The following is a 55526-nucleotide window of genomic DNA, read 5'->3' on the forward strand; positions in this document are numbered from 1 at the left end:
GTCGGCGGGGTAGGGCACCGTCCACGTCGGTGCGGGGGCGGGCCAGCCCGCCGCGTCGAGCGCTCGGCGGGCGAGCTCGCGCGCCGAGTAGGGCGTGCGGACGCCGCGGATGTCGCGGTAGTCCTGGTGGCCGGGCCCCGCCCAGAGGATCGCGTCGCCGTCGCCGACCCGGCTCACGGCCTCGACGATCGCGCGCTCGGGCGGGGAGATCTCCAGGATCTCGGCGCGGGACATCGCCGCCCGGGCCCCCGTCAGCAGCGCCGCGCGGATCTGGTCCGGATCCTCGTGACGCGGATGGTGATCCGTGATGATGAGGATGTCGCTGCCCAGCGCCGCCGTGCGGCCCATGTCGAAGCGCTTGGTCGTGTCGCGGTCGCCGTCGGCGCCGAACAGCATCAGCACCCGCCCGGGGGTGACCCTCCGGACCGCGGCCAGCGTCTTGTCGAAGGCGTCCGGGGAGTGCCCGAAGTCGACGTAGACCGCCGGCCCGGCATCCCCGGAGACGCGCTGCGTGCGTCCGGGGACGGCGGCCTCGATGCGGCGACCGTCGAGCGCGGCGTGGATCCGCGACCATTCGTACCCGGCCTCGACGAGCATCACGATCGCGAGCCCCGCGTTGGACGCCATGTGCCGCCCGATCACCGGCACGGTCGTCTCCAGCGCCTGCCCGCCGGGACCCCGCAGCGAGAAGGTCGTGCCGTTCTGGCGTTCCGCGGAGATCTCCACGGTCCAATCGGCGGATGCCGGCACGGCCGCGATCGCCGGCGTCGTGATGGTCGTCGTCGGCACCGTCGCGGCGGCGACCAGCTGCGGCCCGTACTCCGAGTCGAGGCTGACGACCGCCCTCCGGCTGCGCTCCGGGGTGAAGAGGGGGAGCTTGGCCTGGAAGTAGGTCTCCATGTCGCCGAAGTCGTCCAGGTGGTCGTGGGTCAGGTTGGTGAAGCCCGCGACGTCGAAGACGATGCCGTCCACGCGGTGGCGGTCGAGGGCCTGAGCGCTGACCTCGTCGGCCACGGCCTCGACGCCGCGCTCGCGCATGAGGGCGAGGAGGGCGTGGAACTCGCTGGCCTCGGGCGTGGTCAGGCGCGACGTGATCACCTCGGGGCCGATGTGGCGCTCGGCGGTGGACGACAGTCCGGCGACCACCCCCATCTGCTCGAGGATCGCTTTCAGCAGGTGCGAGACGCTGGTCTTGCCGTTCGTGCCGGTGACGGCGAGGAGGGTCGGCAGGTCGCGGTCGGTGCCGTAGACCCATGCCGACATGGCACCGAGGGTGCCGCGGGGATCGGGGAAGACGGCCACCGGCAGCGTGGGAGACAGCGCCGCATCGCGGACGAGGCGCGCGCCCTCCTCGTCGGTGATGATCGCCGCCGCGTCGAGGGAGGCCGCCGCGCTCGTGAACTCGGCACCGTGCTGATGGGTGCCGGGCAGGGCGACGAACGCCTCACCGGGGCGCAGATCGTTGGTGGACAGCGTGATCCCGCGCAACACGGTGTCGCCGTCTCCGGCGCGCAGCTCTCCGCCGAAGCGATCGACGAGGTCGATCAGTCTCCTCTGCGGCGGCTGATCGGGGCGAAGCGTCGGGGGCAGGGTGCTCTCGATGTCGGGTGTCATGATTCCCCCATGCTCGCGCATGGAGTTATGTGAAAACTATGTGCCCTCTATCGCGGCTCGTTGAGAGCGGCCGGGCGACGGGGTCGAATCCGCCACCCGGCCGCGGGTGAGAGGTCGCGCCGACCGGGGGTCAGGCGCGGCGTCGGAGGAGGGCCACCGCGAGCGCCGCGAGCGCCGCGACCAGGGCCCCTCCGCTCAGCCAGCGGGCGACGGGATCGGCGTCTGCCGGTGCCGCGGCATCCGTCGACGCGTGCGTGTCGGCGTCGGCGTGCTCCTCGGCCGTCGAGGCATCATGGCCGTGCTCTCCGCCGTCCGCGGAGACGGCGCCGACCGCGACGACCGGTGCCGGGGCGGCCAGGTCGTCCTCGGTCTGTCCCTCGGCGGCGACCTCCGACCAGTCGGTCGATCCCGTCGCGCAGGTCTGCAGGACGGGGAAGGCGACCGACGTGTTCGCGGCGCTGGAGGAGAAGATCACGTCGAGGGCGACGGATGCCGCGACGCCCGACTCGACGGGGGTCACGGCCGTGAACGTGACGCTCGTGGGGATGCCGTCGGTGTTCAGCTCACGGGAGATCGTCCAGGCGCCGTCCAGCACGGGCTTCACCCCGTCGATGCCCTGCGGCACCGTGATCTTCACGGCGGTGGTCGGGGAGTCCTCGCAGCCGTGGCTGAAGGAGAACGCGAGGCGGGTGGTCGTGCCTGCCGACGATTCGTCGGGGGTCACGTGGACATGCGCGGACGCGGCCAGCGGGGCGGCGAGGACGAGGGCTGCGCCGGCGATGAGGCCGGCGGCGAGGCGGGTGCGACGGCGCGAACGGGTGGTGACGGTCATCAGGGTGCTCTTTCTGTACGTGGTGCGGCGGGATGCCGCGGTGACGGGGCGGCGCGTGCGCCGCGGGTGCCGCGGGTGCGGCGGTGCTCAGCGTGCGAACGCCGGCGGCCCCCGTCGACGAAGAGCGGACAGCAGGAAGAGCGGGAGGGCGATGCGCCGGTCGGTCGGGGCGGCGTGCGCGCGGGGACGCGGTCCGGGCGCCGTCACGGCGGCCCGGGCGAGGAGGCGACGGACGCCGCGCGCGATCATCGCGAGCAGTCGTTCGCCGTAGGCGACGAGCGCGATCGTCACGAGGGCGGCCACCAGGTGGCCGATCAGCATGGCGGCCGTCAGATGCCCGCCGGCGTGGGTCGTCGCGACCCCGATCGCGACGCCCGGCATCACGTGCTCGTGCCCGGCGGGGGTGACCGGTGCGGCGCCGCCGACGACGGCGAACGCCGTGTGCAGGGCGATCTGGGCCGTGGCGATGGCGGCCGCCAGCCGCGGAAGGCTGCGCCGTCGTCCGACCATCGCGACCGCGAGCGGCGCCGCCAGGACGGTCACGGCGACCAGCAGCCACAGCGACGGCGCGGCCCCGCCGCCGAACGTGTGCCCGGTCGAGGCGAGGGTCGTCGCGATCGCCGCCGCCGCCGTCCCGCGCAGGGCCCGCAGCCGGCGGGTCATCGGGCGTTCGGGCACACGTCGAGCCTACCGGGGGCCGGGGCGCGGACTGAGCAAACTCAAAGCGGTGGCGGGTAGCCTGTTCGCTCGTGACCGTCATCGCCTTCATCGTCGGCGTCCTGCTGCTTGTCGTGGGACTCGCCGCATCCATCGCCCTGCACGAGATCGGTCATCTCGTGCCCGCGAAGCGCTTCGGCGTCCGCGTCGGGCAGTACATGGTGGGCTTCGGACCGACGCTGTGGTCGCGTCGCTTCGGCGAGACCGAGTACGGCGTGAAGGCCGTGCCGTTGGGCGGCTACATCTCGATGGCGGGGATGTACCCGCGGTCGCGTGCCCGCGCCGCGGTGGGCGGTGCCGCGGGCAAGGCGGGGGGCGGGTTCTTCGCCACGATGGTGCAGGACGCCCGCGCCGCCAATGACGAGACGATCGCCGGAGACGACAGCACGGGCACGTTCCACGCGCTGCCCGTGTGGAAGCGGGTCGTCATCATGCTGGGCGGCCCCGTCATGAACCTGCTGCTCGCGATGCTGCTGTTCGCCATCGTGTTCAGCGGGATCGGGGTGCAGACGGCCACCACGACGGTCGCCGCCGTCAACGAATGCGTCCTGCCGGCCGGCTCCACCCAGACCGCCTGCACCGCGGACGACCCGCAGTCGCCGGCCGCGGCGGCGGGCCTTCGCCCCGGCGACGAGCTCGTGTCGGTCGACGGGACCGCCGTCGCCACCTTCGAGGAGGCGTCGGCGATCATCCAGGCCGCCCCGAACCGCACGATCGACGTCGTCGTCCGTCGCGACGGCGTCGAGCAGACCCTGCGCGTGACGCCGTTGCTCGCGCAGCGCCAGATCGCGGGTCCGGACGGCACGGCGGTGACCGCGGAGGTCGGCTTCGTCGGGATGACGGCCGCGACCGCCTATGTGCGCCAGCCGCTGTGGGACGGGCCCGCCGCCGCGCTGCAGCAGGCCGGCCAGGTCGCCGGCATCATGTGGCAGCTCCCGGTCCGGGTCTACCAGACGGCGTCCGACCTGGTCACGGGGGCGCCGCGCGATCCCAACGGCCCGCTCTCGGTCGTCGGCGTGGGCCGGCTCGCCGGAGAGGCGGCGGCCATCGACGCGCCCGTCCTCGACCGGGTGGCCACGATCCTCGGTCTGCTCGGATCGCTCAACCTCGCGCTGTTCGTCTTCAACCTCATCCCGTTGCTCCCGTTGGACGGCGGGCACGTCGTCGTCGCGCTCTGGGACGGACTCAAGCGGGCCTGGGCGAAGCTGTGGCGGCGGCCGCCGCCCGCTCCCGTCGACGCGACACGGCTCGTGCCGGTCACCTTCGTCGTCGTCATCGCGCTCATCGTGATGGGCGGCATCCTCATCCTGGCCGACATCGTCAACCCGATGAAGATCTTCGGCTGAGCGCCCTCGCGCCCCGGTTCAGGACAGCGCGTCGGCGATGAGGCTCTCGAGGGTCCGCAGCCCGTCGCGCGACAGGATCGACTCGAGGTGGCCCTGCACCGAGGCGTAGCCCGGCCCGCGGAGCGCGTAGACGTCGCCGGATGCCGGGTCGGCCGAGATCCGCGTCCGGCCGATCTCGTCGGTGCCCGGCTCGACACGCGCCGTGAAGGTGTTGTAGAAGCCGATGGACGCCGGCACCCCGAAGACGTCGACCGTCTTCTGCAGGCCCTGATGCGGCGCGTCCAACGGGGCCAGGGAGATGCCGAGCCGATCGGCGAGGATCTGGTGGCTCAGGCAGACGGCCAGCAGGGGGCGGCCGCTCTCCAGCCGGTCGGCCACGACGGCGCGCATCGTCCGGATCCGTGCGTTGGCGTCGTCACGCGGGTCGCCGGGGCCGGGCCCGGCGACCACCAGGTCAGCGGCCGCGAGGGCCGCGGCATCCGCGTCGTTCCACGGGAGGATCGAGACCGCGAAGCCGAGGTGGCGCAGCTGGTGCGCGAGCATCGTCGTGAAGCGGTCTTCGGCGTCGACGACGACCGCGGTGCGCCCGGAGTACGGTCCCGCGATCTCCCCGGCTTGCGGCTCGAGCCAGAACGACGCGAGGCGTTCGTTGCGCGCGGCCAGCAGTGCGGCGATCTCGGGCACGTCGGCGAGGCGGGGAGGCCGGGCGGCGGGCGCGTCTTCGTCGAGCGCGCTCGCCTCCGCGACGACGTCGCGGGCGACCGCGCCGATGGCGCCCAGCACGCCCGCGGCCTTTCCATGGGTCTCACCGACCTCGCCGTCGGGATCGGAGTGACGCACGAGCGTCGCGCCGACCGGCACGCGCAGCGTGCCGTCGACGAGATACGCCGTGCGGATGAGGATCGGCGCGTCGAGGTCGTGTCCGCCGCCGGGCGTGGGCGTGAACAGTGCGGCGACGCCCGAGTAGTAGCCGCGCGGAGCGCGTTCGTGCCGCTGGATGACGGTGCACGCGTTCTGCATGGGCGATCCGGTGACCGTCGGGGCGAACATCGTCTCGCGCAGGATGTCCCGCGGATCCATCGTGCTCGTCCCGCGCAGGATGTACTCGGTGTGCGTCAACCGCGACATCTCCTTGAGATGCGGGCCGGTGATGCGGCCCCCGTCGCTGCAGACGGCGCTCATCATCTTGAGCTCCTCGTCGACCACCATGAAGAGCTCTTCGGTCTCCTTGGTGGACGAGAGGAACTCCGTCAGGGTCTCTGCCGTGGCCCCGCCGGCCGGGTGGCGGAACGTGCCGGAGATCGGGTTCATCGTCACCGTGCTGTGGCCGGGCCCGGCGGGAGCCCCGGCCTGCGCGCTCACGTGCGCTTCCGGGCTCGCCCCGACCGCGAGGTGGCCGGGGGTGGAGACGAGGAAGGTCCAGTAGGCGCCGCGCTCGTGTTCGAGCAGCGCGCGGAACCAGATCAGGCCGGCGGTGAGGGCATCGGTGTCGACGGATGCCGTGAAGTCGCGCCGGATGACGAAGTTCGCGCCCTCGCCGCGACCGATCTCATCGGCGATGACGGTGCGCACGATCGCGGCGTACTCGTCGTCGGAGATGTCGAACCCGGCGTCGGCCAGCGGCACCGTCGCGGTCGGCAGCGCCGCCAGCACGTCGGCGCGGGGGAGCGTGGTGTGCTCCTCGACGACGAGGCAGCGCAACGGCGCGCCGTCGTCGTGGCATGCGAAGCCGCGCTCGACGACCTGCCGGTACGGCACCAGCGCCAGCACCTCTCGCGGGGCGCCGGTCGCATCCGTCAGCGGGATGTCGGCGAGCAGGGCGACGTCGACGACATCGCCGACGAGCAGCTCGACGGTGTCGGGATCCCGCGCGATCAGGGCGAAGGGGCGATCCGCGCGCAGCACGGACTCCAGGAGGGCGGGGCTCGGGGTCATCGCCGGGCCTTTCTTCAGGTCGGGCGGGCTGGGTTCGTCCGGGAACGAAAAGACCGCCTCGAGGGCGGTCTGTGGTCGTGGGTCGCGAGCACACCGCCTCAGCGGGTGGGCCACCAGGAGGTGTTCGCGAACATGCGGTCACGATATCAGAACGACACGTGCGCGTCGGCGCGGCGGGTATCGGCCGCCGGTGCGCGATCACGATCTCGAAACGAACGGCCGCCGCCGATGCGCCTCTGCAGCGCCGTGCGTCAGGGTGAAGGGATGAGCGCCTCCGCCCCCCGATCGGTCCCCGTCGTCATAGCCGCAGCGGCGTGCGTCCTGGTGCTGGCGGGCTGTGCACGGGGCGCTGCGGCACCCGTCGAGTCCGCGTCGCCCGTCGCCTCGGCGACGTCCACGCCGACGGCGACGCCGCCCGCGGAGCACACGATCGCCTTCGGGGGCGACTGCGACGCCGTCCTGCGTGAGGAGCAGCGCACGTCGCTGTTCGACGCGGAGTCCACGCCTGTCGACGCCGATCCGGGGCGAGATGTCGGCATCGGGACGCTGGGCGGTGTCGAATGCACGTGGCGCGGAGTGGACTGGCAGTCACTGATTGCCGACATCGAGAGAGTTTCCGTGCTCGCCTTCCCGACCTCGGTGATCCCTCGGGATCTGCGAGCCGAGGCTGAGGCGGGGACGTGCGTTCAGATCTATGATGCGATGTCGTGCACGCTGGGAGCTGACGTCGACGGCGTCTGGCTCGTTGTGCAGACCGTCCAGGCGGCGGCAGAGGGCGTCGACACCCCCGCCGCGCTGCTGCGGTCCGTGCTCGACGCGGTCACGGCGAATGCGGCGGGGGCGGTTCGGCCCGTTCCGCTGGTGCGTACGGCGGGATGGTGGAGCACGGAGATCTCCTGTGAGGATCTGGGCCAGCGCCTCGGACTCGCCGACTTCCTCGGGTCGACCTACATCACCGGCTGGTGGGAGGGCGACCCCAGCCGGGAGTGGACGTGGCGTCTGCTCGAGAGCGCCGGAGTCTCGCTCACCTGCATGTGGTTTCCCGACTTCGACGACCCCGCCATCGATGCGACCTACGGGCTGACGACCCTTCAGCTCTCGCCCGGCGGGGCGTGGGCGGCGGACGCGGCGTTGGCCGCCGGGGAGCGCTCGAGCCTCGCGGGCGGACTGTCCGCGGCGGTGGACGGGAAGACCGCGCTCGCCGCCGACGGCGTGAACCTCGCCCGGGTCGGCATCGGCGCCAGCGGCACCGGAGATCCGACGATGCTCCTTCTCCGCGTCTTCGACGAGTTCGCGACATCCCCCTGACGTCAGCCGCACAGCCCCCGCGCGGCCAGCGCGGCGTAGGCTGGTGCAGTGCCAGCAGTGAACATCGGGATGCCGCGTGTGCCGGACGTCCTCGCCCCGCGCCGCAAGAGCCGTCAGATCAAGGTCGGGAAGGTGCTCGTCGGCGGCGACGCGCCCGTGAGCGTGCAGTCGATGTGCACGACGCCCACGACCAACATCAACGCCACGCTCCAGCAGATCGCGGAGCTCACGGCATCCGGCTGCGAAATCGTGCGCGTCGCCGTTCCTAGCCAGGATGACGCGGATGTGCTGCACATCATCGCGAAGAAGAGTCAGATCCCCGTGATCGCCGACATCCACTTCCAGCCCAAGTACGTCTTCCAGGCGATCGACGCGGGCTGCGGCGCGGTGCGCGTGAACCCGGGCAACATCCGCAAGTTCGACGACCAGGTCGGCGCGATCGCGAAGGCGGCGAAGGATGCCGGTGTGTCGCTGCGCATCGGCGTGAACGCCGGCTCGCTCGACAAGCGGCTGCTGGAGAAGTACGGCAAGGCGACTCCGGAGGCGCTCGTGGAGAGCGCCGTCTGGGAGGCCTCGCTGTTCGAGGAGCACGACTTCCACGACTTCAAGATCTCGGTGAAGCACAACGACCCGATCGTCATGGTGAAGGCCTACCGCATGCTCGCCGAGCGGGGCGACTGGCCCCTGCACCTCGGTGTGACCGAGGCCGGTCCCGCGTTCCAGGGCACGATCAAGAGCGCGACCGCCTTCGGCATCCTGCTCGGCGAGGGCATCGGCGACACGATCCGCGTCTCGCTGTCGGCGCCGCCGGCCGAAGAGGTCAAGGTGGGTCACCAGATCCTGCAGTCGCTGAACCTCCGCGAGCGCAAGCTCGAGATCGTCTCGTGCCCGTCGTGCGGGCGGGCGCAGGTCGACGTCTACACCCTCGCCAACGACGTCACCGAAGGCCTCAAGGACATGACCGTGCCGCTGCGCGTCGCCGTCATGGGCTGCGTCGTCAACGGCCCCGGTGAGGCGCGCGAGGCCGACCTCGGCGTCGCGTCCGGCAACGGCAAGGGACAGATCTTCGTCAAGGGTGAGGTCATCAAGACCGTCCCGGAGGCCGAGATCGTGGCCACCCTGATCGAAGAGGCCAATCGCATCGCCGACGAGATGGGCCCCGACGCCCCGCTCGGAACGGCGCAGGTCGTCACGGTCTGACACCGGTCCCCGTTCCTCGGCGGGCGCATCGTATGCCGCCGCCGGCATGGGCGTGACGAGATCGTTGTGAGCCGAGGCGAACGCCGCTTCGCGCGCGTGCGACGATGGCCCTATGGCCACCTTGTCCACGCGTACGAGAGACGTCGCTCGGCGCACCGCGCTTGTCATCGTGCTGGCGGCGACCGTCGTGTCGCTGCAGGCGTGTGCGTCCGATGGCTCCACCGTGAGCTCCCCTTCGACGAGCGAGGCCGTGGCCCCGGTGCCCGAGAGTCCCACGCCGACGTCGGAGCTCGACTCGGGAGCCCGCCCTGCCTTCGGAGGCGATTGCGCCGCCATCGTGGACGCGACGCGGCTCTCCTCGATTCTGGGGAGAGATCTCGCTCAGCCTTCTGAGATCACCTCGATCGGCGTGCGTACCCTCGGCGGCCTGGAATGCGTCTGGCGGACGGGGAGCGGTTCGGCCGTGCGGAGCTTTGCCGCTCCCGTCGATGTGGTCCCGGAAACCACCCAGTCCCGCTACGGCAGCGTGGTCTGCGAGGGATATCTCTACGACGGTTGGGGGTGTCGGATCGCGGTCCGCAACGACACGACCTGGCTCCTGGTCACGATCGATGGCGAGGTGGGCGACGACGCGCCGGAGTCCCAGGTCCGATTGACGGAGGACGTGGAGAAGCTGGCCCCGCTCGCCCGGGATTCCCTGTCGACGTCGCCCGCACCGCGAGCGGCGACGCCGAGCACGCAATGGTGGGCGGCGCCCACCTGCGAGGACCTGGGAAGCCGGCTCGACCTTGCGGGCATTCTCGGCTCAACCGACGTCGAGTCCGGCTATCCATCGGGGTTCGGAACCGACGTTCCGGGGGAGCTCGCGGTTGCCCGCGGGACGACGATCGACTGCAAGTGGTACTCGTCGTCGACAGACGGCATGACGGCGATCGTCATCACCGCCTATCCCGGCGCCGCGGATGAATGGGAGCAGCTCGAGAAAGACCTGTCGTCGCGGAAATCGCTGACGTCGGTTGTCGTCGCGGGCGCGCAGCAGGCGATCGAGGGCACAGGCGCCATCCGTCCGGACAGTTCGTTCGTGGTCGCCACCGATGGGATCAACCTCATCAAGGTCACGGAGGCGCCCCACATCGTCGACGCGACGGCGTCCGTGATCTCCGCGCTGAGCCAGGGCTGAGCGCCGTTCGCGAGCGTCGTCAGCGCGCGGCGCTCACCGCCCGCAGGCCCTCGCGCGTCCGCGCCAGGGCCTGCGACAGATCGGCGATCAGGTCGTCGACGTGCTCGAGTCCGATCGACAGTCGCAGGATGTCGGCGGCGGGGCGCGCCTCGGGCGCGACGGGGCGGTGCGTGAGCGCCGCGGGATGCTGGACGAGCGAGTCGACGCCGCCCAAGGACACCGCGTGGGTGAACAGGCGCAGGGATGCCGCGACCTGTGCCGCCGCGTCGTAGCCGTCCCGAAGGCGCAGAGCGAGCATCGCGCCGCCGCCGTGCTGCTGGCGCGTCAGGAGTCCCTGCGGATCACCGTGCAGTCCGGGGTAGAAGACGTCGACGACCGCATCGTCCTCCTGCAGATGCCGAGCGATGTGCGCCGCCGACGCCTGCTGGGCCCGCATGCGCAGCGGCAGCGTCGGCAGTCCGCGGTGGAGGAGATACGCGCCGAGCGGATGGAGGATGCCGCCGGTGATGGCGCGCACGCGTCGCAGGGCCGCCGCGGACTCCGGGCCGCAGGCGATGACCCCGCCGACGACGTCGCCGTGGCCGCCGAGGTACTTCGTCGCGCTGTGCAGCGACATCGCCGCGCCGTGGTGGAGCGGCTGCTGCAGCACCGGGGTGGCAAAGGTGTTGTCCACGAGCACCGGCACGCCGTCCGCCTGCGCGACCACGCCGGCGATATCGACGAGGTCCAGCGTGGGGTTCGCGGGCGTCTCGACGATCACCAGGCCGGTGTCCGGTCGCAGCGACGCTCCGACCTCGTCCGCGGAGCAGAAGGTCACGTCGGTGCCGAGCAGGCCGGTCGCCAGCAGATGGTCGCTGCCGCCGTACAGCGGACGCACCGCCACGACGTGCGGGCGACCGACGGACACCGTGTGCGAGAGGACGGCGGCGGTGAGCGCGGCCATCCCGGACGCGAACGCGACAGCGGCCTCGGCGTGCTCGAGTGCCGCGAGGGCCTCTTCGAAGCGCGCCACGGTGGGGTTCCACAGCCGCGCGTACACGTGGCTGCCCCCGTCGATGGGCGTGCCCCCGGTGGCCAGCGCCTCGTAGGAGTCTCCGCCGCGCTCGACGTCCGGCAGGGGGTACGTGGATGACAGGTCCAGCGGCGGAGTGTGCACGCCGAGGGCGGCGAAGTCGTCACGACCGGCGTGGACGGCGAGTGTGTCGGGGTGCGTCATGCCCGCGAGTATGAAGGAAAGAGCGGCAGACCGCGTGTGTGATTGTGGAAACGGCAATCGAATGATCGAATTGTGCCGCTGTCATCAATCCCGCGCGACCGTGAGGAGCCGCCCTTGCCGGAACCACAAGGCGCCGCATCCGCTCTGGACGAGCTCGACCTCCGTGTGCTCGCGGCGATCGTGCGCGCTCCCGGGCGCTCCAACAAGGCGCTCGCCGATGATCTCGGCATCGCCGAGTCGACGTGCGCGTACCGCGTGCGGACGCTGCGTTCGCGCGGCGTGCTCACCGGCGTGCGGGTGCTCGTCGACCCGGCATCCCTCGGTCTGCCGCTGCAGGCGGTCATCCGCGTCCGGCTCGGCCGTCACACCCGCGAGGGCGTCGGCCGGCTCTTCGATGCGATCGTCGCGACGCCCGGAGTGATCGAGGCGTTCCACGTTGCGGGCGAGGACGACTTCCTCGTGCACGTCGCGGTCGAGGATGCCGCGGCGCTGCGTGACATCGTGCTGCAGCACATCACCGTGCACGAGTCGGTGCGCACGACCGAGACCCACCTGGTCTTCGAGCGGCGCGAGGGCGTCGGGCCGCTCGCTCGCGTCACCGGGGAGCGACCGTCGGGTCCCACAGCGAGTGATAGGCGTTGATCGCCGGCTGTCCGCCCAGGTGCGCGTAGAGCACGGTCGACGACGCCGGGATGTCGCGCGAGCCGACGAGATCGATGAGTCCCGCGAGAGACTTCCCCTCGTAGACCGGGTCGGTGATCATCGCCTCCAGCTGCGCGCCGATGGCCATCGCCTCCATCGTCGAGTCGACGGGGATGCCGTACAGCTCGCCCGCCCAGCCCTCCAGCACCTGGATCTCGTCGTCGCGGAGGTCGCGGCCGAGCTCGATGAGCTCCGCGGTGTGGCGGGCGATGCGCGCCACCTGGTCCCGGGTCTTCTGGAGTGTGGCGGACGCGTCGATCCCGAGCACGCGGCGCTTCACCCCGGTGGCCTCCTCCAGCGCCGCGAACCCGGCGATCATGCCCGCGTGGGTGGAGCCGGTCACGGTGCACACGATGATCGTGTCGAAGAACACCCCGAGCTGCTTCTCCTGTTCAGCGACCTCGAACGCCCAGTTCGCGAAACCGAGGCCGCCGAGCGGGTGCTCGCTCGCGCCGGCCGGGATCGGATAGGGCGTTCCGCCGCCGGCCTCGACCTCGGCCAGGGCCTGCTTCCAGGAATCGCGGATGCCGATGTCGAACCCGGCGTCGTCGAGGCGCGAGTCCGCGCCCATCATGCGCGAGAGCAGGATGTTGCCGACCTTGTCGTTGGTGGGGTCGTCCCACGGAACCCACTTCTCCTGCACGAGCCGCGCCTTCAGCCCGAGGTGCGCCGCGACGGCCGCCACCTGTCGGGTGTGGTTGGACTGGTAGCCGCCGATCGAGACGATCGTGTCGGCGCCGGAGGCGAGGATGTCGGGGACGATGTACTCGAGCTTGCGTACCTTGTTGCCGCCGAACGCGAGGCCGCTGTTCACGTCTTCGCGTTTGGCCCAGATCTGCGCACCGCCGAGGTGATCGCTGAGCCGCGCCAGGTGCTGCAACGGGCTGGGGCCGAACGTGAGCGGGTGGCGCGGGAACTCGTGCAGCTTCATGCGGGGTCCTGTTCGATCGGGGTAATCCGGGTGGTCGGGATGCCGAGGCTCTGCCACGTCTGCTCGGCCAGGCGGGCGGCGCCGTCGGCGTCGCCGTCGGCGCACAGCGCGATGAGTCGTTCATGCCGAGCGGCCGACTCTGCGCCTTCGTGCGAGGCGAACCGCAGCCGCTCCACGCGACGCAGGACCGGCTCGTACTGGGCGATGACCGCGACGGCGGCCGCGTTGCCGCTGGCATCGAGCGCGACGCGATGGAAGCGCTCGTCCGCGGCGAGGGCGGCGTCGGTGTCGCCGGCCCGCTGCGCGGCGGTGAACGCCGCGTTGGCGTCGCGCATGGCGGACAGATCCGCCGCCGTCAGCAGCGGCACGGCCGTCCGCACGGCGAGGGCGTGGAGAGCGCCGACGACGGCCTGAGCATCGCGGATCGCCCGGGGGTCGAGGGGGGCGACGACGGTGGAGCGGCCGGGCGTGGCCGTCACGAGTCCGGCGCGGGCGAGCTCGAGCAGCGCCTCGCGCACGGGCGTCCGGCTGACGCCGAGCCGTTCGGCCAGCTCGACGTCGCGCAGCTGTTCGCCGGGCGCGAGCGTGCCGTCGACGATGGCGTCGCGCAAGCGGGCGTGCACGTCGTCGCGCAGGAGGGCGCGCGGTACGGGCGTGAGCGAGAGAGGCACGATATGCAATATATCGCATCGCGCTCTCTGGCTGCCGCGATGGGCATGACCTCGTCCCCTGCTCCGCGGCGCTGTCTCTGACCCCTCCGCACGACGGACATCGCGCAGGAGCACGAGCCACCGAGAATCGCGCCCCCGCGGCCCACGGAGGGGCAGGTCTGCGTCACCGCGGCCGGTGCGGTCGGAGAGACGGACGAGCCGTTCTGAATAGCATCGGCCCATGAGTCTGTTCCGCCGGAAGCGCCCCTCCGCGTCGCCGCCGGCGGTGAAGCTCGTCGAAGCGAGGAACGGTGACGAACGGGTACTCGTCCTGCTCGACGAAGCTGCGGGGACGACCGCACTGTTCCCCGCTGTCAACCTGCTGCTGCGCAGCGCCGAAGATCAGGCGCAGATCACCGCGGCCCTCGTCGAGCGCGGCGCCGGTGACGACGACCTGCCCTGGTCCGAGCCTGCAGGGTCCGGGCTCTTCGCTGTGCTCGGGCTGGATGAGGGCGATCGGCATGTGACCCTCACGCACAACGCGCTCGCCGAGAGGGGGCTGACCGCCGAGCTCGCCCGCGCCGGCGCCTTGGCCCGGCTGCGGATGGCCGTGGGGGGTCTGCTCACCGAGGGCGGGGCCGGGCAGTTCCGTCTCCACCTGCGGAGCGAACCGGATCTGACCGCATCGTTCATGCTCGTGGCCGATTCCTGGCTCGAGCTCGACCGCATCGACGGACCCCCGGTGTTCGCCGCGGGGACCCGGGCCTTCCTCCACGTGTGCGGTGCGAACGACCGCGACGCCGTCGAGGGGCTCCGCCACATCGCACAGACCTCCCACCGCGAGGGTCTCGCCGATCCCCAGACCTTCGGGCGCGCGCTCACCCCGACGCTGCAGACGCTGCAGAGCAATCGACTCGTCTCGTTCGACTCCTGACCGTCGCGCGGCCCCGCCTGCCGCGGATGACCGCGGGGCTCAGGCGGGGGCGAACGCGATGGTCCCGTCCGGGACGGATGCCGCGAGAAGCCGGATCGCGGCGCTCGTCCCGGGGGCGGCGTCGAGGCCCGTGACCGTCGCCTCGACCGGGGGCCGATCGATCTGGACGCGGGCCGTCGTGCCGCGGACGTTCAGCACGAGCGCATCGAACACCTCTCCCTCGTGGCCGGCGAGCAGCGCCGCCTCGACGCGATCGATCGACCCCGCATCCAGACGGCCCGCGACGGCGGCGCTCCGCGCCATCGCGGCCGGCAGCCCGGCCAGCGACGAACGCGCCCACTCGGGCACCTCGCGGCCGTTCGCGAGCGCATCGCAGATGACCAGCGACCAGCGGTCGACGAGGCGCCGCAGCGGCGCGGTCGTGTGGGCGTACGGAGCGCCGATCGCCGCCTGCATCGTCTCGGCCGGCACGTCGCCGTCGAACGTCGTGTAGCCCGCGCCGCGGAACAGGGCTGCCGCGTACTCGCGGACCACCCGCGCGGCGGGGGATCGGTCGAGACCGCGGAGATAGTCCCCGTACGCCACCTCCGGTGCCCACGGCATCCCGAGCGCGACGGTCTGTGAGCGGAAGGACGCCACATCCTCCGCGGCCGCGGGTGGCATGGTCCGCAGGATGCCGATGCGACCGTCGATCATGATCTGCGCCGCGGCCATGCCCGTCAGCAGCGACACATCGGCATTCCAGTCCTCGAGCGGTACCCCGTCGCTGCGATCGAGGGCGTACTCCCCGGGCTCTCCGGCCGGTGGCGAGACGACGCGGGTCTCGGGCAGGTTCAGGCTCGCGCCGCCGCGCTCCCGCTCGCGGTCGGCGCGCGCCGCACCGAACCAGGGGAGCGCCAGGAGCGTGGCCGGCGCGTCGCCCGCATCGATCGCGCGTTGCGCGTCCACGTACGACCATTGCCGCCGCGAGCGCACCACCGCGCGGGTGAGGGTCGTCTCGACGGGCCGCGCGCCGTCGTCGAGGACGAATCGCCAGACGAACGCGCGGCGATCTCGCCCCGGATGCAGCGAGGCGGCGCCGTCGCCGAGCACCCCCGGATGCAGCGGGATGCGGCCGTCGGGAGCGTAGAGGGTCTGGCCGCGGCGGCGGGTCTCGGCATCCAGAGCGCCGCCGGCGCTCACGAACGCGGGGACGTCGGCGATCGCGTAGTGCAGGATCGCCCCGCTCGCGGTGCGTTCGAGGTGCAGCGCCTGGTCGAGGTCGGTGGATCCGGCGGGATCGATCGTGAGGAAGGGGATGTCGCGGAGATCGGCCAGCCCGGATGCCGAGGGCGCGACCGGCACGGTGTCGGCGGCACGCTCGGCCTCGGCCTGCGCATCGGCGGGGTAGCCCTCCGGGATGCCGAGCTGGGCGCGCAGATCCGCGAGCGCGGCGGCGAGCTCGCCGCGGACCGCTCGTGGGGCGATGCGGGAGCGGCGGTGCGGCACCGGGTCAGTCTAGGTCGGAGGGTGCAGGGACACCCACCGGACTAGGCTTGACGCTCGTGGTCACCCGTCTGTCGAACTTCTTCCTCCGCACGCTTCGCGAAGACCCCTCGGATGCCGAGGTCACGAGCCACCGCCTGCTCGTGCGCGCCGGCTACATCCGCCGTCAGGCGCCGGGGATCTTCGCGTGGCTGCCGCTGGGCCTGCGCGTGAAGGCCCGCATCGAGACCATCATCCGCGAGGAGATGACGGCGGCCGGAGCGCAGGAGGTCCACTTCCCGGCGCTCATGCCGCGCGACCCCTATGAGGCGACCGGGCGCTGGGAGGAGTACGGCGACGGCATCTTCCGCCTCAAGGACCGCAAGGGCGCCGACTACCTGCTCGCCCCCACCCACGAAGAGGCGTTCACGCTGCTGGTGAAGGACCTGTACGGCTCCTACAAAGACCTGCCGCTGACGATCTACCAGATCCAGGACAAGTACCGCGACGAGGCCCGCCCGCGTGCGGGTCTCCTGCGCGGCCGCGAGTTCACGATGAAGGACGCCTACTCCTTCGACTACACCGACGCCGGGCTCGACACCAGCTACATGGCCCAGCGCGACGCCTACGAGCGGATCTTCCAGCGCCTGGGCCTGGAGTATGTCATCGTCCAGGCGGATGCCGGGGCGATGGGCGGCTCGCGCAGCGAGGAGTTCCTGCACCCGACGGCGATCGGCGAGGACACGTTCGTGCGCTCGGCCGGCGGCTACGCGGCCAATGTGGAGGCGTTCGAGACCCTGGCGCCCGAGCCCATCGCGTTCGACGGGTTCGGCGAGCCCGTGATCTTCGACTCCCCGAACACGCCCACGATCGACACGCTCGTGGCGCACGCCAACGCCGTGCTCGACGGCGAGTACACCGCCGCCGACACCCTCAAGAACGTCGTCCTCGCTCTCACGCACCTCGACGGCACCCGCGAGCTCGTCGTCGTCGGCCTCCCCGGCGACCGCGACGTCGACGACAAGCGCGTCGAGGTGGCGTTCGCGCCCGCCGAGGTCGAGCCCGCCACGCCCGAGGACTTCGAGAAGCACCCGCTGCTGGTCAAGGGGTACATCGGGCCGTGGTCGCCCCAGGGCGCGATCCTGGGCGAGGAGTCGGCCACCGGCATCCGCTACGTCCTCGACCCCCGCGTCGTGGACGGCACGCGATGGATCACCGGCGCGAACATCGATCAGAAGCACGTGCACTCGCTCGTCGCCGGTCGCGACTTCGCCGCCGACGGGTACGTCGAGGTCGCGACGGTGCGCGCCGGCGACCCGGCGCCCGACGGCTCCGGCCCGGTCGAGCTCGCCCGCGGCATGGAGATCGGCCACGTCTTCCAGCTGGGGCGCAAGTATGCGGACGCGCTCGGTCTCAAGGTGCTCGACGAGAACGGCAAGCTCGTGACCGTCACGATGGGCTCCTACGGCATCGGCGTCACCCGCATCCTCGCGATCATCGCCGAGCTCAACAACGACGACAAGGGCCTCATCTGGCCGGCATCCGTGGCGCCGTTCGACGTGCAGGTCGTGGCGACGGGGCGGGATGCCGTGGCCTTCGAGCTCGCCGAGAAGCTGTCGGCCGACCTCGAGGGTGCGGGACTCGACGTGCTCTACGACGATCGGCCGAAGGTCTCGCCGGGTGTGAAGTTCGGCGATGCCGAGCTCGTCGGCGTTCCGCAGATCGTCATCGTCGGCCGCGGGGCGGCCGACGGCGAGGTCGAGCTGTGGGATCGCCGGTCCGGAGAGCGCACGCTCGTCTCGGCGGCCGACGCCGTCGCCCGCCTGTCGGTGCGCTGACGGCGCGCCGGCACCGACACCCCCCACCCGCGGCCGCGGGTCAGAACGGTGGTGGTCCGGCGTCGTCCGCACGCTCGGCGACGGGGCGGAACACCGGGGTTCGACGCTCCGGCTCGACGAGGTAGCGTCGGCCGTACGGTGAGGTCCACTCCAGGACGCCTCCGCTGTCGGGAACCTGGACCACCGTCCACCCGCCGTGATGCTTCACCTTGTGATGGCCCGGGCACAGGGGAGCGAGGTTGTCCGTCGCGGTCGCTCCGCCGTCGGACCAGGCGAGCGTGTGGTCGATCTCGCACTGTGAGGCCGGCATGACGCACCCGGGTGCCATGCAGCGCTCGGCCCGCCACCGTACGAGGCGCCGGAGCTCGGGCGGCGGGTCGTACCTGCGGCGCCCGACGGACAGCACGGCGCCGGTCTCGGGATGGGTGAGCACGCGCATCCAGCCCCTGGCGCCGCCGCTGAGTTCGCGGGCCCGCTCGATCGGGATCGGACCGAGGCCCTCGACCTGCGCCGGTTCTCCGGCGCCGTGCGCGTCTTCCCGCAAGGACAGCGCCGGAACGGTCACGACCACGGTCGGACGGATTCCCCGCGCCGAGGGGGAGTGGCCGTCGCAGCGACCGTCGATCAGCAGATCGCAGAGGACGTCGGCACGCACCTGGTCGAGGGAACGGTCGTCGGTGGGTGGGGGCGTGGCGTCGGCGGACGCGTCGGGGACGGCCCGGCGCCCGGTCATCGCCGCGGCCATCCGCGTCAGCCGGTCGAAGATCGCGTGGGCCTCGACGCTGGGCAGATGCGCGGTCAGGACGGACATGCCGTCGGCGGCCGGGGCGACGTGCACGCGGCGCTGCGCGAGGGCGCGCTCGTGCGTCTCGGCGAGGGTCTGCACCGCCTCGGCCGCGACGAGGTCGCGCAGGCGACGCCGGAACGTCCCCGCGGGGAGGTCTTCGGCCAGCCGAACCGCTCGATCGACGAGCCGTGCGCGCACCGCCGGATCCGCGGCATCCAGCACGTCGACGAGGAATCGCGCGTGCTGATCGGTGATGCGCGCCGCCCCCAACGCCTCGAGCGCCCGCGGGTAGCGCTCGACCAGCGCCGTCGAGCGCGCCATCAGGTCGCCCGCGGCGTACTCGGTGATGCGCAGCGCGGCGGCGAGCTCGAGGCGCAGCGAGCGGTCGATCATCTCGTCGGTGCAGGCACGGGAGGAGGCCGTCGCCATCGCATCGCGGCGGGCGGCCGCGACGCACACGTATTGCTCGGCCGTGTGCACCGCCACGAGGGTGGCGATGTCGGCCACCTGATCGACCGGATCGCGGGGGAGGAGCGCCGTCTCGAAGGCCGCGACATCCGACCAGTACCCGGGATAGGGCTCCATCTCGATGTCACCGTCCATACGTCGATCATAGAACAAAGATTCGAATGTGGGAAGAGGGAAGGAGACGTTCTCGCCGCGTTCACCCGAACTGCGTCCGGGATGTCAGGCTGGAGCCATGTCAGATCGCTCCACGCTCCCGTCCACCGTCACCGACGGCATCCGCCGGCTGCTCGACGACGCCGGCATCACGACCGACGCCGATCTCATCGCCCGCATCCTCGCGACGGGCGTGGGCATGGGGCTCGACGGCGCCGACCGCCTCGACCTCAAGATCACCTCGGCCGCCCTCACCGAGATGCGCGCGGCCTTCGAGCTGTTCGCGCCCTTCCGCGGTGTGCCCAAGGTCACCGTGTTCGGTTCGGCCCGCACCGCCCCCGACTCGCCGCTCTACCGCCTGACCGTCGAGCTCACCGCGGCGCTCGCCGCCCGCGGATGGATGACCGTGACGGGGGCGGGCCCCGGGATCATGCAGGCGGCGGCCGAAGGCGCGGGCCCGCAGCACTCCCTCGGGGTCTCCATCCGCCTGCCGTTCGAGGAGAAGCCGAACGCGATCATCGCCGCGCACGCCCGCAACGTCGCGATGAAGTACTTCTTCACGAGGAAGCTCATGCTGGTCAAGGAGTCCAGCGGCTTCGTGTGCATGCCCGGCGGCTTCGGCACGCTCGACGAGATGTTCGAGCTGCTGACGCTGCAGCAGACCGGCAAGGCCGCGCCCACGCCGATCGTCCTGCTGGACCGTCCCGGCGGCGGCTTCTGGCACGGGCTGCAGCGTTTCGCCGATGACCAGCTCATCCCCGAGGGCGTGATCTCTCCGGACGACCTCGACCGGGTGGTCGTGACCGACTCCGTGGATGCCGCCGTGGACGAGCTCACGGGCTTCTACCGCAACTACGTCTCGCTGCGGTGGGTCGGCCGTCGGCTCGTGCTGCGCCTGCGTGCGGAGCCGACCGACGCGGAGGTGGATGCGCTGAACGCCCGCTTCGGCTCGCTGCTGGCCGAAGGCGTGATCGAACGCCGCGGTCCCTTGAAGGCCGAGCGGGAGGACGACGACGATGTCGCCGCGCCCCGTCTCGTCATGCGCTACGCGCAGCGGCGCGTGGGTGAGCTGCACCACCTCATCCGCGCCGTCAACGCGCTGCCGAGCGCCCCCGCCGAGGCGCGCCCGGCCTGAGTCGGCCCGAGGTGCGCGTCAGCGGACCAGCCTGCCGTGGTTCATGGTGTCGTCCGGCGTCTCCCGCGTGATGAGAGCCTTGAGCATGCCGGCGGCCATCGCGAGCGTGCCGTGCGCCGGTTCCCAGAACTCGGTCACGATCGGCGTCACCGTCAGCAATGCGATGTCGGGGGTGTCCAGGCCCTCCTCGAACCAGATGTCCAGCGACGGCGACCACAGCTGTTCCATCCGTGCGCGGTCGTGCACGATCGTCGCGCGACCGGCCACCGACACGTAGCGCATGCCCTTGGCGTCGCAGTAGGCGAGGTTCACGTCGTGGTCCGCCTCGACCTCGTCGGCCTTCTTCGTCTCGTCGGAGGTGAAGAACCAGATCACGCCGTCGTCGTCCATCTCGCGGGTGCTCATCGGACGGCTCACGAGGCGCCCGTCGGCGTCCACGGTCGTGAGCATGGTGATGTCGATGTCCTCGACGAGTTCCTTGACGCGGTCGCGCGCCTCGATTCCAGTGAGTTCGGTCATGACTCGACCCTGCCCGCCGCCGGGATGTCGTCCCAGGGCCTTGACAGACGCCGCTGCCGCGCTCACGATTCCGGGTCGCCGTGCCCATCGTGCGGCGCGATCCACGGCCGCCCGAGGGGGACGACACGGCGTCCCATCGTCCGCCAGGCGAACTTCTCGATCAGCAGGTAGAACGCGAGCGCGGAGGCGCCCAGCAGGAACCAGGCACCGACCGTGCCGAGCGCGGGCGAGGACGCGAAGGAGCCCACGGACTCCAGGGCCAGCCCGATCGCGACGAACAACAAGGTCAGCGGCAGGGCGGTGTTGTGCATCGCCCCAGCGAACATGAAGCCGAGTGCGAGCACCGCGAACATCATGGAGAAGAGCGGCCGCGCCGGTCCCGACACCTCGAAAAAGCCCAGCTCCCCGCCGAGGAGGAACCCCGGCATGCAGATCCAGTACCACCCGAACGCGTTGTACACGATGAAGTGGAAGTCGTCGCCGATGAAGTAGGAGAGCATGCCCGCGGTGACCTGCACGACGCCGCCGAAGACCGCGCCGACCCAGAACACGGCGCTCTCGTTCTGAACGCCGAGGTGCGCCAGCTGCGCGGTCAAGGTCGCGATCACGAACCCGAGCAGACCGATCAGACCGGGATCGGCGCGCCGCGGCTGCGGGATCGCTCGGTCGACGGCGGGTGAGGCGGCATCCATCTGGCAAGTATGCACGTCCGCGCACGTCCGCCGCCGCGGGACGATCGGCTAAAATCGTGCAGATGACCGAGGGTGACCTCGCGTCGAGAGCTGAATAGGGAGGCACCTGTGGACATCGATCTGGGACTGCTGCGAACGGTCGAGCGCGAGAAGGAGATCCCGTTCGACGAACTCGTCGGGATCATCGAGCAGGCGATCCTCACCGCCTACGCCAAGCACACCTCGCCCACCGGCGAACTGCCCGAGGGCGCCCGCGCCGAGCTCGACCGCAAGACGGGGCACGTCGCCGTGTTCATCCCGCTCCGCGACGAGGAGGGGGTCGTCATCGGCGAGGAGGAGTCCACCCCCGAGGACTTCGGACGCATCGCCGCGTTCGCGGCCAAGCAGGTGATCGGCCAGCGTCTGCGCGACATCGCCGACGATGCGATCCTGGGCGAGTTCCGCGGCAAGGAGGGCGACATCGTCGCCGGCGTCATCCAGCAGGGCCCGAACCCGCGGATGGTGCACGTCGACCTCGGCACGGTCGAGGCGATCCTTCCGCCCGAGGAGCAGGTCGCGGGCGAGCAGTACCCGCACGGCTCCCGGCTGCGCGTTTACGTCACCTCCGTGTCCAAGGGCACCAAGGGTCCGCAGATCACGGTCTCGCGCACCCATCCGGGTCTCGTGCGCAAGCTGTTCGCGCTCGAGGTCCCCGAGATCGCCTCCGGTCTGGTCGAGATCACGTCGCTGGCGCGCGAGGCCGGTCACCGCACCAAGATCGCGGTGACGGCGAAGGATCCCGCCATCAACGCCAAGGGCGCCTGCATCGGCGAGCTCGGCCGGCGTGTGCGCGCGGTCACGGAGGAGCTCGGCGGGGAGAAGATCGACATCGTCGACTACGACCCCGAGCTGGCGAAGTTCGTCGCGAACGCCCTGTCGCCGGCGAAGGTCACCTCCAGCTTCGTGCTGGATGCCGGCACCAAGGCGGTCCGCGCCCTCGTCCCCGACTACCAGCTGTCGCTCGCCATCGGCAAGGAGGGGCAGAACGCCCGCCTCGCGGCCAAGCTCACGGGCGCCAAGATCGACATCCAGCCGGATTCGATCCTCGAGTCGTGACGCGAGGGTGAGCGAGGGGGCGCCGCGACCGCGCCGAAATCCCGACGCGGCGAGTGGGGGTAGGATGGAAGCCGTTCGAACGTGCGTGGGATGCCGCGCGCGCGACCTCCGGTCCGCCCTCCTGCGAGTGGTGGAGCGAGACGGTGTCCTCATCGCCGATGAGAAGGCCGTCCTTCCCGGGCGGGGCGCGTGGGTGCACGACACGCACGGGTGTGTGGATACCGCCATCCGGCGCCGCGCCTTCGGACGAGCATTGCGTGTGTCGGGCCCGCTCGACACGCAGACCTTTCAGAACACCCACCAGCGAAACGGCTGAACGGCTATGGACACAAAGTGAACGGCTCGAAATGAGACCCGTCCGCAAGTAACGGTCTGCCCTGTCCGGGGGAGACCTCAGACAGGAGAATTGTGGCAAACCCACGCGTGCACGAAATCGCCTCCGAGATCGGCGTCGACAGCAAAGTCGCCCTCGCGAAGCTGAAGGAGCTCGGCGAATACGTCAAGAGCCCCTCATCCACCATCGCGCCCCCCGTGGCGCGCAAGCTCCGTGCGGCCCTCGAGGCCGACGGCGCCGCCAAGAAGTCCTCTGACGCCGCCCCGGCCGCCCCTCGTGCGGCCTCCGGTGCGCCGACCCCCGGCGCGCGCCCCGCGGCGCGTCCCGGCCCGGCGAAGCCGGCGGCTCCCGCTCCGGCGGCGCCCGCGGCATCCGCTCCGGCGGCACCGGCGCCCAGCGCGCCCGCCGCGCCGGCCGCTCCGGCTCCGGCGGCCCCCGCCGCAGCCGACGCTCCGACGCCCGCCACGCCGGCCGCCACCGCGCCCGGTGCGGCCACGCCGCAGGCGCCGCGCCCCGGTGGCGCTCCGCGTCCCGGCAACAACCCGTTCTCCTCGTCGCAGGGGATGGGCCAGCGTCCCGCCGGCCCGCGTCCGGGCAACAACCCGTTCGCGTCCGCGCAGGGGATGGGTCAGCGTCCGACGCCCGGCAACATCCCGCGCCCGCAGGCTCCGCGCCCCGGCGCCCCCCGCCCCGGCGCCCCGCGTCCCGGCGGCGCCGGTCGTCCCGGAGGCGGCGGTCGTCCCGGCGCGCCGTTCCAGCAGCGTCCCGGCGGTCCCGGTCGTCCCGGCGGTGCCGGCGGCTTCCAGCGTCCCGGCGGCACCGGCGGTCCCGGAGCGCCCGGTGGCGGCTTCGCGGGTCGTCCCGGTGGCGGCGGTGGTCGTGGCCGTGGTCCCGGCGGTGGCACCGCGGGTGCCTTCGGCAAGGGCGGCGGCAAGAGCAAGCAGCGCAAGTCGCGTCGTGCGAAGCGGCAGGAATTCGAGATGCGGTCGGCGCCCGTCGTCGGCGGCGTCAACGTCCAGAAGGGCAACGGCGAGATCATCCGCCTGCGTCGCGGCGCGTCGATCGCCGACTTCGCGGACAAGCTCGAGGCCCTGCGCGGCTACACCGTGCAGCCCGGCACGCTGGTGACGATCCTCTTCAACCTCGGTGAGATGGCCACCGCGACCGAGTCGCTGGACGAGGCCACCTTCGAGGTGCTCGGCGCCGAGCTCGGCTACAAGATCCAGATGGTCTCGCCCGAGGACGAGGACAAGGAGCTCCTCGAGGGCTTCGGTCTCGACCTCGAGGCCGAGTTGGAGGCGGAGAGCGAGGACGACCTCGAGATCCGTCCTCCGGTCGTGACCGTCATGGGTCACGTCGACCACGGTAAGACGCGACTGCTGGACGCCATCCGCCAGACGAACGTCGTGGCGGGCGAGGCCGGCGGCATCACCCAGCACATCGGTGCGTACCAGGTGTGGACCGAGCACGAGGGCATCGAGCGCGCGATCACCTTCATCGACACCCCCGGTCACGAGGCGTTCACCGCCATGCGTGCCCGTGGTGCCCAGGTGACCGACATCGCCATCCTCGTGGTCGCCGCCGACGACGGCATCATGCCGCAGACGGTGGAGGCCCTGAACCACGCCCAGGCGGCCGGTGTGCCGATCGTGGTCGCGGTCAACAAGGTCGACAAGCCCGACGCGAACCCGGCCAAGGTGCGCCAGCAGCTCACCGAGTACGGCCTCGTGGCCGAGGAGTACGGCGGCGACGTCATGTTCGTCGACGTGTCCGCACGCCAGGGCACGAACATCCAGGAACTGCTGGATGCCGTGCTGCTGACGGCCGACGCGGGACTCGACCTCACGGCGAACCCGAACAAGGCCGCCCGCGGTGTCGCGATCGAAGCGAAGCTCGACAAGGGCCGCGGCTCGGTGGCGACCGTGCTCATCCAGTCGGGAACGCTGCGCGTCGGCGACGCGATCGTGGCCGGCACGGCCTACGGCCGCGTCCGCGCGATGATCGACGAGAACGGCGACGCGGTCGACGAGGCCTACCCCTCGCGTCCCGTCCAGGTGCAGGGTCTGAACTCCGTGCCCCGCGCCGGTGACGTGTTCATCGTCACCGAGGAGGACCGCACGGCTCGCCAGATCGCCGAGAAGCGCGAGGCCGCCGAGCGCAACGCCCAGCTGGCCAAGGCACGCAAGCGCATCTCGCTCGAGGACTTCACCCGCGCTCTCGAAGAGGGCAAGGTCGAGTCGCTCAACCTCATCATCAAGGGCGACGTGTCCGGTGCCGTCGAGGCGCTGGAGGAGTCGCTCCTCAAGATCGAGGTCGACGACTCGGTGCAGCTGCGCATCATCCACCGCGGCGTCGGCGCCATCACGGAGTCGGACATCAACCTGGCCACGATCGACAACGCGATCGTGATCGGCTTCAACGTCCGCCCCGACACGAAGGCGCGCGAGCGTGCCGCCCGCGAGGGCGTGGACGTGCGCTTCTACTCGGTCATCTACAACGCGATCGACGACGTCGAGCAGTCGCTCAAGGGCCTGCTCAAGCCGGAGTTCGAAGAGGTGCAGTCGGGTGTCGCCGAGATCCGCGAGGTGTTCCGCTCCTCGAAGTTCGGCAACATCGCCGGTGTCATCGTCCGCAGCGGAACGATCACGCGCAACGCCAAGGCGCGCGTCATCCGCGACGGCGTCGTGCTGGCCGACGGTCTGCAGATCGAGTCGCTGCGCCGCTTCAAGGACGACGTCACCGAGGTCCGCACGGACTTCGAGGCCGGTATCGGACTGGGCAAGTACAACGACATCCAGATCGGCGACGAGATCGAGACGACCGAGATGGTGGAGAAGCCGCGCGGCTGATCCTTCCTATTCGGCTGCGGCTGCGCCGGTCGCGCCGCGGAGACAAGAGCGGGGCCCCTACCCCGATTGTCTCCGCGGCGCGACCGACTCCGCCTCCGCCGACCTCCCGGCTCCGCCGGGCGCAGAAAGAGGTAAGAGAGATGTCTTCAGAACGGCAGGCGAGACTCGCCGACCGCATCCGCGTGCTCATCGCCGAGCGGCTCGAGAAGGGGCTGCGTGACCCGCGCCTCGGCTTCGTGACGATCACCGACGTGCGCGTCACCGGAGACCTGCAGCACGCCTCGGTGTTCTACACCGTGTACGGCGACGACAAGGCGCGCGAAGACTCGGCGGCTGCCCTGAAGGCGGCCACCGGGATGCTGCGCAGCGAGGTCGGCAAGCAGCTCGGCGTGCGGCTCACCCCGTCGCTCGAGTTCATCCCCGACGCGCTGCCGGAGAACGCCGGACACATCGCCGAGCTCCTCCGTGAGGCGCAGGAGCGGGACGCCGCCGTCGCCGGGCTCGCCGCCGGTGCCGCCTACGCGGGCGACGCCGACCCCTACGTCAAGCCGCGCGAGGACGACGACGAGGACGACTGAGCCTCAGCGCCCGAGCGCGCGTCCCCACGCGGTCGCGCGCTCGAGCTCGCCCTCCTCGAGGGGGCCGCTTCGTCCCGTCACGAAGAAGTCCTCCACGGCATCCACCGACAACCCGTGCGCCCGCGCCGCCTTCGCGGCCGCCGTCGCCGCCGACCCGCTGAGCCGGCCGTGCCCCTGCTTCGTGCCGAACGTGGCGACGCGAAGACGTCCCGAAGCGGAGGAGGCCTGCGCGAGCGATTCCCGGATGCCGCGCCGGGTCGGCGTCGGCGCGTCCTTCGCGGCATCGGCCCGCGTCTGCACCCGCGACATCGAGAACACGTGCGTCGGACCGCCCACGAGGAGCAGTTCCACATCGTCGGGCAGGACCGTCGGGGCGGTGTCGACCGCGACGACCTCGACGCGACCGCTCGTCGCGACGCCCTCCGCGATGGCCCGGGCGACCTTCTCGGTGTTGCCGAACTGCGATTCGTACACGATCAGCGCCTTCATGAGGCGGACCGTACGCCGCCGCGCCGGGTGACGCATCGGCCCCTCGCCGTGACAATGAGCGTGCGCCGCGCTCGGCGTCGTCAGCGGGGCAGACGCAGCAGCATCCCGTCGGACTCGATGAGTCCGTCGACCAGCAGCGAGTCGATGGCCCGCCCGCGCTGCGCCGGATCGGGCCAGTCGGCGATGACCGCCGCCTCGGCGACCTCGTGCGCCTCCGCCGCCCGCAGCGTCCGCAGCACCGCGCCGCGCGCCTGACGATCGCTGCCCTCGTAGGACGCCTGCTTCCGGCGGGCGTCGCCGGTGTCGGGATACCCGGCGGCGCGCCACGCACACAGCGAGGCCACCGGGCAGACGTCGCAGCGCGCCGCCCGCGCGGTGCAGACCACGGCGCCGAGCTCCATCATCGCGGCGTTCATCACCGCGGCATCTGGCAGCTCCGCCGGCAGCAGCCGTTCCATGTCGGCGAGGTCCCGGCGCCCCGGGGGTCCGGGCTGCGACCGGCCCTCGACCGCCCGCGCGATGACCCGCCGCGTGTTCGTGTCGACGACCGGATGCCGGTCGCCGTACGCGAACACCGCGACGGCGCGCGCGGTGTAGTCGCCGATCCCGGTGAGGGCCAGGAGCGCATCGACGTCGCGGGGGACCACGCCGTCGTGACGGTCGCGGATCTCGACCGCGGCGCGGTGCAACCACAGCGCGCGGCGCGGGTAGCCGAGGTTCGCCCACTGCGCGACGGCGGCGGCGGGCGGGTCGGCGGCCAGCGCGGTGGGAGTCGGCCAGCGCGTCAGCCACGCCTCCAGACGCGGGATCACGCGGGTCACCGGCGTCTGCTGCAGCATGAACTCGCTCACCAGCACGCCCCATGCGCCGAAACCGGGCGCCCGCCAGGGCAGGTCGCGCGCGGTGTCGCGATACCACGCGATCAGCGGCGTCGCGAGCTCTGGCACCGCACCAGCCTACGGCCGCGGGCGGGTTGCGTTCTCCGGCCGCGCGTCGGCCCGGCCTAGGCTGGAGCAATGCCCGCGTCACCGTCCGTCCCGAACGGCATCCTGCTCGTCGACAAGCCGCAGGGGATCACGAGCCACGACGTCGTCGCCCGCGCGCGTCGCGCGCTGAACACCCGAAAGATCGGGCATGCGGGCACCCTCGACCCGATGGCCACGGGGCTGCTCGTCCTCGGGGTGGGGCCCGCGACTCGGCTGCTGACCTTCATCGTCGGCCTCGGCAAGACGTACGAGGCCACGATCCGGCTCGGCGTCGCCACCGACTCCGACGACGCGGACGGCGTCGAGACGGCCCGAGCGGATGCTGCGGCCCTCGCCGCCGCGACGGACGAGCGGATCGCGGCCGGTATCGCCGCGCTCTCCGGCGAGATCGACCAGGTGCCGAGCACGGTCTCGGCGATCAAGGTCGGCGGCAAGCGCGCCTACGATCTCGCGCGCGCGGGCGAAGCGGTCGAGCTGACGGCGCGGCGCGTCACGATCGACCGGTTCGAGGTCCTGGCCCGACGTGCGGGCGCGGACGGCACCATCGACCTCGACGTGGTCGTGGACTGCTCCAGCGGGACGTACATCCGCGCCCTCGCGCGCGACCTCGGCGCCGCCCTCGGCGTCGGCGGGCACCTCACGGCGCTGCGGCGCACCCGCATCGGCGCGTTCGAGGTCGCCGACGCCGTCGCCGAGATCACCCCCGACGCGCCGCTGGAGACGCCGGCGCACGTCGCGGCAGCCGTGCTCGGCGCGTTTCCCGTCAGCGCCGACGAGGCGCGCGACCTGCGCCACGGCAAGAGGCTCCACGCCGCGGCGGAGCGCCTCGACGGATCCGCGACCGCGACGCCCGCCGCGATCGACCCCGACGGGCGACTGGTCGGCATCGTGGAACGCCGCGGCGCCGACGTGAAGAGCGTGATGAACATGGCGGAGGACGCATGATCGAGTGGTTCGCCATCGTGCAGGTCGCGGTCGCCGTCGCGGCGGGCCTGCTCGCGGTCGTGCTCGGCCTGGCCGGGCGTCGTCCCAGCGACCTCACGGTCGGGGCGATGGCCCTCATCCTCGTGCTCCTGCTCGCGCAGGTCGTCGTCGCGATCGTCGCCCCGCTCGTCGGCAACCCCCCGTCGGGCAGCGCGCTGGAGTTCTGGGTCTACCTCGTGTCCGCGGTGCTCATCCCGCCCGCGTCGGTGGTCTGGGCCCTCATCGAGCGCAGCCGCTGGAGCACCGTGATCATGGGGATCGCGGCGCTGTCGGTCGCGGTCATGGTCTGGCGCATGCAGGTCATCTGGACGACCGTCGGCATGTGAGCCGGCGCCCGTCACCCCCGTCGGCGCCGCCTATCATTGACAGGTCATGACTTCGCCACACCTCGACGCGACCGGGCCCACCCGGATGACCGGCATCGGCCGCGTGCTCGTGGTCGTCTACGCCATCATGGCCCTCGCGGCGACCGGACGCTCGTTCGTCCAGATCGTGCAGGACTTCGCCGCCGCCCCGCTCGCCTACACGCTGTCGGCGGCCGCCGCCGTCGTGTACGTGCTGGCGACCGTCGCCCTCGTGAAGTCCGACAGCCCGCGCTGGTACGTCGTCGCGTGGATCGCGATCTGCTTCGAGCTGGCGGGGGTGCTCATCGTCGGCACTCTGAGCCTCACGCATCCGGAGCTGTTCCTCCACGATGCCACCGTCTGGTCCGGCTACGGCTTCGGCTACTTCTGGGTGCCGCTCGTGCTTCCCTTCGTCGGGCTCTGGTGGCTGCGCAGTGGCGGACGCGGGGCGGACCCGGTGCCGGATTCCGCGGCATCCGACGACGAGCCCGTCCGGCACGACACCGTCGGCACCGATCGGAGGTCGTCCTGGTGATCGTCTTCCACGACCCCGCCGAGATCCCCGAGGGGTTCGGCCCGAGCGTCGTCGCCATCGGGAAGTTCGACGGCGTGCACTCCGGCCACCGCGCCGTGATCGATCGCGCCCGGGTCGCGGCGGCCGAGGCCGGCGCGCGGGTGGTCGCCGTGACCTTCGACCGCAACCCGCTGAGCCTGCTGCGGCCGGAGCTGTGTCCCGAGCCGGTGTGCAGCGTGGGCCAGAAGCTCGACCTCCTCGCGGCCGCGGGCGTCGATGCGACCCTCGTCCTGCGCTTCGACGAACAGCTCGCCGCGCTGGAGCCGCGGGCGTTCGTGGAGCACGTCCTGCTCAGCCTGGGCGTCGTGACCGTGATGGTCGGAGACGACTTCCGCTTCGGCCGCGGCGGGGCGGGAGATCCCGCTCTCCTCACCGAACTGGGCGCCGAGTACGGCTTCGCGGTCGACGTCGTCGGCGACGTGCAGGGCGGCGGCCGCCGTGTCTCGTCGACGTGGGTGCGCGACCTGCTGGCCGCCGGTGACGTCGAGGGGGCCGCGCGGCTGCTGGGACGTCCGCACGCCGTGCAGGGCGAGGTGGTCCACGGCCTCAAGCGCGGCCGGGAGCTCGGTTTTCCGACGGCGAACCTGTCCGCGTCGGCGGAGGGCTTCATCCCGGCCGACGGCGTGTACGCCGGCTGGCTCGTCGACCTCGGCGCGGACGGAACCGCCGTCACGACCCGCTACCCCGCGGCCATCTCCGTCGGGACGAACCCGACGTTCGACGACGTCCCCGTCCGTCAGGTCGAGGCCTATGTCCTCGACGAGACGGGACTCGACCTGTACGGGCACCGCGTGCAGATCCGCTTCACGCATCGCATCCGCGGAATGGTCGCCTTCGCCGGCATCGAGGCGCTCATCGCGCAGATGGACGACGACGTCGCCCGTGTGCGCGCGGCTCTGGCCTGAGCCGCCGAACCCGACGACGGCGGGTCAGTACGAGGAGGCGTCGACGGCGCCGACGGCCTGCTCTCCGGCGTCCACCCGGCGCGCCTCGCCGAGGATCACCGCGCTGCCGCTCGTGCCCAGTCGGGTCGCCCCGGCGGCCAGCATCGCCAGCGCGTCGGCGTAGCTGCGGACGCCGCCGGAGGCCTTCACCTGCACATCGGGTCCGACGTTCGCGCGCATGAGCTCGACGTGGGCGACGCTCGCCCCGCCCCCCGCGAATCCCGTCGACGTCTTGACGAAGTCGGCGCCGCCGGCCTCGGTCAGACGGCTGCCGCGGGCGATCTGCTCGTCGTCGAGCAGCGAGGTCTCGAGGATGACCTTCGTCACCTTGCCGGATGCCGCCGCGACGACGGCCGCGATGTCGGCGACGACCGCGTCGTCGAAGCCCGAACGCAGGGCGCCGATGTTGATGACCATGTCGAACTCGACGGCGCCGTCGGCGAGGGCCTGACCGACCTCGGCGACCTTGGCGGCGGTGGAGGTGGTGCCGTGGGGGAAGCCGATGACGGTGCCCACGTTCACTCCGGTGCCGGCCAGGCGGTCGACCGCGTGGGCGATGTCGCTCGGACGCACGCACACGCTGAAGACGCCCCACTCCGCGGCGATGTCGAGCTCGCCGTCGACGTCGGCGCGCGTCAGTTCGGGCTTGAGGATGGCGTGGTCGATGGTCGCGGCGAGGTCCCGCTCGGTGATGGTGGACATGGTCCCAGCCTACGCCAGCGGGTCCTCGGGAATACCCCAGGGGGGTATCATGGTTGTCAGCGAGAGCCGCAGCCGAACGGGCGTGCGGCGAGAGGAGACACCATGTCCACGCAGACGTACGCCGTCGACGGCATGACCTGCGCGCACTGCGCCGGAGCGGTCACGCGCGAGGTGCGCAAGGTCGACGGGATCGATGACATCGCCGTCGACGTGACGGCGGGAACCCTCACCGTCACCGTCGACGACGGCGCGGCCGGTGCCGCGCTCGACGCCGAGATCGCGGCCGCCGTCGACGAGGCGGGCTACACCGTCGTCGCCCGCTGACGGGGCCGACGATGACCGGCCTGTCGACGGATGCCGTGTCGATGCCGCACGAGGAGGCGGTGCTCGACATCGAGGGGATGACCTGCGCGAGCTGCGTCGCGCGCGTGGAGAAGCGGTTGGAGCGCCTCGACGGCGTCTCGGCATCCGTCAACCTCGCGACCGAGTCCGCACGCGTCGACTACCCTCGCGCCCTGGACCCCGCCGCACTCGTGGCCGCGGTGCGCGAAGCGGGGTACGAGGCGCACCTGCGTCCGCGGCGTTCGACCCCCGACCGGGGTCACGAGTCGTCGCCCGGCGAGGCGCACGCGCACGACCACGCGGCGCACGCGGAGGGAGCGGAGGGCCACGTCCACGACGTGGAGGATCGCCCGGGCGCCGTCACGCTGCGGACCCGCCTGATCGTCAGCATCCTTCTGGCGCTGCCCGTCGTCGCGCTCGGGATGGTCCCCGCGTGGCAGTTCTCGGGCTGGCAGTGGGTGTCGCTCGTGCTCGCGACGCCGGTGGTGCTCTGGGGCGGGTGGCCGTTCCACCGCGCCACGATCGCCAATGCGCGCCACGGCGCGATGACGATGGACACGCTCATCACCCTCGGCACCGGCGCGGCCTACCTCTGGAGCGTCTGGGCGCTCCTGTTCGGCACGGCCGGCGAGCTCGGGATGCGCCACGACGGCGGGATGTTCGCCCCCGTCCACGACCCGTCGTCGCTCGTCTACTTCGAGGTCGCCGCCGCCGTGACGGTGTTCCTGCTGCTCGGACGCGTCATCGAGCAGCGCTCCAAGCGGCGCGCCGGCGCGGCGGTGCGGGCGCTGATGGATCTCTCGGCGCGCGACGTCGAGCTGCAGGACGGCCGCCGCGTGCCGATCGACGCCCTCCGGGTCGGGGACGCGTTCGTCGTGCGCCCGGGGGAGAAGGTCGCCACCGACGGTCGTGTGATCGCCGGGCGCGCCTCGATCGACGAGAGCATGATCACCGGCGAGGCGGTGCCCGTCGAGGTGGATGCCGGTGCGATCGTGACCGGCGGCACGATCTCCACCGACGGTCGACTGGTCGTCGAGGCGACCTCGGTCGGCGACGACACCCGTCTCGCCCGGCTGGCGCGGCTGGTGGAAGACGCTCAGGCGGGCAAGAGCCGCGTCCAGCGGCTCGCCGACCGGATCTCCGGCGTGTTCGTGCCCGTCGTCATCGTCCTGGCGGCGCTGACCCTGCTGGCGTGGCTGATCGTCGGCGGGTTCTCGGGCGAGGCGATCGCATCGGGGTTCACCGCCGCGGTGGCGGTGCTGATCATCGCCTGCCCCTGTGCGCTCGGACTGGCGACGCCGATCGCGATCCTGGTCGGCACCGGGCGCGGCGCCCAGCTGGGGGTGCTGATCACCGGGCCGGAGGCGCTCGAGGCGGCCGACCGCATCGACACGGTCGTCCTCGACAAGACCGGAACCGTGACCGCAGGAACCATGACGGTCGCGACCGTGACCGCCGTCGCCGGCACCGATCCCGACGACGTCGCGCACCTCGTCGGCTCGCTGGAGCACGCATCCGAGCACCCGCTCGCGCGCGCCGTCGCCGCCCTCGCCGACGCCCCGGCGGAGGTGACCGACTTCGCGGGCCGGGCCGGGCTCGGCGTCATCGGCACCGTGGAGGGGCGCCGCGTGTTCGCCGGCCGTCCGACCTTCGCGGCCGAGCAGGCTGCGCGCGCGGCGGACGCTGCGGATGGTGCGCCCGACGAGATCGCCGCGGCGGTGCGCGCGGCCGAGCAGCGCGGCGCGACCGCGATCGTCGCGGGGTGGGACGGACGGATCCGCGCGGTCATCGCCGTCGCCGACACCGTGCGCGCCGACAGCGCCGACACGGTCGCGGCGCTCGCGGCGATGGGGTTGGACGTCGTGCTCCTCACCGGGGACAACGCCGGAGCCGCCCACGCGGTGGCGGAGGCCGTCGGCATCCGCAGCGTCGTCGCGGGCGTGCTTCCGGAGGGGAAGGTCGCCGAGATCGAGCGGCTGCGGGCCGGGGGACACCGTGTCGCCATGGTCGGCGACGGGATCAACGACGCCGCCGCCCTCGCGAGCGCCGACCTCGGAATCGCGATGGGCTCGGGAACGGATGCCGCGATGCACGCCAGTGACATCGCGATCACCGGGCAGGGCCTGGCGCCGGTGCTGACGGCGATCCGGCTGAGCCGTCGCACGATGCGGATCATCCGCGGCAACCTCTTCTGGGCCTTCGCCTACAACGTCGCGGCGCTCCCGCTGGCGGCCCTGGGGCTGCTGAACCCGATGATCGCCGGGGCCGCGATGGCCTTCTCGAGCGTCTTCGTCGTCCTCAACAGCCTGCGCCTGCGTTCCTGACCCCCCTCCCTCCCCTCCCCCCACCCTCCTCGCGAGCCGCCATCCTCTGTGCGAGCCGCCATGGTTCGTGCCGGCCGAATCATGGCGGCTCGGCCGCGTCGTGGCGGCTCGCGGGTGCGGGGGTGGCGCGCTAGACTGGGCGCGAGGGCTACCCCCGTCGCCGCAGCTCGCAGAAGCGAGTACCCGCAGCCGGAGGATCCGTGCCTCGTCCCGACCCCGCGGCATCCGCCCCGGGAAACGACTGACCGGTCTCTGGACCGGAAGCCCGCCGGTCTCCCGGCGACTCACGCTCAGGAGGAGCATGCCGACCACGGCATCCATCGCCCCCGCGTCACGCCGACGCGGCTCGTCCCATCGCGGCTCGTCCGCTCGTCGCGACGACGACGCGCCGCTGATCCCGATCCTCGCCCGCAAGGTGCGCGAGGTCGAGGCGAAGGCGCAGAAGGGCAAGCTCGGGCCCACCAACCGGGTCAAGTTCCAGGTCATCGCCTTCCTCGTGCGCGAGGAGCGGGCCCGCGTCAAGGCCGACGAGGCGATCGCCGGCGCCGCCCGCGCCGAGCTGCTCAAGCGCCTCGACGGCGTCGCGACGATCCTCGCCAAGACGGCCGCGCGCGACACCTCGCTCATCCAGCTGCTCGAGGTCGACCAGGCCACGTCGCCCGTCGCCAAGCGCATGCGCCGCGACTGGCTGCTCGAGTCGGGCGCGGACCTGCCCGAGGACGAGCTCATCATCACCGACGTCACCCAGAACGCGCAGAGCTGGGGGCAGACCCCGGTCGTGCCCGCCGCGCTCGCCGAGCGGCAGGTCATCCCGCCGCAGATCGAGGCGCGCCGCGAGGCGAACCCGTTCCTCGCGCCCGATGTGGCCCTGCGCGCCCCGGCATCCACCGCCCGCCGCCGCCTCGACGGCTGGGAGCTGATGGGACCGCTCTACAAGGCGTTCGAGACGGGCGCCGGAGGCGCGAGCGCGTCGATGGAGCTTCCCCCCGTGCCCGAGTTCGACCGGCTCTCGCCCAAGGGGCTCGAGATCATGCCGCACCAGTCGCGGTTCCTCGAGGCGGTCCGGGCGGGTCACCGCTCGTTCCTGCTCGCCGACGAGCCCGGCCTCGGCAAGACGGCGCAGTCGGTGCTCGCGGCCTCCGTCGCCGACGCCTATCCGCTGCTGGCGGTCGTGCCCAACGTCGTGAAGATGAACTGGGCGCGCGAGGTCGAGCGGTGGACGCCGCAGCGTCGGGCCACCGTCATCCACGGCGACGGCGACACGGTCGACGCCTTCGCCGACGTCTTCATCGTCAACTACGAGGTGCTCGACCGCCACCTCTCCTGGCTCGGCTCGCTCGGGCTGAAGGGCATGGTCGTCGACGAGGCTCACTTCATCAAGAACCTCACCTCGCAGCGTTCGCAGAACGTGCTGGCGCTCGGCGGACGCATCCGCGAGCAGGTGCGGAACCCGCTCATGCTGGCGCTCACGGGCACGCCGCTGATCAACGACGTCGAGGACTTCGACGCGATCTGGCGCTTCCTCGGCTGGACCAACGGTGAGAAGCCGGGCCCGGAGCTCATGGAGAAGCTCGATGCGACCGGGTTCACCCCGGCGGACAAGGCGTTCTACCCCGAGGCCCGCGAAGCGGTCATCTCGATGGGCATCGTCCGTCGCAAGAAGAAGGATGTCGCCTCCGACCTCCCCGACAAGCTGGTCGCCGACCTGCCCGTGGAGCTGGACGACGAGTTCGGCCGGTCCATCCGCGAGGCCGAGCGCGAGCTGGGTGCGCGCCTGGCCGCCAAGTACCGCCGCATCATCGAGGCGCGCGGCGACAAGGTGCGCATCGGCGAGATCGACGAGGACATCGTGCGCCTCGTCGCGCACGGCGAGCTCGAGGACGCCAAGTCGTCGTCCGCCGGCGCCGACAACGTGTTCACCATGGTGCGCAAGATCGGCCAGGCCAAGGCTCACCTCGCGGCCGACTACGCCGTGCAGCTGCAGCGCTCCGTCGGCAAGGTCGTGTTCTTCGCGAAGCACATCGACGTGATGGATGCCGCAGAGGCGCACTTCGCGGCATCCGGCCTGCGCACCATCTCCATCCGCGGTGACCAGTCCACGCCCGCCCGCCAGCAGGCGATCGACGCGTTCAACACGGATCCCGACGTGGCCATCGCCGTCTGTTCGCTGACGGCCGCCGGCGTCGGCCTGAACATGCAGGCGGCCTCCAACGTGGTGCTCGCCGAACTGTCGTGGACGGCGGCCGAGCAGACGCAGGCCATCGACCGCGTGCACCGCATCGGTCAGGACGAGCCGGTCACGGCGTGGCGGATCATCGCCGCCCACACGATCGACACGAAGATCGCGGAGCTCATCGACTCCAAGCAGGGTCTTGCCCAGCGCGCGCTGGACGGCGCCCAGCTCGACCCCACCTCGAGCGACTCGGTGCAGCTGTCCGCGCTCATGCACCTGCTGCGGCAGGCGCTCGGCGCGGCCTGAGGCGGGCCGGGATTATCGACGGCGGATGCGGTGGCATCCGCCGTCGATACGGCGATAGTGTCGAGGATGGCAGCGTCGCCGAACCACATCCCGAACCATCGAAGGATCTCCACATGAAGATCGGCATCCTCACCAGCGGCGGAGACTGCCCCGGACTCAACGCGGTCATCCGCGGCGTCGTGCTCAAGGGCACCACGAACTACAACATCGAGTTCGTCGGCATCCGTGACGGATGGCGCGGCGTCGTCGACGGCGATTTCTTCCCGCTCACGCGCCACGAGGTGAAGGGGCTGTCCAAGGTCGGCGGCACGATCCTCGGCACGAGCCGCACCAACCCCTACGAGGGTCCGCGCGGCGGCGCCGAGAACATCGCGAAGACGATGTACGGCCACCACATCGACGGCATCATCGCCATCGGCGGCGAGGGCACCCTGGCGGCCGCGAACCGGCTCTGGAACGACGGCATCAACGTGATGGGCGTTCCGAAGACGATCGACAACGACCTGCGCGCCACCGACTACTCCTTCGGCTTCGACACCGCGGTCAACATCGCCACCGACGCGATGGACCGCCTGCGCACCACCGGCGACTCGCACCAGCGCTGCATGGTGGCCGAGGTCATGGGCCGCCACGTCGGCTGGATCGCCCTGCACTCCGGCATCGCCGCGGGCGCCCACGTCATCTGCATCCCGGAGGTGCCGATGTCGATCGACGAGATCGCGGCGCAGGTGCAGAAGGCGCACGACCGCGGACGCGCCCCCCTCGTCGTCGTGTCGGAGGGCTTCACCCTCAAGGGCATGGACGAGGCGTTCAGCGACAAGGGCCTCGACGCCTTCAACCGCCCGCGTCTCGGCGGCATCAGCGAGGTGCTCGCGCCCGAGATCGAGCGCCTGACGGGTATCGAGACCCGCGCCACCGTGCTCGGCCACATCCAGCGCGGCGGCTCGCCGTCGGGCTTCGACCGGGTGCTCGCGACGCGCCTGGGGTTGCACGCGGCCGACTCGGTCTACGAGCAGGCCTGGGGCCAGATGGTGTCGCTGAAGGGCACCGACATCGTGCGCGTGCCGTTCGCGGAGGCGCTCGGCGAGCTGAACACGGTCCCGATCTACCGCTACGAAGAGGCCGCGGCGCTCTTCGGCTGACCCCCGGCCCGCCGGGACGCCGGCCCGCGGCCCCCGGCCCGCCCGCCCACCGGGGCGCCGCAGATGCCGTGTCCCACTTCTCGCCGGCGTTGTCCCACTTCCGTCGTGGCATGTCCCACTTCCTGCTCTGCGGGGCACCCCTGCACAGCTGGAAGTGGGACACGTCGTGTGAGCGTCACTCTCACTGTCCACGCCCGACGGAGGTTCCTCCCCGGCCGCGTCGGGCGTCGAAGTTTCCACCGTCGGGCGCTCAGCCGCCAGAGCGTCGCCGCGGATGCGTGACGCTTGCGCGATGACGACCTCGAGCGACCTGCCGCGGAGTCTGCCGGAGGCGTTCACCGTCGCGCAGGCGCGAGATGCCGGCGTGAGTCCCGGGCGGCTGCGGGGACGCGATCTCTCGCGTCCCTTCCACGGCGTCCGCGCGCGGGCGGAGCCTACTCCCGGTTCGCTGGAGGCGTCCTGTCGGGCGCTGCTGCCGCGGTTGCGGAACGGGCAGTTCTTCAGCCACGAGACGGCCCTGTGTCTTCTCGGGGTGCCCCTGCCGGAGTGGCCCTATGCCCCGAGCATCCACGTTTCCACCCACCGTCCCGCGCGCGAACCCCGCACTCACGCCGTGGTCGGCCATCGCCTGCAGCTGCGGGAGTCGGCCCACACGACGGTGCGCGGGATGCCGGTCGAGCACCCGGCGCGTGCCTGGCGTCAAACGGGCACGCTCTGGCGGCTCGATGACCTCGTTGCGGCCGCAGATCACCTCATCTCGGGCCGGAGCCCGCTGACGGATGCGGCCGAGCTTCGGCGTGAGATCGAGGTGATGGGCGACGTGCGCGGCGGAATCCTCCGCAGAGCGCTGGCACTCGCTCGCGGTGGTGTGCGCTCTCCTCGCGAAACCCGGTTGCGGCTGCTGCTGAGCCGTGCGGGACTGCCGGAGGCCGAGGTGGCCTGGAATCTGTTCGACGATCGGGGGACGTTCGTCGCGGAACTCGATCTGGCCTTTCCTCGCTATCGTCTCGCCGTCGAGTACGACGGGCGCGTCCACGCTTACGATGCGCGTCAGTTCGCGCGCGACGCCGATCGGTGGGCGGCCATTCGCGGCCTGGGGTGGCAGCACGAGCGCGTGCTGGCGCATCACCTCGTCGGCGATGGCCGGCTCGCGGTGTCGATGGTACGAGACGCCCTGCAGCGCGCAGGGTGGACCCCCGGGCGCTGACGCCGGTCACTGCTAGCTCTGATCGCCGGCGCTGTGTCCCACTTCCTGCTGCCTGGGAGCGGTGCCAAGCGCAGAATGTGGGACACACCTCGGCATAAGTGGGACATGCTGAGGCATGGGCGGGGCGCGGTGCGTGGGAGCGCGGAATCAGTCGGCGGCGAGTCCGAGCACGTCCAGCAGCCAGGCGAGCTCGAACGACCGCTGGTGCCACGAGTTGTAGCGTCCGGAGACCCCGCCGTGGCCGGCGACCATCTCGCACTTGAGCAGCGCGTCCGCGCCCACCTCGCGCAGACGCGCGACCCACTTCGCGGGCTCGACGTAGTACACGCGGGTGTCGTTGAGCGAGGTGGTCGCCAGGATGCGGGGGTACGTGACGCCCGCGCGGACGTTCTCGTACGGCGTGTACGACTTCATGTACGCGTACACCTCGGCGTCGTGCAGCGGGTCGCCCCACTCGTCCCACTCGATGACGGTCAGCGGCAGCGACGGGTCGAGGATCGTGGTCAGCGCGTCGACGAACGGCACGTCGGCGAGGATGCCGGCGAACAGCTCGGGGGCGAGGTTCGCGACGGCGCCCATCAGCAGCCCGCCGGCCGATCCGCCCTCGGCGACGAGCCGGTCGGGGCTCGTGACGCCGGTGTCGACGAGGTGCCGGGCGACGTCGACGAAGTCCGTGAACGTGTTGCGCTTGTGCTGCAGCTTGCCGTCCTCGTACCACTGGCGGCCGAGCTCGCCGCCCCCGCGCACGTGCGCCACCGCGAACACGACGCCGCGGTCGAGCATCGACAGGCGCGCGACGGAGAAGCCCGGCTCGATCGAGTGCTCGTACGAGCCGTAGCCGTACAGATGCACGGGTCGCGGCCCGTCGCCGGGGTCGCCGAACGAGCGCTTCCAGACGAGCGAGACGGGTACCCGGGTGCCGTCGGATGCCGTGACCCACTCCCGCCGCTGTGCGTACTCCTGCGGCTCGTACCCGCCGAGCACCGGCTGTCGCTTGCGCAGCAGCAGCTCGCCGGAGGCCACCACGTAGTCGTAGACGGTCCCGGGGGTCACGAACGAGCCGAACCCGAGCCGCACCATCGGGGGAGCCCACTCCGGGTTGCCCGCGGCGCCGGCGGTGTACAGCTCCTCCGGGAAGTCGAGCTCGTCCACGGCGCCGGTGCGGTAGTCGAGGATCCCCATGCGCGACAGGCCGTCGCGGCGGTACGACACCACCGCCCAGTCCCGGAACGCCGAGACGTCCAGCAGACGGCGTCCCGGCGTGTGGGGGAGCACGACCTCCCGCGCGCCGAGAGGGTCGGATGCCGCGACCCGCACGAGCTCGAAGTCGAGTGCATCCTCGTTGTGCACGATGTAGAGCACGTCCTCGCCGTCGACGACGGCGTGGGTGCTCGAGTACTCGACGCCCTCGCGGCGCGGCCAGATCGAGCGCGGCTCGGCCCCGGCGCCGAGCTCGGCGGCCTCCAGGAGGTACTCCTCCGTCGTGATGGACGATCCCACCTCGATCACGAGGTACTTCTCGCTGCGGGTGAATCCCGCCCCCACCCAGTAGCGCTCGTCCGGCTCGTGGAACAGGCGGACGTCGGCGGCCGCGTCGGTGCCGACCTCGTGCAGCCAGACGGTGTCGGGGCGCCAGGCGTCGTCGACCGTCGTGTACACCACGTACCGGCCGTCGGGGGAGAAGGAGGCGCCCGCGGACGTGTTCTCGACGACGTCGCCGAGCGTCTCGCCGGTGGCGAGGTCGCGGATGCGCAGCGTGTACCGCTCGTCGCCGGCGACATCCACGCCGTACAGCAGACGCGTGCCGTCGGTGCTCACGTCGAAGCTGCCGAGGGAGAAGAACTCGTGGCCGTCGGCTTCGACGTTGCCGTCCAGGAGCACCGTCTCGCCGGGGACGTCGACGCCGGGGGTGAGCACCGGCGGCGTCCAGTCGTCGGGACCGGACAGCGGCGCGCGGCAGTGGATGCCGTACTGCTTGCCCTCGACGGTGCGTCCGTAGTACCACCACGCGCCCTGACGGGTCGGCACGGAGAGGTCGGTCTCGAGCGTCCGGGCCTTGATCTCGTCGAAGATCCGCTGGCGCAGTCCCGCGAGGTGCGCGGTGCGCGCCTCGGTGTAGGCGTTCTCGGCCTCGAGGTGCGCGATGACCTCGGCATCCTCCTTGGCGCGGAGCCATTCGAAGTCGTCGCGGACCTCGTCGCCGTGATGCCGGCGGATCGTGGGGCGTGCCGGGGCGATCGGGGCGGACGGCGGCGTGGAGGCGAGGTCTCGGGTCACCGCTCCACGCTAATCGACGACCGGCGTGTCGGGGGCGAAGCGGCGTTCGGCGCCGGCCCGCGGATGTGGGAGTATTTCTGTGGTCCGGTTGCCGGAGTATGAACCCACGGTGAACTCTTCGTTCGCACCGCCGATCCCATCGGCTCCCTTCCCACGAATCCCGACGAAAGCGAACTGTGGAAACCGCTGCACTCATCGTCGTGCTGGTGATCGCGCTGGCGCTGTTCTTCGACTTCACGAACGGCTTCCACGACACCGCGAACGCGATGGCCACTCCGATCGCGACCGGAGCGCTCAAGCCCAAGGTCGCCGTCCTCCTCGCCGCGAGCCTGAACCTCGTCGGTGCCTTCCTGTCCACGGAGGTCTCCAAGACGATCTCCCACGGGATCATCCGCGAGGACCAGATCGAGCCGCTGGCCTTCCTGCCGATCATCTTCGCCGGCCTCATCGGCGCCATCACCTGGAACATGCTCACGTGGCTGCTCGGGCTGCCCTCCAGCTCCTCGCACGCGCTGTTCGGCGGCCTCATCGGCGCGACCCTGGTCGGCGCGAGCGTCGCGGCCATCGACTTCGGCATGGTCTTGAGCAAGGTCGTGCTGCCGGCGCTGATCGCGCCGTTCACGGCGGGTGCGATCGCGTTCCTCGTCACGCGCCTCGCCTACGCGGTGACCCGGCGCTACGACAACAAGCCCGACGGACGCGACGGCTTCCGCTGGGGGCAGATCTTCACCTCGTCGCTCGTCGCCCTGGCGCACGGCACGAACGACGCCCAGAAGACGATGGGCGTCATCACCCTGGCGCTGATCATGGCGGGCTGGCAGAACTCCGCCCACGCCGATCCGCAGCTGTGGGTCATCCTCGCCTGCGCGTTCACGATCGCGCTCGGCACCTACATGGGCGGCTGGCGCATCATCCGCACCCTCGGCAAGGGCCTCACCGACGTCAAGCCCGCGCAGGGCTTCTCCGCCGAGACCTCCACGGCGGCGACGATCCTGGCCTCCAGCGCGCTCGGCTTCGCCCTGTCCACGACGCAGGTGGCGTCGGGATCGGTCATCGGCTCGGGGCTCGGCCGTCGCGGCTCCACCGTCCGCTGGCGCACCGTGGGCCGCATCGCCGTCGGCTGGGTGCTCACCCTCCCGGCCTCCGCCGCGGTGGGCGCCCTGGCCGCGCTGCTGGTGGTGTGGTTCGGGAACGTGGGCATCTTCATCGACGCCGTGATCGCGGTCGCGATCATCGTCGGCCTCTTCCTGCGCTCCCGCCGCAACCAGGTGGACTCCTCGAACGCCATGAGCGAGGTCGCCGACTCCGGCCTGGCCGTCAAGGTCAAGCGCAACCCGCCGCCCACCCGCCGCCAGCGCGCGATCCTGCGCGAAGAGCGTGCACGCGAGAAGGCGCAGCGGGCGAAGGACAAGGCCGACCGCGCGCACCGTCAGGGGAAGGACCCGCGCTGATGGGCATCACGATCGACTGGTTCGCCTTCGTCCAGGTCTTCGCCGCGGCGCTCGCCGGTGCGCTGCTCGTGGTCGGCTTCTACGCGGTCGGCCTGCGGCTGCTCGTGCGCGGCGGCCGCGCACCCGTCGTGGCGCCGGCGGAGTTCACGGACGCCATCACCGTCATCAGTGAGAAGGAGGCCAAGCGGGCCGCGAAGGCCGCCGCGAAGGCCGCGAAGAAGAGTCCCCTCACCGACGGGCAGAAGCGCGTCGCCCTCGTCGGCGCCTACCTGTGCTTCGCGTTGTGCGGCGTCGCCGTGCTCGCGGGCCTCGCACTGATCGTGGTGCGCTGAGCGGGCACCCGACGCGGCGTCGCGACCCCCGCCTAGGCTGAGGGCATGGCCACAGAGTCGATCCGCTTCGGCATCCATCCGCCCGCACGGCGCGTGATCGTGCACCTGAGCGACACGCATCTGCTGGCAGGAAACCGGCCGCTGGGCGGGCGCTACGACACGGCGGCGAACCTCACCGCCTCGCTGGCGGCGGTGGAGCGCACCGGCGTGCGACCCGACGCGATCGTCTTCACGGGCGATCTGACCGACCTCGGTGAGCCGGAGGCCTACGCGGCGCTTCGTGCCGCCGTCGAGCCCGTCGCCGCACGCCTGGGCGCGCCGATCGTGTGGGTCGCGGGAAACCACGACGAGCGCCCCGCGCTGCGGGCGGGGCTGCTCGACGGGACCGCGTCGGCCGAGCCGATCACCGGCGTGTGGGATCTGGGCGGGCTGCGGCTGATCGCCCTCGACTCGTCGGTGCCGGGCTGGCACCACGGCGATCTGGATGCCGCGCAGCTCGACTGGCTCCGCGGCATCCTCGCCGAGCCGGCACCGCTCGGAACGGTCCTGGCGCTGCACCACCCGCCGCTTCCGAGTCACATCCCCTTCTTCGACATCCTCGAGCTGCGGCACCAGCACGAGCTCGCCGCCGTGCTCGCCGGCAGCGACGTGCGGGCGATCCTCGCCGGGCACCTCCACTACGCGACGTCCGGGACGTTCGCGGGCATCCCGGTGAGCGTCGCGTCGGCGACCTGCTACACGATGAACCTCCAGCGCCCGCCGCAGGAGGTCAACGGCATGGACGGCGGTCAGTCCTTCCATCTCGTCCACGTCTACGACGACACGATCACCCATGCGGTGGTGCCCGTGGGGGAGGGCGAGACGGCCGAGGTCTTCACGCCGGAATGGACGCGACGCATGGCGGCGCTGAGCGCCGAGGAGCGCCTGGAGGCGTTCTCACGCAAACGCTGATCGCGTCGTCGCCGACCCGCTTGACTGAGAGTGCACTCTAAGTTCTAGCGTGGGGGCATGACCCTCCTTCACGACGGCGTCTCGATCGCCACGGTCGCCGAGGCGACCGGTGTGTCCGCCCACACCTTGCGCTACTACGAGCGCGAGGGACTGATGCTGGCGCCCATCGACCGCGCCTCGTCGTCGCACCGGCGCTACACGGAGGCCGACATCGCGTGGGTCCGTTTCCTCACGCGACTGCGCATGACCGGAATGCCCATCGCCGGCATCCGGCGGTACACCGAGCTCGTGCGCGTGGGGGAGTCGACGGTGCCGCAGCGGCGCGAGCTCCTCGTCGAGCACCGCGAACGCGTCCGCGCACAGCTGGAGGAGATCACCGCCAGCCTGCGCGCCATCGACCACAAGATCGACATCTACGACAAGGAGATCGCACACTCATGAAGACCACCACTCTGGGAGCCTCGACCCCGATCCAGGTCAGCCGCATCGGCCTCGGCCTGATGGGGATCAGCGCCTTCTACACGGGAGCCGGTCAGGACGACGTCGACGGCGCGCGCACCATCCTCGGCGCCCTGGACCGCGGCGTCACCTTCCTCGACACGGCCGAGATGTACGGCCCCTACACGAACGAGGAGCTGCTCGGGCGCACGCTGGCCGAGGCCGGTCGCCGCGACGAGGCCGTCATCGCCACCAAGTTCGGCACCATCCGCCACACCGCCGGTGACGAGCGAGGACTCGACGGCACGCCCGGGAACATCCGGCTGTCCGTCGAGGGCTCCCTGCGCCGCCTGCGCACCGACCGGATCGACATCTACTACCAGCACCGGATGGATCCCTCGACGCCCATCGAGGACACCGTCGGCGCGCTCGCGGAGCTCGTCGCCGAGGGGAAGATCCGCGGCTACGGTCTGTCGGAGGCCTCCGTCGCGACGATCCGCCGGGCGCACGCCGTGCACCCGGTGACCGCCGTGCAGACCGAGTACTCGCTGTGGACGCGCGACCCCGAGGGCGAGCTGCTGCCCGCGCTGCGGGAGCTCGGAATCGGGTTCGTGCCGTACTCCCCGCTGGGCCGCGGCTTCCTGACCGGGACCATCCGGTCGCTGGACGTGCTCGACGACGACGATTTCCGCAAGAGCAATCCGCGCTTCGCCGACGGGGCCCTGGAGGCCAACCTCGCCATCGTCGAGGTCGTGGAGGACGTCGCACGCGACGCCGGGGCCACGCCGGCGCAGGTGGCTCTGGCCTGGCTGCTGGCCCAGGGTGAGCACATCGCTCCGATCCCGGGTACGCGCAAGCTGACGCGGGTCGAGGAGAACATCGGCGCGGCCGAGCTGTCGCTCTCGGCGGCGCAGCTCGCGGCGCTGGACACGGTGGCCGCCCCGGTGGGCGAGCGCTACGCGGACATGTCCACGGTCAACCGCTGATCGGACGGCGCCCTCCGCACCGGTCGATGACCGTGGCGGAGGGCGCCGGCGTTTCCGGTGTACGTCGTGTACACCGGATGCGCCGCGTCGCCGCGGGTAGGCTCGACCACGACCACCCGAGGCGACGACCCAAAAGGACCTGCACTCATGGCACTGGACGCAACGACGCGCACCGAGACCGACTCCCTGGGATCGATGGAGATCCCCGCGGATGCCTACTGGGGCATCCACACCGCCCGCGCTCTGGAGAACTTCCCCATCTCCATGCGCCCCATCTCCGTCTACAAGGACCTCGTCACCGCCCTCGCGATGGTCAAGCAGGCCTCCGCCCGCGCGAACCTGGAGATCGGCGTGCTGGATGCCGAGCGGGCCGACCTCATCGATCGCGCGTCCCAGCGGGTCATCGACGGCGAGTTCCACGACCAGTTCGTCGTGGGCGTCGTCCAGGGCGGTGCCGGCACCTCCACCAACATGAACGCGAACGAGGTCATCACCAACATCGCGCTGGAGCTGGCCGGACGCCCGAAGGGCGACTACGCGTTCCTCTCGCCGATCGATCACACGAACCGCTCGCAGTCGACCAACGACGTGTACCCGACGGCCGTCAAGGTGGGCCTCAGCCTCGACCTCAAGACGCTGCTGGAGGAGCTCGACCTCCTGCGCCGCTCGTTCCTGGCGAAGGCCGTGGAGTTCCACGACATCCTGAAGATCGGTCGTACGCAGTTGCAGGACGCCGTCCCGATGACGCTCGGGCAGGAGTTCCACGGGTTCGCGACGACCCTCGGCTACGACCATCAGCGCCTCACCGAGAACGCCTATCTCCTGTTCGAGATCAACATGGGCGCCACCGCCATCGGCACGGGCATCACGACGCATCCCGGCTATGCGCCGGCGGTGCTGCGCCACCTGCGGGAGATCACCGGCCTCGACCTCGCGACCGCCGACGACCTCGTCGAGGCGACGAGCGACACCGGCTCGTTCATGTCCTTCTCCTCCACCCTCAAGCGCAACGCCATCAAGCTGTCGAAGATCGCCAACGACCTGCGGCTGCTCTCCAGCGGTCCTCAAGCGGGTCTCGGAGAGATCAACCTGCCCGCGCGTCAGGCGGGCTCCAGCATCATGCCCGGCAAGGTCAACCCCGTCATCCCGGAGGTCGTCAACCAGGTCGCGTTCTCTGTGGCGGGCGCCGATCTCACCGTGACGATGGCGGTGGAGGGCGGCCAGCTCCAGCTGAACGCGTTCGAGCCGATCATCGCGCACTCGATCTTCCAGTCGATCACCTGGATGCGCCGGGCCATGCGCAGCTTCCGGATCAACTGCGTCGACGGCATCACCGCGAACCGCGAGCGCCTCGGCGCCATGGTCGGCTCCTCGGTCGGCGTCGTGACGGCCCTCACGCCGTTCATCGGCTATGCCGCCTCGGCGGCCCTCGCCAAGACGGCGCTGCTCACGCACCGCAACGTCGGCGACCTCGTCGTCGAAGCCGGTCTCATGAGCCGCGACGACGTCGACAAGCAGCTGTCGCCCGCGCGGCTGTCGGGGTTGGAGGCGATCACCCAGGCGATCCCGATCGTCCAGCCGGCGGAGAACCTCGTCGAGAGCTGAGCGCAACCCTTTGCGGGCGGCCGTCAACGCCCGATAGCGTACGTCTCAATCCGGCACCCTGTACCGAATCACCGAGGAGAGACATGACCGACCCCACTCAGCCCCCCGTCAACCCGCCGACGCCCCCGTCGGCGCCGCCCGTCGCACCGCCCGCCTACCAGGCGGCTACCGCGTACGCCGGACCGCCCGCCCCCGGGGCGCCGGTCCCCGGCCGCACCCTCGGCATCGTCGCGTTCGTGGTGGCGATCTTCTTCAACATCATCGGCCTCATCCTGGGCATCGTGGCTCTCGTGCAGAGCCGTAAGGCGGGGGTCAAGAACGGCTGGGCGGTCGCGGCGATCATCGTCGGTGCCGTGCTGGCCGTGGTCGGCGTCATCGTCGGCATCATCCTCGTGGCCGTGTTCGCCAACGCGGCGGGCGATCTCATCCAGTTCTGCGCCAACAACCCCAGCGGGGTGTACGAGGTGAACGGGCAGACCGTCACCTGCAACGGCGGCTGATCCCGCGAACGTGCGACGGCCCGCTCCTGCCCTTCGGCGCGGGGCGGGCCGTTCGTCGTCGAGCGGTGGCGGCCTCAGTCCAGGATGCGGCAGTGCGTCGTGAGCTCGCCGATCCCGTCGATGCCGACGGTCACGGTGGAGCGGTCCCGGAGGAAGATCTGCGGGTCGCGCGAGTAGCCCGCACCGCCGGGGCTCCCCGTGGAGATGAGGGTTCCCGGCAGCAGCGTCGCCGACTGGGAGAGGTGTGCGATCAGCGTGGCGACCGAGCGGATCATCTGCCCCGTCGAGGCGTCCTGCACCGTCTGGCCGTCGACGACGGCCCAGATGTGCAGATCCTGCGGGTCGGGGATCTCATCGGCCGTGACGACGAACGGGCCGTTCGGGGTGAACCCGTCGAACGACTTGCACCGCGACCACTGCGCCTCGGAGAACTGGATGTCGCGCGCCGTGATGTCGTTGACGACGGTGTATCCCCACACGTGATCGAGCGCGTCTTCCGCCGGGACGTCCTTCGCGGGCGCGCCGATCACGACACCGAGCTCCGACTCGTAGTCGACCGACTCGCTGAGCGTGCGCGGCCAGCTCGTCGTGCCCTCGTTGCCGGCCAGGGAATTCGGCCACAGCGTGAACACGGTCGGTGCGGTGTCGGCCTTCAGGCCGAGCTCGCTGGAGTGCGCCGCGTAGTTGAGGCCGACCGCGAGGACGATGGGCGGCGCGGCGACGGCCGGCCCGAACACGAGCCCCGCGAGGGGGATGCCCTCGGCATCCTCGGCCGCCTCCCGCACCCGTGCGAGCAGGTCGTCGCCGCCCTCGATGAGGGATTGCAGCGTGCGCGGCGCGCCCGCGAACAGGGCGCCCACCGGGGCGACACGTCCGGGGGCGACGACGGCGACCAGCTGCGGATCGTCCGTCTCGGGCAGCACGACGTGGGCGAAACGCATCCCTCCAGGGTAGTGGGGACGGCGCGACGGCGCAGGTTTTGGTGATTACGGTCGCGACGCGGGTCTCCGCAGGTTGCAGTGGGAAAGACTCAGCGCCCGGTGCCGCGGCGATGCCTGCGTGTCTCCCGGGCGCTGAGTTGGCCTGCAGTCATTGTCCGTCGGTGCTCTCGGGGGTGTCAAGAGGGTGCCCGCGGCATCCGCGCATGCTTGGATGGAGGCATGACCGAAGAGCGCACCAAGCCCGAGTTCGACGCCCCGACGGGGCCTGCTCCCGCGGACCTCGTCATCCGCGACCTCATCGTCGGTGACGGCGACGAGGCGAAGCCCGGCGACAACGTCACCGTCCACTACGCCGGCGTCGAGTACGAGTCCGGTGAGGAGTTCGATTCCTCCTGGGGCCGCGGCGAGTCGATCCAGTTCCCGCTGCGCGGCCTGATCCAGGGATGGCAGGACGGCATCCCGGGCATGAAGGTGGGCGGTCGCCGCGAGCTCGTGATCCCCCCGCACCTGGCGTACGGACCGGCCGGCGGTCACTTCCTGGGCGGCAAGACGCTCATCTTCATCATCGACCTGCTGAAGGTCGGCTGACCACTGGACGTTCCTCGGGGGCGGATGCCGCGGCATCCGCCCCCGAGGTGTTCGCCGAGAGTTTTTTCATTCTTGGGAATACATACCCGGTCGACGTGTTGACTATGCGCAGACCGGTTCCCCCGACGAAGGACGACTGACATGACCGACACGACCACCACCGCCCCCGAGATCCCCGGCTACAAGGCCGGCACCTGGGTCCTCGACCCCGCCCACAGCGAGGTCACCTTCAGCCTGCGCCACATGATGATCTCGAAGGTCCGCGGCGTGTTCGGCCTGAAGAGCGCCACCATCGAGGCGCCCGAGAACCCCCTGGACGCCAAGGTCACCGCGACCGTCGACGTCGCCTCGATCAACACCAACGACGAGAACCGCGACAACCACCTGCGCAGCGCCGACTTCTTCGACGTCGCCCAGTTCCCGACCATCGAGTTCGTCTCGACCGGTGTCCGTCTCGACGGCGGCGACTTCCTCGTCGACGGCGACCTGACGATGCACGGCGTCACGAAGCCGGTCACCTTCACCCTCGAGTTCGGCGGGTTCGGAACCGACCCGTACGGCAACTACAAGGCCGGTGCGACGGCGACCGGTGTCATCAACCGCGAGGACTTCGGCCTGACCTGGAACGCCGCCCTCGAGACCGGTGGCGTCCTCGTCGGCAAGGACGTGACCATCACGCTCGATCTGCAGGGCGCGCTGCAGGCCTGATCCGATCCGATCGACGGCGGTCGTCCCCGGCATCCCGGGGCGGCCGCCGTCGTGGCATCCGCAGCCGGTTCTGCGCCAGGAGGATGCCGAGGAAGACGACCGCCGCACCGACCGGCTCGTGCCAGCTGACCTCTTCGCCGAGCACGAGCACGCCGAGTGCGACGCCGACCACGGGGGTGATGTAGGTCACGGTGGAGGCCGCCGTCGGCCCCCAGGCGCGCAGCGTGTTCTGGTTCCAGATGTAGGCGACCCCCGTGCCGAGACATCCCAGCAGGACCATGCTCCCCACGATCCAGGGATCGAGGGTGACGGGCGAGAGCGCGATCGCCGGGGCGATGAGCGTCATGAGGACGGCCGCGATGCCGATGTTGACGAACGAGAAGGCGAGGGGTGTCATGCCCGAGTCGCGGAGGAAGCGCCGCATGTAGGCGAGGCTGAACCCGTAGCACGCCGTCGCGCCGAGCAGGGCGAGCTGTGCCACGAGGCTGTGCGTGAGATCGAGCCCCGTCCACGGCGCGATGATCACCACGACGCCCGCGATGCCCACGACGATCCCGGTGATCTGGACGGGCTTCAGTCGTTCGACCCGGAACACGGCGGCCGCCATCACGGCCGTCATGATCGGCGTGGTCGCGTTGTAGATGCTGCCCAGACCCGAGGAGACGTGCTGCTCCGCCCAGGAGAAGAGCAGGAACGGCACGACGCAGAAGCTCACCGCGAGCACCGTCATGTGGCCCCAGACGCGCGCGCCCGCGCCGCGGACGGCCGGCAGGCGGTCTCGACGGGCGAGGACGAAGATCCCGAGGGTGAGCGCGCCCAGCACGAGCCGCCCCCACGCGACCTGCGCGGGGGAGATCCCCTCCAGGGCGACCTTCATGAACAGGAAGCTCGAGCCCCAGATGACGCCGACCAGCACGAACTGCACGGCGATCACCGACGAGGCGGGCCCTGCCCCGGGGCGCGGTGCGGCCACGGCGGCGGCGGGCGTGGAGACGGTCACGCGGCGACTCTAGCCGCGGCATCCGACGTCGGGACGGGTCCGCGAGCGCGACGTCCGAAACCCGCCGACGGCTGGCAGGAATGCGACGGCGCACCTCGCGCCCGCTCGGGCGCTGCGCTCAGGCGAGGGGGTTCTCGGCGTCGTACGCGCGGAAACGGGGGCTCAACCGCGCGAGCGTCGCGACGATCGCGATGATCAGGATGCCGCCGACCAGCGGCGGGAACCACAGGGTCGTGATCGTCGCCAGCGTGCCCGCGTAGAGCGCGCCGACGCGCGGACCGCCCGCGACGACGACGATGAAGATCCCCTGGAGCCTTCCGCGCACGGCGTCCGGAACGGCGGCCTGGAGCATCGTCGAACGGTAGATCGCGCTCACGTTGTCGGCGGCGCCGGCCACCGCGAGCGCGACGCAGGCGGCGACGATCATCGGCACGTTCGCGTGCTCGGCGTCCACCGTCGCCGGTGCGCCCAGCCCCACCGCCGCCAGCAGCAGCGCCAGGGCGAAGGCGCCGATGGCCCCGCCGTACACCTCGATCGCCCGTGTGATGCCGCGCCCGTGCCAGCGGTAGCCGCCGACCCGGCCGGAGAACAGACTCGACAGGAAGGCGCCGGCCGCGATGGCGGCGGTCAGGGCCCCGGCCGTCACCGGCCCGCCGCCGAGCAGCACCATGCCCAGTGCAGGGAACAGCGCCAAGGGCTGTCCGAACGTCATCGCGACGATGTCCATGACGAACTGCAGCCGGATGTTCGGGGCGCGCTTCAGGAAGGCGATGCCGTCCTTCAGCGACTCCAAGCCGGGTCGTACCGTCTCGCCCTCCGGTCGCATCGTCGGCAGCGTCCACAGGCCCAGGAACAGGCTCAGCATCAGGACGACGTCGAGGGAGTACGTCCACGCGTAGCCCGTGGTGGCCACCAGCACACCGGCCAGCGCGGGCCCGGCCATCACCATGATGCCGACCGTCACCCCCTGCAGCGCCGCGGCGGAGGGCAGCAGCTCGCGGGGGAGCAGGCGGGGGATGATGGCGGATCGGCTCGCCATCACGATCGAGTTCGCGGCCGAGTTGACGATGCTGAGCACGTAGAGCGACCAGACCGCCTCCTGCTGCGTCCACGCGAGGACCGCGAGCAGCAGGGTCGAGACGAAGGTGACCGTCGCCGCGGTGAGCGCGACCGTGCGCCGATCGAAGGCGTCGGCCAGCATGCCGCCGTAGATCCCGGCGAGCACCATGGGCACCAGTCCCGCCACCGCGATCATCGACACTGCGAAGGTCGATCCGGTCAGCGCGTACATGTGCAGCATGACGGCCATGATCGTCAGCTGTCCGCCGAGGCCCGACAGTGTCGACCCGATCCACAGACGGGCGAAGGCCGGGCTCCGCCGGAACGGCGTGAGATCGATCAGATGGCCGCCGCTCACCGGTCGACCTCGACGCGCTTGTGGCGCGAGGCGTGTCCACGGAGGATCGTCACGTCGCGCGGCGGGACACCGAAGTGGGCCGCGAGGGCCCGCACGACGCCGTCGTTGGCCGCGCCGTCCACGGCGCGCTCGCGCACGAAGACCGTGAGGCCCTCGGCATCCTGCTCGACGAGGGGGCCCTTGCGGCTGCCGGGCTTGACGTGGACGGAGAACTGCACGTGACCGAGCCTACGAGTTTCCGCGACGGCGTCGGCGCTGGTAGACTCCTGAGGTTGCCGTTCGATCGGCCGCGGAGAAAGAGAGCCCACGCATCAGGCGTCGGGCGCCGCGCAACGAAGAGGAAGGGGATCACCTATGGCACTGGAAGCAGACGTCAAGAAGGCGATCATCGAAGAGTACGCGACGCACCCCGGTGACACCGGATCCCCCGAGGTGCAGGTCGCGATGCTGACGCAGCGCATCAAGGACCTCACCGAGCACCTCAAGGAGCACAAGCACGACCACCACTCGCGTCGTGGGCTGTTCCTGCTCGTCGGTCAGCGTCGTCGCCTGCTGGGTTACCTGCAGGACATCGACATCAACCGTTACCGCTCGCTCATCGAGCGTCTCGGTCTGCGCCGCTAAGGCTTCGCGCCCCCGCGTTCAATCGCGCAAAACATTCTTGGAGAGCCTCCCCACGGTGTGGGGAGGCTCTCGTCATTCCCCGGCGTGTCAGGCGCGAGCGGCCAGCAGGTCGGCGTGCCAGCGCTCGGCCACGTCGGGGTGCGCCCGCAGCCGGGACTTCAGGGCGTTCTCCCCGTAGAGGGCGTGGATGGGGTTCGTGGGGTCCTGCGTGACGCCGCGCGCCTGTGCGGCGAGCTCGGGGGGCAGCTCGATGAGCGGGAGCCGGGCGTCGAGGGCCGGGTTGAAGAAGAACGGCACCGAGATGCGGTCCTCGGGCGCGCGCGGCGATACGACGCGGTGGTTCGTCGCGATGAGGTAGCCGCCGGTCGCGTACTCGAGCATCTCGCCGATGTTGACCACGAACGCCCCCGGCACCGGGGGCGCATCCACCCATTCGCCGTCGCGCTCGACCTGAAGGCCGCCCTTGCCGGGCTCGACCCACAGCAGCGTGAGGACGCCCGAGTCCTTGTGGGCGCCGACGCCCTGGGCCGGCTCGGGCGCGCTCGAGCCGGGGTAGCGGACGATCTTGAGCAGCGTCGAGGGTTCGCCGAAGTGGTCGTCGAAGTAGTCCTCGGGCGCGCCGAGGGCCAGAGCCCACGCGCGCAGCAGCCGCCGGGCGACGCCCGTCAGATGCTCCTGCCAGGCCGACGCGACCTCGCGCAGCTCGGGCTGCGCCGCGGGCCACAGGTTCGGCCCGATGAGCCGTGCGAACGCCGGGGCGTCCGGGTCGTCGACGACATCGCGCTCGGGTCCGATGTCGATCTGCTCGCGCCAGTCGACCTTGCCCTGCGTGCGCTCGCCGCCGATGCGCGTGTAGCCGCGGAAGTGCGCACTGGTGACGTTCTCGATCGCGAGCTTGTCGGCATCCGGGAGGGCGAAGAAGTCCCGCGCGGCGCGGTGCAGCCGTTCTTCCAGCTCGCCGTCGACGCCCGTGCCGGTGAGGTAGAAGAACCCGACGTCGTGGGTCGCGGCCCGCAACTGCTCGCGGAAGAGGGCGGCCTGTTCGGGGCCGGCGTCGAGGAGGGCGAAATCGAGCACGGGCAGGTTCAGGTCGCTCATGAAGGCGAGGGTAGGCGGATGCCGACACCTGCGCGCGCTGTGTTGCGCCCGGTTACCGCTCGGGCTCGCGGTGCGGGCGCGGCCGCGGGTCCTGACGGGGTCGGCGCGAGCCGGTGGGGTCGGAGCGATGGCCTTCGCGCCCGGCCAGCGTCGGGTCGGCGAACAGCCAGCGGGGGCGGGGCTCGACGAGCGGCCGGAAGACCGTGCGCACGGGCCGCGTCGCGAGGCCGAGCGCGATGACGACCGACAGGACGACCAGCGTCGGCAGCCAGAGCCACGTCGGCTCGGCGCTGCGCAGCAGACCGCTCTCGCGGAACGGGTACAGCACGAACGAGTGGAGCAGGTACACGTACATCGTGTAGCGCCCGAACGCCGTCCACCCGTACGCGCCGCGGGGGACGAGGGCGAAGAACGCGACGCTGAGGACGAGCGCGATCGCCATCAGCGCCAGGCGCACCGCGGCCGACCACCAGGGGCCGCCGAGCGCGGCGTAGTCCTGGTCGTAGAACAGCCACTGGCGCAGGTCGACCGTGCGCCAGGTGTCGGCGAACAGCCACGCTACGGCGCCCGCCGCGGCGAACAGGGCGACGGCCGCGATCCGCGGACCCCTGCGGCGACGGCGGAGCAGGTCGAGCCGCTGCACGATCCGATGGTGCGACACCCACCACCCGAGGGTGAAGAACGGGAGCAGGCCCAGCGTGCGCGACAGCGACAGGGTCGAGTCGACGTTGGGCCAGTAGCCGACGGCGAGGGAGACGGCGACGGTCCACGCGAGCGGCCACCGCAGGAGCGCGAGGTAGGGCAGCACGAGCCGGAAGATGGCGAGCGCGAGCAGGAACCACAGCGTCCAGGACGGCTGGGTGAGGTTGGGGTTCGCCTCGCCCTCGACGAGCCACTTCGTCAGCGTCCACAGGCTTTCGAACACCACGTAGGGGGCGACGATGTCCGTCAGCACCCGGGCCATCTGCCGCCGCGACGGCCCGTCCGAGGTCGAGAAGTAGCCGGAGATCAGGGCGAAGGCGGGCATGTGGAACGCGTAGACGACGAGGTAGAGCGCCAGCGCGGCGTCGCTGTCGTACGTGAGTCGCTGGATGGCGTGGCCCAGGACGACCAGCACGATGCAGGCGAAGCGCGCGTTGTCCCACAGCGGCACCCGCCGTTTCGCCGGGCGCGGTGCCGGGGAGGCGGGCGAGGGGACAGGGTCGGTCATCGTCTGGTCACCCTACCGGGGGTGCAGGACGGGGCGGGAATAACCTGGACAGCACCGCGTTGCATCAGATACATTCATTTGCATGTATTGGATGCCGAGGCATCCGGAAGGCGAAGGACACCGTGAACGAGAAGAGCCCGCAGATGCAGTTCGGCATCTTCACCGTCAGCGACATCACGCAGGACCCGACCACGGGCCACACGCCCAGCGAGGCCGAGCGCATCCGCGCGACCGTCGAGATCGCGAAGCACGCCGAAGAGGTGGGCCTGGACGTCTTCGCCCTCGGCGAGCACCACAACCCGCCGTTCTGGTCGTCGTCCCCGACCACCACGCTGGCCTACATCGCCGCCCAGACCGAGCGACTCATCGTCTCGACCTCGACGACGCTCATCACGACGAACGACCC

53 protein-coding genes (2 of these 53 running past the window's edge) are annotated in these 55526 nt (G+C 71.4%); 32 read left to right on the forward strand and 21 right to left on the reverse strand.

The annotated features are described in order from the left end of the window. The 3 genes from AC6CQV_RS03660 to AC6CQV_RS03670 all read right to left on the reverse strand — a co-directional run. On the reverse strand, positions 1–1614 hold the 5' portion of the coding sequence (locus tag AC6CQV_RS03660; protein ID WP_191008819.1) for a Mur ligase family protein. The gene continues 36 nt to the left of window position 1, outside the view; only the first 1614 of its 1650 coding nucleotides appear in the window; the start codon lies at positions 1612–1614; its stop codon lies off the left edge, out of view. Between the two features lie 130 nt (positions 1615–1744). Next, positions 1745–2446, reverse strand: a complete 702-nt coding sequence (locus AC6CQV_RS03665) for a DUF1775 domain-containing protein (RefSeq protein WP_498260317.1) — start codon at positions 2444–2446, stop codon at positions 1745–1747. An 87-nt stretch (positions 2447–2533) separates the two neighbouring features. After that, positions 2534–3124 (reverse strand): hypothetical protein, encoded by a 591-nt coding sequence (locus tag AC6CQV_RS03670; protein ID WP_223848953.1) that lies wholly within the window; start codon positions 3122–3124, stop codon positions 2534–2536. A 71-nt stretch (positions 3125–3195) separates the two neighbouring features. On the opposite strand from AC6CQV_RS03670, the gene AC6CQV_RS03675 reads away from it, so the two are divergent. Beyond that, positions 3196–4509 (forward strand): M50 family metallopeptidase, encoded by a 1314-nt coding sequence (locus AC6CQV_RS03675; protein ID WP_498260318.1) that lies wholly within the window; start codon positions 3196–3198, stop codon positions 4507–4509. An 18-nt stretch (positions 4510–4527) separates the two neighbouring features. On the opposite strand, the gene AC6CQV_RS03680 is transcribed toward AC6CQV_RS03675, so the two are convergent. Further along, positions 4528–6444, reverse strand: a complete 1917-nt coding sequence (locus tag AC6CQV_RS03680; RefSeq protein ID WP_498260319.1) for a chorismate-binding protein — start codon at positions 6442–6444, stop codon at positions 4528–4530. Between the two features lie 264 nt (positions 6445–6708). Between AC6CQV_RS03680 and AC6CQV_RS03685 the strand changes: the two genes are divergently transcribed. The 3 genes from AC6CQV_RS03685 to AC6CQV_RS03695 all read left to right on the forward strand — a co-directional run bounded on the left by AC6CQV_RS03685 (position 6709) and on the right by AC6CQV_RS03695 (position 10132). Next, positions 6709–7752, forward strand: coding sequence for a hypothetical protein (locus tag AC6CQV_RS03685; protein ID WP_498260320.1), 1044 nt, complete (start codon positions 6709–6711; stop codon positions 7750–7752). 69 nt (positions 7753–7821) lie between these two features. Next, positions 7822–8952 carry a flavodoxin-dependent (E)-4-hydroxy-3-methylbut-2-enyl-diphosphate synthase gene (gene ispG, locus AC6CQV_RS03690; protein WP_498260682.1) on the forward strand — a complete coding sequence of 377 codons (1131 nt, stop codon included), beginning with the start codon at positions 7822–7824 and terminating at the stop codon, positions 8950–8952. A 112-nt stretch (positions 8953–9064) separates the two neighbouring features. After that, positions 9065–10132: a hypothetical protein gene (locus AC6CQV_RS03695; RefSeq protein WP_498260321.1), complete on the forward strand. Its 1068-nt coding sequence runs from the start codon at positions 9065–9067 to the stop codon at positions 10130–10132. A gap of 19 nt (positions 10133–10151) precedes the next feature. Here AC6CQV_RS03695 and AC6CQV_RS03700 read toward each other — a convergent pair whose 3' ends face one another. Beyond that, entirely contained in the window at positions 10152–11348 is a 1197-nt protein-coding gene (locus tag AC6CQV_RS03700) for a trans-sulfuration enzyme family protein (RefSeq protein WP_498260322.1), read from the reverse strand. Between the two features lie 114 nt (positions 11349–11462). Here AC6CQV_RS03700 and AC6CQV_RS03705 point away from each other — a divergent pair, with 114 nt between their 5' ends. Next, complete coding sequence (locus AC6CQV_RS03705; protein ID WP_498260323.1) at positions 11463–11990, forward strand: Lrp/AsnC family transcriptional regulator; 528 nt, start codon at positions 11463–11465, stop codon at positions 11988–11990. Here AC6CQV_RS03705 and AC6CQV_RS03710 read toward each other — a convergent pair. Both AC6CQV_RS03710 and AC6CQV_RS03715 read right to left on the reverse strand, forming a co-directional pair. Then, positions 11944–12981, reverse strand: a complete 1038-nt coding sequence (locus AC6CQV_RS03710) for a 1-aminocyclopropane-1-carboxylate deaminase (protein WP_060960490.1) — start codon at positions 12979–12981, stop codon at positions 11944–11946. The two genes, AC6CQV_RS03705 and AC6CQV_RS03710, sit on opposite strands and share 47 nt — an antisense overlap. Further along, positions 12978–13652: a GntR family transcriptional regulator gene (locus tag AC6CQV_RS03715; protein WP_498260324.1), complete on the reverse strand. Its 675-nt coding sequence runs from the start codon at positions 13650–13652 to the stop codon at positions 12978–12980. Before AC6CQV_RS03715 ends, AC6CQV_RS03710 begins: the two co-directional genes overlap by 4 nt. A 220-nt stretch (positions 13653–13872) precedes the next feature. On the opposite strand from AC6CQV_RS03715, the gene AC6CQV_RS03720 reads away from it, so the two are divergent. Next, positions 13873–14565 (forward strand): hypothetical protein, encoded by a 693-nt coding sequence (locus tag AC6CQV_RS03720; RefSeq protein ID WP_498260325.1) that lies wholly within the window; start codon positions 13873–13875, stop codon positions 14563–14565. A 39-nt stretch (positions 14566–14604) separates the two neighbouring features. On the opposite strand, the gene AC6CQV_RS03725 is transcribed toward AC6CQV_RS03720, so the two are convergent. Then, on the reverse strand, positions 14605–16053 hold the full coding sequence (locus AC6CQV_RS03725; RefSeq protein ID WP_498260326.1) for an RNB domain-containing ribonuclease: 1449 nt from the start codon (positions 16051–16053) through the stop codon (positions 14605–14607). A gap of 56 nt (positions 16054–16109) precedes the next feature. Here AC6CQV_RS03725 and AC6CQV_RS03730 point away from each other — a divergent pair, with 56 nt between their 5' ends. Then, a complete protein-coding gene (locus tag AC6CQV_RS03730) occupies positions 16110–17867 on the forward strand; it encodes a proline--tRNA ligase (RefSeq protein WP_498260327.1) in 1758 nt (585 codons plus the stop codon). 40 nt (positions 17868–17907) lie between these two features. Here the strand turns inward: AC6CQV_RS03730 and AC6CQV_RS03735 are convergent, their stop codons facing one another. Continuing rightward, positions 17908–19257, reverse strand: coding sequence for an HNH endonuclease signature motif containing protein (locus AC6CQV_RS03735; protein WP_498260328.1), 1350 nt, complete (start codon positions 19255–19257; stop codon positions 17908–17910). A gap of 97 nt (positions 19258–19354) precedes the next feature. Here AC6CQV_RS03735 and AC6CQV_RS03740 point away from each other — a divergent pair, with 97 nt between their 5' ends. Beyond that, a complete protein-coding gene (locus AC6CQV_RS03740; protein WP_101306606.1) occupies positions 19355–20410 on the forward strand; it encodes an LOG family protein in 1056 nt (351 codons plus the stop codon). Between the two features lie 18 nt (positions 20411–20428). Here AC6CQV_RS03740 and AC6CQV_RS03745 read toward each other — a convergent pair whose 3' ends face one another. Further along, positions 20429–20929 carry a pyridoxamine 5'-phosphate oxidase family protein gene (locus AC6CQV_RS03745; RefSeq protein ID WP_498260329.1) on the reverse strand — a complete coding sequence of 167 codons (501 nt, stop codon included), beginning with the start codon at positions 20927–20929 and terminating at the stop codon, positions 20429–20431. Between the two features lie 62 nt (positions 20930–20991). After that, a complete protein-coding gene (locus AC6CQV_RS03750; RefSeq protein ID WP_191008811.1) occupies positions 20992–21621 on the reverse strand; it encodes an acetate uptake transporter family protein in 630 nt (209 codons plus the stop codon). Between the two features lie 108 nt (positions 21622–21729). Here AC6CQV_RS03750 and nusA point away from each other — a divergent pair, with 108 nt between their 5' ends. The 4 genes from nusA (at position 21730) to rbfA (ending at position 26477) form a co-directional block, all read left to right on the forward strand. Continuing rightward, on the forward strand, positions 21730–22716 hold the full coding sequence (gene nusA / locus AC6CQV_RS03755; protein ID WP_060960482.1) for a transcription termination factor NusA: 987 nt from the start codon (positions 21730–21732) through the stop codon (positions 22714–22716). Between the two features lie 64 nt (positions 22717–22780). Beyond that, positions 22781–23032: a YlxR family protein gene (locus AC6CQV_RS03760; RefSeq protein WP_060960481.1), complete on the forward strand. Its 252-nt coding sequence runs from the start codon at positions 22781–22783 to the stop codon at positions 23030–23032. A 92-nt stretch (positions 23033–23124) separates the two neighbouring features. Beyond that, positions 23125–25899 (forward strand): translation initiation factor IF-2, encoded by a 2775-nt coding sequence (gene infB, locus AC6CQV_RS03765; RefSeq protein WP_498260330.1) that lies wholly within the window; start codon positions 23125–23127, stop codon positions 25897–25899. 140 nt (positions 25900–26039) lie between these two features. Then, positions 26040–26477 carry a 30S ribosome-binding factor RbfA gene (gene rbfA, locus AC6CQV_RS03770; protein ID WP_060959431.1) on the forward strand — a complete coding sequence of 146 codons (438 nt, stop codon included), beginning with the start codon at positions 26040–26042 and terminating at the stop codon, positions 26475–26477. A gap of 3 nt (positions 26478–26480) precedes the next feature. On the opposite strand, the gene AC6CQV_RS03775 is transcribed toward rbfA, so the two are convergent. After that, positions 26481–26966 carry a flavodoxin family protein gene (locus tag AC6CQV_RS03775; protein WP_498260331.1) on the reverse strand — a complete coding sequence of 162 codons (486 nt, stop codon included), beginning with the start codon at positions 26964–26966 and terminating at the stop codon, positions 26481–26483. 80 nt (positions 26967–27046) lie between these two features. Further along, positions 27047–27913: an HhH-GPD family protein gene (locus tag AC6CQV_RS03780; RefSeq protein WP_191008809.1), complete on the reverse strand. Its 867-nt coding sequence runs from the start codon at positions 27911–27913 to the stop codon at positions 27047–27049. A 69-nt stretch (positions 27914–27982) separates the two neighbouring features. Here AC6CQV_RS03780 and truB point away from each other — a divergent pair, with 69 nt between their 5' ends. Genes truB through AC6CQV_RS03800 form a run of 4 tightly spaced genes read left to right on the forward strand, consistent with a single transcriptional unit; the run spans position 27983 to position 30759 of the window. Further along, positions 27983–28897 carry a tRNA pseudouridine(55) synthase TruB gene (truB, locus tag AC6CQV_RS03785; RefSeq protein ID WP_101306601.1) on the forward strand — a complete coding sequence of 305 codons (915 nt, stop codon included), beginning with the start codon at positions 27983–27985 and terminating at the stop codon, positions 28895–28897. Then, positions 28894–29262, forward strand: a complete 369-nt coding sequence (locus tag AC6CQV_RS03790) for a hypothetical protein (protein ID WP_060959433.1) — start codon at positions 28894–28896, stop codon at positions 29260–29262. Before truB ends, AC6CQV_RS03790 begins: the two co-directional genes overlap by 4 nt. A gap of 46 nt (positions 29263–29308) precedes the next feature. Further along, positions 29309–29815 (forward strand): hypothetical protein, encoded by a 507-nt coding sequence (locus tag AC6CQV_RS03795; protein WP_498260332.1) that lies wholly within the window; start codon positions 29309–29311, stop codon positions 29813–29815. Continuing rightward, positions 29812–30759, forward strand: coding sequence for a bifunctional riboflavin kinase/FAD synthetase (locus AC6CQV_RS03800; protein WP_060959435.1), 948 nt, complete (start codon positions 29812–29814; stop codon positions 30757–30759). Before AC6CQV_RS03795 ends, AC6CQV_RS03800 begins: the two co-directional genes overlap by 4 nt. Positions 30760–30783: 24 nt before the next feature. On the opposite strand, the gene deoC is transcribed toward AC6CQV_RS03800, so the two are convergent. Continuing rightward, positions 30784–31500, reverse strand: coding sequence for a deoxyribose-phosphate aldolase (gene deoC / locus AC6CQV_RS03805; protein WP_191008806.1), 717 nt, complete (start codon positions 31498–31500; stop codon positions 30784–30786). A 102-nt stretch (positions 31501–31602) separates the two neighbouring features. Here deoC and AC6CQV_RS03810 point away from each other — a divergent pair, with 102 nt between their 5' ends. From AC6CQV_RS03810 to AC6CQV_RS03830, 5 genes are all read left to right on the forward strand, one after another. Next, positions 31603–31824: a heavy-metal-associated domain-containing protein gene (locus AC6CQV_RS03810; protein ID WP_061782119.1), complete on the forward strand. Its 222-nt coding sequence runs from the start codon at positions 31603–31605 to the stop codon at positions 31822–31824. 11 nt (positions 31825–31835) lie between these two features. Further along, positions 31836–34166, forward strand: coding sequence for a heavy metal translocating P-type ATPase (locus AC6CQV_RS03815; RefSeq protein ID WP_498260333.1), 2331 nt, complete (start codon positions 31836–31838; stop codon positions 34164–34166). Between the two features lie 301 nt (positions 34167–34467). Further along, positions 34468–36645 (forward strand): DEAD/DEAH box helicase, encoded by a 2178-nt coding sequence (locus AC6CQV_RS03820; RefSeq protein ID WP_492491269.1) that lies wholly within the window; start codon positions 34468–34470, stop codon positions 36643–36645. A gap of 113 nt (positions 36646–36758) precedes the next feature. Next, complete coding sequence (locus AC6CQV_RS03825; protein WP_060959440.1) at positions 36759–37787, forward strand: 6-phosphofructokinase; 1029 nt, start codon at positions 36759–36761, stop codon at positions 37785–37787. A 667-nt stretch (positions 37788–38454) separates the two neighbouring features. Then, positions 38455–38994, forward strand: coding sequence for a putative endonuclease domain-containing protein (locus AC6CQV_RS03830; RefSeq protein WP_157553763.1), 540 nt, complete (start codon positions 38455–38457; stop codon positions 38992–38994). Between the two features lie 147 nt (positions 38995–39141). On the opposite strand, the gene AC6CQV_RS03835 is transcribed toward AC6CQV_RS03830, so the two are convergent. Then, positions 39142–41271, reverse strand: coding sequence for a S9 family peptidase (locus tag AC6CQV_RS03835; RefSeq protein ID WP_101306596.1), 2130 nt, complete (start codon positions 41269–41271; stop codon positions 39142–39144). Positions 41272–41447: 176 nt separating this feature from the next. Between AC6CQV_RS03835 and AC6CQV_RS03840 the strand changes: the two genes are divergently transcribed. The 7 genes from AC6CQV_RS03840 (at position 41448) to AC6CQV_RS03870 (ending at position 47534) form a co-directional block, all read left to right on the forward strand. After that, the gene (locus AC6CQV_RS03840) at positions 41448–42722 is read left to right on the forward strand and encodes an inorganic phosphate transporter (protein WP_498260334.1); all 1275 of its coding nucleotides are present in this window, start codon (positions 41448–41450) and stop codon (positions 42720–42722) included. After that, on the forward strand, positions 42722–43054 hold the full coding sequence (locus tag AC6CQV_RS03845) for a peptidase (RefSeq protein ID WP_101306595.1): 333 nt from the start codon (positions 42722–42724) through the stop codon (positions 43052–43054). Before AC6CQV_RS03840 ends, AC6CQV_RS03845 begins: the two co-directional genes overlap by 1 nt. Before the next feature lie 45 nt (positions 43055–43099). Then, positions 43100–44005, forward strand: a complete 906-nt coding sequence (locus AC6CQV_RS03850) for a phosphodiesterase (RefSeq protein WP_498260335.1) — start codon at positions 43100–43102, stop codon at positions 44003–44005. A 57-nt stretch (positions 44006–44062) separates the two neighbouring features. Then, on the forward strand, positions 44063–44446 hold the full coding sequence (locus tag AC6CQV_RS03855) for a MerR family transcriptional regulator (protein WP_060959446.1): 384 nt from the start codon (positions 44063–44065) through the stop codon (positions 44444–44446). Beyond that, positions 44443–45429 (forward strand): aldo/keto reductase, encoded by a 987-nt coding sequence (locus AC6CQV_RS03860; RefSeq protein WP_498260336.1) that lies wholly within the window; start codon positions 44443–44445, stop codon positions 45427–45429. The genes AC6CQV_RS03855 and AC6CQV_RS03860 overlap by 4 nt, the downstream gene beginning before the upstream one ends. Positions 45430–45576: 147 nt before the next feature. Continuing rightward, positions 45577–47034 (forward strand): aspartate ammonia-lyase, encoded by a 1458-nt coding sequence (locus tag AC6CQV_RS03865; protein WP_060959448.1) that lies wholly within the window; start codon positions 45577–45579, stop codon positions 47032–47034. 83 nt (positions 47035–47117) lie between these two features. Further along, positions 47118–47534, forward strand: a complete 417-nt coding sequence (locus AC6CQV_RS03870) for a DUF4190 domain-containing protein (protein WP_498260337.1) — start codon at positions 47118–47120, stop codon at positions 47532–47534. 74 nt (positions 47535–47608) lie between these two features. Here the strand turns inward: AC6CQV_RS03870 and AC6CQV_RS03875 are convergent, their stop codons facing one another. Continuing rightward, complete coding sequence (locus tag AC6CQV_RS03875; protein WP_205283199.1) at positions 47609–48475, reverse strand: fumarylacetoacetate hydrolase family protein; 867 nt, start codon at positions 48473–48475, stop codon at positions 47609–47611. A gap of 219 nt (positions 48476–48694) precedes the next feature. Between AC6CQV_RS03875 and AC6CQV_RS03880 the strand changes: the two genes are divergently transcribed. Both AC6CQV_RS03880 and AC6CQV_RS03885 read left to right on the forward strand, forming a co-directional pair. Beyond that, positions 48695–49063, forward strand: coding sequence for an FKBP-type peptidyl-prolyl cis-trans isomerase (locus tag AC6CQV_RS03880; RefSeq protein ID WP_060959451.1), 369 nt, complete (start codon positions 48695–48697; stop codon positions 49061–49063). A 141-nt stretch (positions 49064–49204) separates the two neighbouring features. Then, complete coding sequence (locus AC6CQV_RS03885; protein ID WP_060959452.1) at positions 49205–49771, forward strand: YceI family protein; 567 nt, start codon at positions 49205–49207, stop codon at positions 49769–49771. Here AC6CQV_RS03885 and AC6CQV_RS03890 read toward each other — a convergent pair. From AC6CQV_RS03890 to AC6CQV_RS03900, 3 genes are all read right to left on the reverse strand, one after another. Beyond that, positions 49737–50705 carry a DMT family transporter gene (locus AC6CQV_RS03890; protein WP_205283591.1) on the reverse strand — a complete coding sequence of 323 codons (969 nt, stop codon included), beginning with the start codon at positions 50703–50705 and terminating at the stop codon, positions 49737–49739. The genes AC6CQV_RS03885 and AC6CQV_RS03890 overlap by 35 nt on opposite strands. 184 nt (positions 50706–50889) lie before the next feature. Continuing rightward, a complete protein-coding gene (locus AC6CQV_RS03895; RefSeq protein WP_498260338.1) occupies positions 50890–52188 on the reverse strand; it encodes an MFS transporter in 1299 nt (432 codons plus the stop codon). Next, positions 52185–52406 (reverse strand): DUF167 domain-containing protein, encoded by a 222-nt coding sequence (locus AC6CQV_RS03900; RefSeq protein ID WP_060959454.1) that lies wholly within the window; start codon positions 52404–52406, stop codon positions 52185–52187. Before AC6CQV_RS03900 ends, AC6CQV_RS03895 begins: the two co-directional genes overlap by 4 nt. Before the next feature lie 136 nt (positions 52407–52542). Between AC6CQV_RS03900 and rpsO the strand changes: the two genes are divergently transcribed. Beyond that, positions 52543–52812: a 30S ribosomal protein S15 gene (rpsO, locus tag AC6CQV_RS03905; protein ID WP_005048780.1), complete on the forward strand. Its 270-nt coding sequence runs from the start codon at positions 52543–52545 to the stop codon at positions 52810–52812. Positions 52813–52899: 87 nt separating this feature from the next. On the opposite strand, the gene AC6CQV_RS03910 is transcribed toward rpsO, so the two are convergent. Further along, complete coding sequence (locus AC6CQV_RS03910; RefSeq protein ID WP_498260339.1) at positions 52900–53910, reverse strand: isopenicillin N synthase family dioxygenase; 1011 nt, start codon at positions 53908–53910, stop codon at positions 52900–52902. A 52-nt stretch (positions 53911–53962) separates the two neighbouring features. Next, positions 53963–55120 carry an acyltransferase family protein gene (locus tag AC6CQV_RS03915; protein WP_191008795.1) on the reverse strand — a complete coding sequence of 386 codons (1158 nt, stop codon included), beginning with the start codon at positions 55118–55120 and terminating at the stop codon, positions 53963–53965. 143 nt (positions 55121–55263) lie between these two features. Here AC6CQV_RS03915 and AC6CQV_RS03920 point away from each other — a divergent pair, with 143 nt between their 5' ends. Further along, a protein-coding gene (locus AC6CQV_RS03920) for an LLM class flavin-dependent oxidoreductase (protein WP_292681899.1) crosses the window boundary here: on the forward strand, positions 55264–55526 show its start. 934 nt of this gene lie beyond the right edge of the window; the window shows 263 of its 1197 coding nt (coding positions 1–263); its start codon is at positions 55264–55266; its stop codon lies beyond the right edge, outside the window.

This window comes from Microbacterium sp. EG9, assembly GCF_059759475.1.

Excerpts from the sequence above, each read along its gene's own strand:
- AC6CQV_RS03665 (WP_498260317.1), bottom strand. The coding sequence starts at position 2,446 with ATGACCGTCACCACCCGTTCGCGCCGTCGCACCCGCCTCGCCGCCGGC.
- AC6CQV_RS03680 (WP_498260319.1), bottom strand. The coding sequence starts at position 6,444 with ATGACCCCGAGCCCCGCCCTCCTGGAGTCCGTGCTGCGCGCGGATCGC.
- AC6CQV_RS03685 (WP_498260320.1), top strand. The coding sequence starts at position 6,709 with ATGAGCGCCTCCGCCCCCCGATCGGTCCCCGTCGTCATAGCCGCAGCG.
- ispG (WP_498260682.1), top strand. The coding sequence starts at position 7,822 with ATGCCGCGTGTGCCGGACGTCCTCGCCCCGCGCCGCAAGAGCCGTCAG.
- AC6CQV_RS03695 (WP_498260321.1), top strand. The coding sequence starts at position 9,065 with ATGGCCACCTTGTCCACGCGTACGAGAGACGTCGCTCGGCGCACCGCG.
- AC6CQV_RS03700 (WP_498260322.1), bottom strand. The coding sequence starts at position 11,348 with ATGACGCACCCCGACACACTCGCCGTCCACGCCGGTCGTGACGACTTC.
- AC6CQV_RS03710 (WP_060960490.1), bottom strand. The coding sequence starts at position 12,981 with ATGAAGCTGCACGAGTTCCCGCGCCACCCGCTCACGTTCGGCCCCAGC.
- AC6CQV_RS03720 (WP_498260325.1), top strand. The coding sequence starts at position 13,873 with ATGAGTCTGTTCCGCCGGAAGCGCCCCTCCGCGTCGCCGCCGGCGGTG.
- AC6CQV_RS03735 (WP_498260328.1), bottom strand. The coding sequence starts at position 19,257 with ATGGACGGTGACATCGAGATGGAGCCCTATCCCGGGTACTGGTCGGAT.
- AC6CQV_RS03740 (WP_101306606.1), top strand. The coding sequence starts at position 19,355 with ATGTCAGATCGCTCCACGCTCCCGTCCACCGTCACCGACGGCATCCGC.
- AC6CQV_RS03745 (WP_498260329.1), bottom strand. The coding sequence starts at position 20,929 with ATGACCGAACTCACTGGAATCGAGGCGCGCGACCGCGTCAAGGAACTC.
- AC6CQV_RS03750 (WP_191008811.1), bottom strand. The coding sequence starts at position 21,621 with ATGGATGCCGCCTCACCCGCCGTCGACCGAGCGATCCCGCAGCCGCGG.
- AC6CQV_RS03760 (WP_060960481.1), top strand. The coding sequence starts at position 22,781 with ATGGAAGCCGTTCGAACGTGCGTGGGATGCCGCGCGCGCGACCTCCGG.
- rbfA (WP_060959431.1), top strand. The coding sequence starts at position 26,040 with ATGTCTTCAGAACGGCAGGCGAGACTCGCCGACCGCATCCGCGTGCTC.
- AC6CQV_RS03775 (WP_498260331.1), bottom strand. The coding sequence starts at position 26,966 with ATGAAGGCGCTGATCGTGTACGAATCGCAGTTCGGCAACACCGAGAAG.
- truB (WP_101306601.1), top strand. The coding sequence starts at position 27,983 with ATGCCCGCGTCACCGTCCGTCCCGAACGGCATCCTGCTCGTCGACAAG.
- AC6CQV_RS03790 (WP_060959433.1), top strand. The coding sequence starts at position 28,894 with ATGATCGAGTGGTTCGCCATCGTGCAGGTCGCGGTCGCCGTCGCGGCG.
- AC6CQV_RS03795 (WP_498260332.1), top strand. The coding sequence starts at position 29,309 with ATGACTTCGCCACACCTCGACGCGACCGGGCCCACCCGGATGACCGGC.
- deoC (WP_191008806.1), bottom strand. The coding sequence starts at position 31,500 with ATGTCCACCATCACCGAGCGGGACCTCGCCGCGACCATCGACCACGCC.
- AC6CQV_RS03810 (WP_061782119.1), top strand. The coding sequence starts at position 31,603 with ATGTCCACGCAGACGTACGCCGTCGACGGCATGACCTGCGCGCACTGC.
- AC6CQV_RS03815 (WP_498260333.1), top strand. The coding sequence starts at position 31,836 with ATGACCGGCCTGTCGACGGATGCCGTGTCGATGCCGCACGAGGAGGCG.
- AC6CQV_RS03820 (WP_492491269.1), top strand. The coding sequence starts at position 34,468 with ATGCCGACCACGGCATCCATCGCCCCCGCGTCACGCCGACGCGGCTCG.
- AC6CQV_RS03825 (WP_060959440.1), top strand. The coding sequence starts at position 36,759 with ATGAAGATCGGCATCCTCACCAGCGGCGGAGACTGCCCCGGACTCAAC.
- AC6CQV_RS03830 (WP_157553763.1), top strand. The coding sequence starts at position 38,455 with ATGCCGGTCGAGCACCCGGCGCGTGCCTGGCGTCAAACGGGCACGCTC.
- AC6CQV_RS03845 (WP_101306595.1), top strand. The coding sequence starts at position 42,722 with ATGGGCATCACGATCGACTGGTTCGCCTTCGTCCAGGTCTTCGCCGCG.
- AC6CQV_RS03850 (WP_498260335.1), top strand. The coding sequence starts at position 43,100 with ATGGCCACAGAGTCGATCCGCTTCGGCATCCATCCGCCCGCACGGCGC.
- AC6CQV_RS03855 (WP_060959446.1), top strand. The coding sequence starts at position 44,063 with ATGACCCTCCTTCACGACGGCGTCTCGATCGCCACGGTCGCCGAGGCG.
- AC6CQV_RS03860 (WP_498260336.1), top strand. The coding sequence starts at position 44,443 with ATGAAGACCACCACTCTGGGAGCCTCGACCCCGATCCAGGTCAGCCGC.
- AC6CQV_RS03865 (WP_060959448.1), top strand. The coding sequence starts at position 45,577 with ATGGCACTGGACGCAACGACGCGCACCGAGACCGACTCCCTGGGATCG.
- AC6CQV_RS03870 (WP_498260337.1), top strand. The coding sequence starts at position 47,118 with ATGACCGACCCCACTCAGCCCCCCGTCAACCCGCCGACGCCCCCGTCG.
- AC6CQV_RS03875 (WP_205283199.1), bottom strand. The coding sequence starts at position 48,475 with ATGCGTTTCGCCCACGTCGTGCTGCCCGAGACGGACGATCCGCAGCTG.
- AC6CQV_RS03880 (WP_060959451.1), top strand. The coding sequence starts at position 48,695 with ATGACCGAAGAGCGCACCAAGCCCGAGTTCGACGCCCCGACGGGGCCT.
- AC6CQV_RS03885 (WP_060959452.1), top strand. The coding sequence starts at position 49,205 with ATGACCGACACGACCACCACCGCCCCCGAGATCCCCGGCTACAAGGCC.
- rpsO (WP_005048780.1), top strand. The coding sequence starts at position 52,543 with ATGGCACTGGAAGCAGACGTCAAGAAGGCGATCATCGAAGAGTACGCG.
- AC6CQV_RS03910 (WP_498260339.1), bottom strand. The coding sequence starts at position 53,910 with ATGAGCGACCTGAACCTGCCCGTGCTCGATTTCGCCCTCCTCGACGCC.
- AC6CQV_RS03915 (WP_191008795.1), bottom strand. The coding sequence starts at position 55,120 with ATGACCGACCCTGTCCCCTCGCCCGCCTCCCCGGCACCGCGCCCGGCG.